The sequence below is a fragment of the Microbispora sitophila genome, from assembly GCF_014892245.1.
GTDB lineage: Bacteria > Actinomycetota > Actinomycetes > Streptosporangiales > Streptosporangiaceae > Microbispora > Microbispora siamensis.
Window position 1 is genome coordinate 56,012 of sequence record NZ_JADBGC010000013.1, and the last position, 55,548, is coordinate 111,559.

A 55,548-nucleotide genomic window follows, 5' to 3' on the forward strand; every position below is an offset into this window, starting at 1 on the left:
ACGTGAACAGGTCGTAGGTGTTCGCGCCGGCGAAGTAGAAGGTCCTGCCGTCGAGGCAGAAGTGGATCCCGCAGCGGTAGGCGAAGCCGGCGGGGACTGCGGCCGGGACGGCGGCGGCCCCGGCGCGCCGCGCCGACGCGCCGGTGAGAACCGGCACGAGCGCGAGCAGGGCCGCGGCGATCACGACGATGACGGCGGGCAGACGGCGTAAGCCAGGGGGGTGGTCCTTCACGTGCTTCTCCCTGAATCGGTTGAGCGCCGGAACCAAAAGGTCGTCCGGTTGCCCTTGAGTCAAAAACTTAACCAGTTAAGTTTCAAGACCCAAAGTAGGGGCGGTTGGGAGGCGCGGGCCGGGGGTCAGGACCGGCCCGCGCCGGCTCCTGCTCCGCCCCTATTCGGCCCGGATGTTGTCGATGTGGAAGGTGCCCGGGCTCACCCAGACGAACATGCCGCGCACGTCCTTGAGGTCATCCGTCGTGCAGGACATCGCCGAGGTGAGGTCGATCTCCACCGTCCCCGTGCCGTCCTGGTTCTGCCAGCCCCATGTGGACTGGCACCAGGCCCAGCCGGAGCCGGTCTGCAGCGCGACGCTGGTCGAGGTGCCCGCGGCCCCCGTCTTGATGTCGTACTTCAGCGTGCCCTTGGCCGACAGGTCGACGGGCTCGGGGAAGGCCGCGCCGAACCAGCCGCCGCCGGTCGCGTCCACCCGCAGCCCGTGCGTGCCGTCGGTGGCCCACTCGGCGGACTGGGCGACCGTGCCGGCGTCGCTCTGCCAGTTGCCGGGCGCCCAGCCCTGCACGCCGTCCTCGAAGGAGAACAGCCGGATCGCGGCGCCCGGGTCAGGCTTGACGGTCACCGTGATCGTGGCGGTGCCGGACCACCGCAGCAGACTGTCACGCACCCGGTAGGTCGCCGTGGCCCGGCCGCTGAAGCCCTCCGCGGGGGTGAAGGCGACCTTCCCCGACGCGTCGGCGGTGAAGGTGCCGCCGGTCACCGTCAGGCTCGCCTGACGGCCCGCCGTGGCCGGGTCGAGGTCGAGCGTCTCCGGCCTGATCCTGGCGAAGTACGCGATGTCGTTGGCCGTGGCGTCCACCGTGACCGGCGTGCCGAAGGTGGTGACGGCCGTGTCGTCGTCGGCCACCGGTGGGAAGAGCGGCAGCCTGCCGCGGATCGCCGCCGAGGCGTTGGCGATCGTCGTGCACACCGGGCTGGGACAGTAGACGGTGAAGCCGTCGTAGTCGGGGTAGAGCGTGCCGTCGTCCTGCGTGCCCGCGATCAGCCAGTACAGGAAGCCCGCGCCGCCGCCGGACACGAACGCGTCCGTCCACTCCCGGTAGACGGGGTTGCGCACGGCCTTGCTCAGCAGGCCGAACTCGCCGAGCATCACCGGCTTGCCGATCCTGCGGCCGTCGGCGAGGTGCTTCTTGATCCAGGTCGTGCCCCAGGCGGCGTCCTTGCCCCATCCGTCCGGATAGAGGTGCAGGGACATCAGGTCCATCTTCGGCAGCTTCGCCAGCGCGACGGTGTCCACGCCCTCGCCGCAGTTGTCGGTCCAGTCGGAGCCGCCGGGGTCGGTGCAGTAGAAGCCCTCGTCACCCGCGCCCACCAGGTGCCTGGCGTCCACCGACTTGATGTGCCGGGACATCTCGTCGGCCCAGGCCGTGACGGTGGCCGTGGTGCAGCCGGGCGAGGCCGGGTAGTTGCCCGACCCCTTGCACCGGGGCTCGTTGGCCAGTTCCCACGCCATGATCGTGGGGTCGTCCTTGTAGGCGACGCCGGTCAGCGTGTTGACCCGGTTGAGCAGGTGGCTGATCCAGCCCTTGAACCAGCCCTTGATCGTCGCGTTCGTGTAGAAGTCGTCGTGATACTGGCCCTTGGCCCAGCGGACGTACTGGTCCATGCCGCCATAGGCGTTCCAGTTGTTGACGAACGGAATGACCAGCTTGATCCCGGACTGCCTGGCCTTCCACAGCACGTAGTCGAGGTGCTCCAGGCCGTCCGCCCCGTCGTTGTAGGCGGGTTTGGTGCCGTCCCAGTACTGGAAGTAGACGCCGTCCGCCTTGCCCTGGATGGAGTCGGACCCGTCCTGGTTGCCGATGTCCAGCGACCCCCAGTTGCGGATCACGGACAGGTCGGCGGCCTTCGCGCGGGCGAACACGTCGTCCACCATCGCGTGCGACTTGTACATCAGGTAGTAGTTGTTGGTCCCGGCGAAGCGGAACGGCCTGCCGTCCAGCACGAGGTGGGCGCCCGCGCGTTTGACGAAGCCGGAATCCCCGGTCGCGGCGCTCGCCGTGGCCGGCGCGGCCGTCAGCCCCGCGAGCACGGCGGCGAGCACAGCAGCCGTACGCAGTCCTCTCATCGACGCTCCTTGTGGTCGGGGAGGCCCGGGCCGGTCAGGTGCCCGGGTCGTCGTCCTGCAACAGGACGAGGGCGGCGGCGCCGAAGAGCCCGGCGTCGCGGCCCAGGGAGGTCGGGTCCACCCGCAGGCGCCGCAGGAAGCCGAGCCCGGCGTTCCTCTCGATCGCCTGCCTGAGCGGGTCGAACAGGATCGGCCCCGCCGCGGCCACGCCCCCTCCGATGACGGCGTGGTCGAGGTCGAACAGGGCGGACGCCGTGAGCACGGCGGTGGCCAGCGCGTCGGCGGCGCGCCGGAACGCGAGCGTGGCGGTGGGGTGCCCGGCCCGGGCGTCGGCGGCCAGCGCCCGCGCGTCCTCACCGGCCCAGCCGTTCGCGGCGGCCCACCGCACCATGCTGGGTCCGCTCGCGATCGTCTCGACGCAGCCGACGCCGCCGCAGGGGCACGGCTCGCCGCCGGGATCGACGGTGATGTGACCGATGTGCCCGGCGTTGCCGGTCGGGCCGACGTAGGGCACGCCGTCGAGGACGAAGCCCCCTCCGACGCCGGTGGAGACCACCATGCCGAGCATGGCCCGACTCCGCGCCGCGCCGTCCCCGCTCAGGCCGCGCCACCACTCCCCGAGCGCCATGCACTGGCCGTCGCCCGCGAGCCGTACGGGCCTGCCGGGCAGCACTTCGCCGAGCGCGTCCACCAGCGGGAACTCGCGCCAGGCGGGGATGTTCACCGGGCTGACGGTGCCCCGGCGCGGGTCGAGCGGCCCAGCCGAGCCCACCCCGATCCCGTCGAGGCGGGCGGGCGGCACGCGCTCGGTGATCCGGCCCACGACCTCCGACAGCGTCCGGTCGGCCGAACCCGGGCCGCGCAGCGGCACCTCGGCGCGGACCAGCATCTCGCCGTCGGGCGCGACGGCCGCGGCGGCGAACTTCGTGCCGCCGATGTCCACCGCGAGGACGGTCATCGGCATCCCCAGCCCCTCAACCACATGTCACTTAACCGGATAAGGCCCGGCAAAGGTAGTGGGTGCGCGACCACCACGTCAACGGCCGATCATCGATGTGATCCCTCCGCGACCTCCCACGGTCCCGACCACGGCGAGAAAGCGCAGCCAGGCGCGGGTGACCGGCCCACGACGGGGTACGCCGCGACAGATCGGCCGAACCGGTTCAGCGAGAAAAGTTCACCATGACAGGGGGGTATCCATAATTCCGATGGGTTAGGTAGGGTTAGCGGGTGCATTTCGACTACACCATGGCGATCGGCTCGTTCCTGGTCGCCGTCGTCGTCGGCCTCACCGGGATGGGCGGCGGCGCCCTCATGACGCCCATGCTCGTGACGTTCTTCGGCGTGCCACCCCTCGCCGCCGTCTCCAGCGACCTCGTCGCCGCCGCCGTCATGAAGCCGGTGGGCAGCCTCGTGCACCTGCGCCGGGGAACGGTCAACCTGCGGCTCGTCGCCTGGCTGTGCGCGGGCTCGGTCCCCGCGGCGTTCTGCGGAGTTCTCATCGCCCGCGCGCTGGGCAAGGGCGAGGCCGTGCAGGAGGTGATCCAGAAGGGTCTCGGCGTCGCACTGCTCATCGCGGCGGGGGGCCTGGCCGTACGCGGCTACCTCGCGATGCGCGACCGCGCCGAGGGCCGCACCCCCGAGACCGGCCGCCGCACCGCCGCCCCCGGCGAACCGGCCGCGACCGAGATGCCCTCCGTCACCGTACGGCCGCTGCCGACCGCACTGGTGGGGGCCGTCGGCGGGCTGGTGGTCGGCATCACCTCGGTCGGCTCCGGCTCGCTCATCATCGTGGCCCTGCTGGCGCTCTACCCCGCGTTGAAGGCCAACCAGCTCGTCGGGACCGACCTCGTCCAGGCCGTGCCGCTCGTCATGTCGGCCGCGCTCGGGCACCTGCTGTTCGGCGAGTTCACGCTGTCGGTCACGGTCGCGCTGCTGGCGGGCTCCATCCCCGGCGTCTACCTCGGCTCACGGATCTCCTCGCGCGCCCCCGGCGGGCTGATCCGCCGCGTCCTGGCGTTCGTGCTGCTCGCCTCGGCGCTGAAGATGTTCGGCGTCGGCAACACCCAGACCGTCTGGGTGCTGGTCGCCGTGCTGCTGCTCGCCCCGGCCTTCTGGATGGTCCTGCGTGTGCGGTGCGGCCTGCCCGCGCTTCCCCGGAAGCGGGAGGCTCAGGCCGCCGGGAGGTGACGGCGCAGGAAGTCCATGGCCATCCCCCACGCCGTACGGCCCGCCTCCGGGTTGTGGAACATCGGCGCGAAGAAGTTGTGGAAGGCGTGGCCGGCCTCCTCCTGCACGTGGACCTCCACGTTCGGCCGTCCGGCCGCCGCCTCCTCCACGACCGCCACCCTGTCGCGGGGGATGTAGGGGTCCCGGCCACCGAAGTGGAACTGGATCGGGCAGCGGATGTCGTCCATCAGCCGCGGCGCGTCCGGCACGGCCGAGCCGTAGAAGGACACCACGGCGGACAGGCCGCTCCCGTCGGCGCGGGCCGCGATCGCGTAGGCCAGCGAGCCGCCGAGGCAGAAGCCGAGCGCGCCGGTCCCGCCCGTCACCTCGGGCCGCGCCGCGAGCGCGGCCAGCGCGGCGGCGCAGTCGTCCGCGCCCTTCTCCGGGTCGAAGTCCGCCGACAGCTCCAGTGAGGCGCGCAGCCCCTCCTCGTCGTGCGCGGCCGCCCAGCCGGGCCGCAGCCGCCAGAACAGGTCCGGCACGCCCACGACGTAACCGAGGGCGGCGAGGTCGGCGGCGACGGCCCTGATGTAGTCGCTCACGCCCCAGATCTCCGGGATCAGCAGCAGCCCGGGGCCGCTCCCCCGCTCCGGAATCCACAGGCGCAGGTCGAAGCCGCCGTCCGCGACCGTCACCGTCTGCGTGCGCTCGGGCATCGTTCCTCCCATCCGCGGTGCCGACCGCGATCATCTCACGCGCCGTCAGACCTCCGGCGTACGGCCGGGGGCGGCCATACGGGCGAGGTAGCGGCGGTCCCGCCGGACGGACGATCCCGGAGGCCGCCCGGGCCGGGAGGATCGGGAGACGTGATCAAAGCGATGGCCGCGCTCCTCGCCGCGGCCGCCCTCCTCGCCTCCCTGGAGGGCTGCGCCTCGCCACCCCGCCCGCGCCCGGCCTCCGACTGCGGTCGCGGCGCGAGCCCGCGGGCCGAGGCGCTGACGGTGCCGGACAGCGGGCACGCGCCGGAGAGCGGCGGGAGCACGGCCTCCTGCGTGATCGCGCTGCAGACCGACTTCGTCCGCACCGGGAGGCTGCCCGCCGCGGACTGCCTCGGCGGCATCCCCGCCGTCGCGGTCGAGCGGGGCTAGAGTTCGCGCAGCGCGGGGAGGAGCTCCTTCTCCGACCACTCGAAGAACTCCCGCTGGCGCTCCCGTCCGACCTGCACGAGCGCGAGGTGGGTGAAGCCGGCCTCGGTGTACCGCCGCACGGCCTCGACCACGGCGCCGACGTCCGCCCCGCAGGGCACCTTCTCGGCCACGTCCTCCGGCCGTACGGTCTCCGTCGCGGCGGCGAAGTTCACCGGCGCGGGCAGCTCAGACATGACCTTCCAGCCGGCCACCGACCAGCGCCACAGGCGATGCGCCCGCTCGATCGCGGCGTCCTTGTCGGGGTCGTAGCAGACGGCCAGCTGGCCGTAGACGGGCTTGCCCTCGCCTCCGGACGCGGCGAACTTCTCCACCAGCGACCCGTCCGGGTCGGTCGCCACGAGGCCGTCGCCGAGCTCGGCCGCGATGTCCACCGACTGCTCGCCGGACGCGGCGACCGCGATGGGCACCGGCCGTTCGGGCAGGTCGAACAGCCGGGCCGAGTCGATGTCGAAGTACTCGCCGCGGTAGTTGCGATAACCGCCCTGGAACAGCTCCTTGATGACCTCGATCGCCTCGCGGAACATCTCGTGCCGGGTGTTGACCGGCGGCCAGCCGTGCCCCACCACGTGCTCGTTCAGGTTCTCGCCCGCGCCCACGCCGAGGGTGAACCGGCCGTCGCTGAGCACACCCATCGTGGCCGCCTTCTGCGCCACCACCGCCGGGTGGTAGCGCATGATCGGGCACGTCACGTAGGTCATCAGCGGCAGCCGCTCGGTCGCCTGCGCCACCGCGCCCAGCACCGACCAGGCGTACGGAGAGTGGCCCATCTCCTCGAGCCACGGGAAGTAGTGGTCGGAGATGACCGCGTAGTCGAAGCCCACCCGCTCGGCCGTGACCGCGTCCTCCACCAGCTCCTTCGCGGGTGACTGCTCGGACATGAGTGTGAATCCGATCTCTGCCATACCGCGACCCCTACCCATGTCCGCGCCGGTCAGACGGCGCGGTGATACTGGTCGGGCCGGCGCCCGGGCACACCGAGCTCGCGCGCCGCCAGGTTGGGCCAGTAGGGGTTGCGCAGCAGCTCGCGGCCGAGCATGACCGCGTCGGCCTGCCCGGAGGCCACGATCTCCTCCGCCTGGCGCGGCTCGGTGATGAGGCCGACGGCCGACGTGGGCAGGTCGGTCTCCGCCTTCACCCGGGCCGCGAACGGCACCTGATATCCCGGCTCCACGGGGATCCGGGCCTTCGGCGCGTTGCCGCCCGTCGAGACGTCGAGCAGGTCCACCCCGTGGGCGAGCAGTTCCTTGGCCAGCCGCACCGTGTCGTCGGCCGTCCAGCCCTCGCGGGAGTCCTCGGGGTTCTCGCTCAGCCAGTCGGTGGCCGAGACCCGGAAGAACAGCGGCAGCTCGTCCGGCCACTCGGCCCGTACGGCGTCGACCACCTCCAGGGCGAAGCGGGCGCGGTTGGCGAAGGAGCCGCCGTACGCGTCGGTGCGCCGGTTGCTGAACGGCGACAGGAACTCGTGGATCAGGTAGCCGTGGGCGCCGTGGATCTCCACCACCTTGAAGCCCGCCGCGAGCGCGCGCCGCGCGGCCGCCGCGAAGCCCTCCGCCACCCGCCGGATGTCCGCCTCGCTCAGCTCCTCCGGCACCGGGTGACCCTCGTCGAACGGAACCGGGCTGGGCCCGACCGGCCGCCAGCCGTGGGCCTCTGGGCCGACCGGCGCGCCACCGCGCCAGGGGCGGTCGGTGGACGCCTTGCGCCCGGCGTGGCCGAGCTGGATGCCGGGCACCGCGCCGTGCTCGGCCAGGAACCGGGTGATGCGGCCGAACTGCGCTTCTTGGCGCTCGTTCCACAGCCCGAGGTCGGCGGGGCTGATCCGGCCCTCGGGGGACACGGCGGTGGCCTCGACCACGATCAGACCGGCCCCGCCCACCGCCCGGGAGCCGAGATGGGTGAGATGCCAGTCGGTGGGCACGCCCTGCTCGGGCCCCTCCACGGCCGCGCTGTACTGGCACATCGGCGCCATCCAGACGCGGTTGGGGATGGTCAGGCTCCGCAGGGTCAGGGGCTCGAACAACGCGCTCACGCCGCGCTCCTCTCATCGGGACCCTTGTACGATAGCTATCGTAGTACGGCATCTGTCAAACTACGAAGACCTTCGTACAAAGGGAGGCCCGATGGCCCCGCAATCCCGGACGCTCGACCATCCGGACCGGTCCGAGATCCGGCTGGAGGACGTGCTGCACGCGCTGTCCGACCCCGTACGCCTCCAGGTGGTGCGCTTCCTGGCCGACGGCGGCGAATCCTCCTGCTCGGCGATCGACCTCGCGGTCAGCAAGTCGACGACCACTCACCACTTCCGGGTGCTTCGCGAGGCGGGCGTGATCAGGCAGGTCTACCGGGGGACCGCGAAGATGAGCTCCCTGCGCCGTGAGGATCTCGACGCCCTCTTCCCCGGCCTGCTCGACACGGTGGTCACGGCGTACGACGCCCAGCAGGCCAGGACTGTGACCGTTTAAACGAACTTGACCAGTCACATCCCTTTGCCGTACCTTTGTAACTGCCAAAGAAATTTAAGACAGTTACAACGGCGACCTGGACGGTAATGATGTTCTACGACTACTCCCTGGCCACCGAGCGCGTCACCGAGTTGCACCGCGAGGCCGACAACGCACGCGTCGCCAGCCGCCTGGTCGCGGCCCGGCGCTGGTCGCGTCTCGCGTCCTGGGCGCAGCGTCAGGCTCGCAGGGCGAGCCACGACCTGGGCTGACGGCCGTCACCGCGTCGGTCCGGAAGGGAAGGGCCGATGCGTACGACACGCGACATCCGCACGACGGTGGTGAAGCCGGTCATCGCCGCCCTCATGGAGGACGCGGGCACCGGCCTCGACTACGGCACCAGGCCCGACCGCCTGCCGGGGCTGCTCACCCCCCTAGACCGTTTCTTCGTCCGCAACCACGCCCCGACTCCCCGTCTCGACGCGAGAACCTGGACGCTGCGCGTCGAGGGCGGCGGTGTGCGCCGCACCGTCCGCTATACCTACGACGACCTGTGGCGCCGGTTCCCGCTCGTGTCCGTCGTCCGGACCCTGGAGTGCGCGGGCAACCGGCGCGCCCTCTTCGGCGCCGAGCACGGGCACCGCTTCGGCGGGGTGCAGTGGGGCCGCGGCGCGATCGGCACCGCCGAGTGGACCGGGATCCCGCTGCGCGACCTGCTCGAACCCGCGGGCCTGACGGACGCCGCCGTCGAGGTCATGCCGGAAGGCCTCGACGAGGCGCGCGGGCGCCGCCCGATGCCCCTCGCCAAGGCCCTGGCCCCCGACACCCTGCTCGCGCTCGCCATGAACGGCGAGATCCTGCCGCCCGACCACGGCTTCCCCGCCCGCGTGGTGGTCTCCGGCTGGCTCGGCGCCGCGAGCGTCAAGTGGGTGGGCCGGATCGAGGTGTCCGACCGGCCGCTGCGCGCGCCGTGGAACACCGAGGACTACGTGATCGTCGCCCCCGGCCATCCGGCCGTGCCGATCACCTCCACGCCGGTCGCGAGCCTGGTCGAACTGCCCTGGCCCGCACGACTGCATCCCGGCCCGCAGACGATCCGCGGCCGGGCGTACGCCGGAGAGGACCGCGTGGCCGCCGTCGACTACCGGATCGACGACGGCCCCTGGCGGCCGGCCGCACTCGACGGGCCGGACCTCGCGGGCGTCTGGACCCGCTGGCGGTTCCCCTGGGATCCCACCCCCGGCGCGCACGTCGTGCGGGTGCGGGCCACCGACGAACACGGCCGCTCCCAGCCCGAGGCCACCCCCTGGAACAACCTCGGTTACTGCCACAACTCGGTGCTCCCCCACCCTGTGCTCGTGGCTTAGGGCTCCTGACTTAGGGGACGAGCACCACCTTGCCCGTGGTCGCGCGAGTCTCCAGCGCGGCGTGCGCGGCGGCGGCCTCCTTGAGCGGGAAGCTCTGCACCAGCGGGACCAGCGCCCCCGACCCCGCGGCCGCCAGCGCCCGCTCCTCCAGGCCCCGCAGGCCGCCCGGCCGCTTCAGCACCCGGGGGCCGACCGCCACCGCCGCGGTGATTCCGCGCGCGTACAGGTCCTCCGTGGTCAGCGCGGTCGGGCCGCCCTCGGCGTCCGCCCAGCCGAACAGCACGATCCTGCCGCCGACGCCGAGCAACTCCAGGGTCGTGCGCCCGAGGTCCCCGCCGACGCCGTCGAGCGCCAGCGTGACCTCCCGGTCGCCGAGCAGCGCCCTCACCTCGTCGGGCCAGCCGGGAGCGGCGTAGTCCACGGCGTGGTGCGCGCCCAGCGCCAGCACCCGGCTCACCTTGGCCGCGCCGCCGGCGAGCCCGACGACCGTGGCCCCGGCCCGCACCGCCGCCTGCACCAGCAGGTTGCCGATGCCTCCCGCCGCCGCCGTCACCACGACGACGTCGTCCGCCCGGATCTCCGCGACGTCGAGGATCCCCATGGTGGTCCGGCCGGTGCCGATCATCGCCACCGCCTCGCCGTACCCCAGGCCGTCCGGGATCTCGTGGATCGCCGAGGCGTCCCGTACGGCCAGCTCGGCGTAGCCGCCGGGAACCATGCCGAGGTGGGTCACCACCCGCCTGCCGACCAGTCCGGGATCGACTCCGGGGCCGACGGCGTCGACGACCCCGGCGACCTCCCGGCCGGGAATCGTGGGCAGATCGGGGACGGGGATCGGGCCGCCGGCGTACTTCCCCGCCCGCAGCGTGGTGTCGACCAGGTGCACCCCCGCCGCCCGTACGGCCACGCGGACCTGGCCGGGCCCCGGCTCGGGATCCTCGACCTCCTCGTAGACGAGATTCTCGGCGGGACCAAAGGCGTGCAGTCGTATGGCGTACATGCGTCCCGTTATAGATCTCCGAGACACGCCCCCACATCGGGCGATGGTCCTAGGTCGCATGTAGGCCGATAGATGGAGTCACAGAGTTATGGCGTTCTTCGTTGGGTTTTTCCTCGGCGGCCCTTATGCTCGCACCAAGTCCTCTTTACTACCGCGAGTGAGGAGATGTTGCGTGGCTGATGACGCGCCGCCACCCGGTATCGACGCGCGCGTCCCCAATCCCGCGCGCATGTACAACTACTTTCTCGGCGGAAAGGACAACTTCGCGGCCGACCGGGAAGCCGCGGAGAAAGTGCTGAAGGTCGCGCCCGAGGCCCCCGCGCTCGCCCGCCGCAACCGCGCCTTCCTGCGCCGGGCCGTACGCCATCTGGTGGCCGAGGCCGGGATCCGGCAGTTCGTGGACATCGGCACCGGACTGCCGACCGAGGGCAGCGTCCACGAGGTGGCGCACGAGATGGACCCCGGCGTCCGGGTGGCGTACGTGGACAACGACCCTGTCGTGCTCGCGCACTCCCGGGCCCTGCTGTCGGGCACCGCCGCCACCGCCGTCACCGTGCAGGGGGACCTGCGGCGTCCCGAGGAGATCCTGGCCGATCCGGAGCTCCTGTCGCTGATCGATCTTTCGGAGCCGGTCGCCATCCTGCTCGTGGCCGTGCTGCACTTCCTCACCGACGACGACAAGCCGGCCGAGCTCGTGGCCCGTCTCAGGGAGTCCGTGGCCCCCGGAAGCCACCTCGTGCTGTCCCACGTCACCGACGAGGAACGGGCCGGTGACGCCCGCGAGGGGGCGGCCGTCTACCGGCAGGCCAGCACCGGCGTCACGCTGCGGAGCCGCGAGCAGATCCACGAGCTGTTCGACGGCTTCCATCTCATCGAACCGGGCCTCGTCCCGCTCGACGACTGGCGGCCCGACGACGAGAACCTGCTCGCCCGGCAGGCCCGCCGCCACCTGCCCACGTGGTTCCTCTGCGGGGTCGGACACGCACCCTGAAAAGGGCGTGAATATTGTGTTACGTCCTGCGTGTACTTGTTTCTTCCTTTAGGGGCGATACGCCAGGCTATGCGGCATGCTCAAGCGCACCAGGTTGTTCGGGCAGAAGACCCGAGTCACCTTCACCCTGCCCGTTGACGAGCCCTCGGGGACGGTCAGCGTGGTGGGCGACTTCAACGACTGGCTGCCCGGCCGCCACGAACTGCTGCGGCGCAGGAACGGCACCCGCACCGTTTCGGTGATCCTCCCGCCCGGCGCGCACCGGTTCCGCTACCTCGCGACGGGCGGCGTGTGGTTCGACGACGACAGTGCCGACCAGGTGGACGACCAGGGCAGCGTGCTGCATATCTGACTGTTTCTCTGGCCAGAAGCAGGGCAGACGGGGCGCCATGAAGGCAATTACCTGGCACGGAAAGCGCGACGTACGGGTGGAGGAGGTCCCCGACCCGGCCATCAAGGAACCCACCGACGCGATCATCCGGGTCACCACGACCGCGATCTGCGGCTCCGACCTGCACCTGTACGAGGTGCTCGGCCCGTTCATCGGCGAGGGCGACATCCTCGGCCACGAGCCGATGGGCATCGTGGAAGAGGTCGGCGCGGAGGTCACCCACATCGCTCCCGGCGACCGCGTGGTGATCCCCTTCAACATCTCGTGCGGCCACTGCTACATGTGCGACCGCGCGTTGTACGCCCAGTGTGAGACCACCCAGGTCCGCGAGTACGACACCGGTGCCGCGCTCTTCGGCTACACCAAGCTGTACGGCGAGGTGCCCGGCGGCCAGGCGGAATACCTGCGCGTCCCGCAGGCGCACTTCGGGCCGATCAAGGTGCCGGACGGGCCGCCGGACGAGAGGTTCGTCTACCTCTCCGACGTGCTGCCCACCTCGTGGCAGGCCGTCGAGTGGGCCGAGGTCCCCGACGGCGGCAGCGTCACCGTCTTCGGCCTCGGACCGATCGGGCAGATGTCGGCCCGCATCGCCCGCCACCGCGGCTACCGCGTGATCGGCGTGGACATCGTCCCCGAACGCCTGCAGATGGCACGGCGGCACGGCATCGAGGTGATCGACGGGAACGAGACCGACGACGTGCCCGAGGCGATCCGGTCGATCACCGGGGGGCGGGGCACCGACTCGGTCATCGACGCCGTCGGCATGGAGGCGCACGGCTACACCGTGGGCAAGCTCGCCCAGACGGTCACCGGGATGCTGCCCGACAAGGCCGCCGCCGCCATGATGACCCGCGCCGGTCTCGACCGGCTCGCCGCCCTGCAGGACGCCATCGAGACCGTACGGCGCGGCGGCACGATCTCGATCAGCGGCGTGTACGGCGGGATGACCGACCCCATGCCCATGCTGCAGATGTTCGACAAGGGCATCACGCTCAGGATGGGCCAGGCCCACGTCAAGCGGTGGGTGGACGACCTCATGCCGCTCCTGACCGGCGACGGCGATCCCCTGAGGGTCGAGGACCTGGCGACCCACCGCCTGCCGCTCGACCAGGCCCCGCACGGCTACGAGATCTTCCAGAAGAAGGAGGACGGCGCGATCAAGGTGCTGCTCAAGCCCTGACGGCCGCGGCCCGCCTGACCCGGCCGCGTACGGCGGTGCCGAGGAAGACCGCACCGAACACCAGGCCCACGAACAGGGCGATGGAGGCCCCGGTCGCGACGTTCCACCGCGTGGAGACCCACACGCCCGCAAGGGCGCACGCGACCCCGATCGCGGCGGCGAGCGGGAACAGCGGCGCGAGCCTGTCGGTGAGCAGGCGGGCGGTCGCGGCCGGGCCCACGATCAGCGCCACGGCGAGGATCGTCCCCAGCGCGGGCACGGTGGCGACGACGGTCACCTCGACGACCGCGAGCAGCGCGAAGTCCAGCAGCACGGTGGGCAGCCCGAGCGCCGCCGCCCCCACCGGGTCGAACGCCGCGAGCAGCAGTTCCTTGCCCACCAGGGCGAGCAGGAGCAGCACGCCGGCGGCGACCACGGTGGTCGCCACCAGGTCGCCCGTGCCGACGGCGAGGACGTCGCCCACCGTGTAGGCGGCCAGGTCCTTGGTGAAGCCGTCCTGGGCCGACACCAGCACCACACCGAGCGCGAAGCCGCCCGACAGGGCGATGCCGGTGGCCGTGGTGAAGTCCTGCCCGCGGCCCCGGCCGAACGCGAGGACGGCGGCGACCACCAGCAGCCCGAACAGCCCGCCACCGAGGTAGAGGTTCACCCCGAGCAGCGCCGCGATGACGATGCCGGGGAACGTCGCGTGCGTCAGGGCCATCGTGAAGAACGGCAGCCGCCGCGCGATCACGAAGACCCCGACCACCCCTCCCAGCACGCCGACCAGGACGGCCTCGACGAGGGCACGGTGAACGGTGGAGTCGAGCCAGCTCACGCCGACACCTCCAGGACGGTGCGGCGGCGGGCGCGGCTCAGGCCCACCTTCCTGCGGACGAACCCGGCGGCGTGGGCCAGGCCGTACATCGCCACCAGGACGAGCACCACGGTCGCGCCGGAGGCGAGCCTGACGCCATACCCGACCGACGCCTCGTAGCTCACGACGAGCCCGAGCCACCCGGCGGCCGCGCCGACGAGGCAGGCGAGCGGCACGATGACCGCGAGCCGGTCCGACAGGCTCCGCGCCGCCGCGGCCGGCACGATGAGCAGCGCGATCACGAGGATCGTGCCGACCGCCTTGACGGCGGCCACGACGACCAGCGCGACCGCGACGTTCAGCACGAGGTCGAGCAGGCCCACGCGCACCCCGGCCGCCTGGGCGCCCTCGGGGTCGAAGGCCCGCAGCAGCAGGGGCCGCCGCAGCACCGCGAGCAACGCCACGACCACGACCGTCACGACGGCGGTCTGCGCGAGTTGCGCCTCGGTGACCGTCAGCACCCGCCCGAACAGGAACGCCGTGAGGTCGGCGGTGAAGCCCGTCTGCCGCGACACGATCACGACGCCGACCGCGAACAGCGTGGTCAGCAGCATGGCGAGCGCGGCGTCCTCGCTCACCCGGCGGCGCTGGGTGAGCAGCGTGAGCAGGACGGCCGTGGCGACCCCGGCGGCCAGCGCACCCCAGAAGATGCCGCCGTCCCCGGCCATGAGGTGGCCGATGACCACACCGGGGAAGACGGTGTGCGTCAGGGTGTCGCTGACGAAGGCGAGCCGGCGCAGCAGCACCAGCACGCCGACCGTGCCCGCGAGCGCGCCGAGGACGACCAGTTCGACCAGTGCGCGGGCCATGAACGGCAGGTGGAAGGGTTCGAAGAGAATCATGTCTGGGTCACGATCACGCGGTCGCCGCGCAGTTCGAGCGCGTGCCCGCCGTACGTCGCGCGCAGCCGCTCGGGCGTCAGCACGTCTCCGGTCGGGCCGAAGCCGAACTGGTGCCGGTTGAGCAGGCACACCTCGTCGCAGGCGAGGTGCGCGATGGCGAGGTCGTGGGTGCTGACGACGACGGAGGCGCCCTTCGCCTTCAGCGAGCCGATCGCCTCCAGCAGCGCGTGCTGGCTGACCGCGTCCACACCGTTGAACGGCTCGTCGAGCAGCAGCATCCGGGGCTTGGCGGCGATGGCCCTGGCCAGCAGCACCCGCTGGCGCTGCCCGCCCGACAGCGTGCCGAACCGGTCGCGCGCCCGCCCGGCCAGCCCGACCCGCTCCAGGGCCTCGGCCACCTCGGCCCGGTCCTCGGCGGAGGGGCGGCGCAGCCAGCCGATCCGCCGGTAGCGGCCCATCATCACCACCTGCTCGACCGACACCGGGAAGTCGGGGTCGAGCGTGTCGGCCTGCGGCACGTAGGCGACGTCGCGGCGGGCCTGCGCCGGGGGCCGGCCCAGCACCTCGATCCGGCCGCGTACGACCGGCACCAGGCCGAGCAGCGCCTTGATGAACGTGGACTTGCCGGCGCCGTTCGGGCCGATCAGCGCCACGGCCTCGCCCTCGTGGACGACGCCGTCCAACTCCTCCAGGACCGGGACGTCGCCGTAGGCCACGCTCGCCCGGTCGAGCACCAGGGTCGGCGCGCGCTCATTCATGCGACGGTCCCCCTCAACGCGTTGACGATGGTGTCGGTATTGTGCTCCTCCATCTGCAGGTAGGTCGCACCGGCCGACCCCTCGGGGCCCAGTGAGTCGCCGTAGAGCGCGTCCTCGCCGGCCACGACCGTCACCCCGGCCTCGCGGCCGATCGCCTCGGCCGTCTTGGGCGGCAGCGACGCCTCCGAGAAGATCGCGGCCACCCCGGTCGCCTTGATCTTGGCGACGAGGTCGGACACCTGCTTGGCGGACAACTCGGCGGAGGTGTCGAAGCTCGGGATGATCGAGCCGACGAACGTCAGCTTGTAACGGTCGAGGTAGTAGCCGAAGGCGTCGTGGTTGGTCACCAGCTTGCGCCGGTCGGCGGGGACGGACTCGATCTTCTTCGCGATCTCGGTGTCGAGCGCGCCGAGCTTCGCGTCGTACGCCACCCGGTTGGCCTGGTAGGCCGCGGCGTCGCCCGGATCGGCGGCGGCGAACGCCTTCTCGATCGTGGCGACCATCGTCTTGACGTTCAGCGGGTTGTGCCAGATGTGGGGATCGCCGTTGCGGATCCGTACGCCCTGGGAGGCGTCGACCACGGGCCCGTCGAAACCGGCGGCCGAGATCGTCTCGTCCAGCCACTTCTCCAGGCCCACCCCGTTCTTGACGAGCACGTCGGCCTCGGCGATGGCCTGCATGTCGGCCGGGGACGGCTCGTAGTCGTGGGGATCGACGTTCGGCTTGAGCAACTGGTGGACGCTGACCCGGTCGCCGCCGACGTTGCGGGCGAAGTCGGCCACCTGTGTGGTGGTCGCCACCACCTTCAGCGGCTGGGCCGGATCGGAAGTGGAAGGGGGCTTGTCCGCGCCGCCGCACCCGGCGGCGAACAGCACGAGCAGGGCGGCGGACGACAACGTACGGGCGAGCGGCGAGAGCACGACGAATCCTCAAGTCGGCATATCAAAGTCGGTGCATCAGGGGAAACATCCCTTCCAAATGTCTCGCAAATGAAAATCATTGTCAACTTAGGACACTTCGGCCGTCCGTACGGCGGCCGTGCCACCAGGTCAGACCGGCCGCGGCCACGGCGAGCACCGTCGCCAGCGGCAGGAGCAGCACGGCGCCGGCGGCGTCCAGCGCGATCCCGCCGGCCGCGCCGGACAACGAGACCGCCAGGTAGAGCGCGGACTGATTCAGCGAGGCGACCATCGGCTGCATTCCCGCCGGGGCGTAGCTCATGATCAGATGCTGCTGCGGCCTCACACGTGAGTCCGAGCATGACGATCGCGATGGCCCGGCCGAGCAGAGCGTCATGGACATGACGCAGATCTTCAAGTTGGTCGAGCTGGGCAGCATCGTCTGGTTCCTCCCCGCCTCGATCGCACGGCGCTACCCCCGGCCTGAGATCGCCTACCGCGCCGTCGCCGGCCTCGAGCCGGTCACGCTGTCGGTCGCCTGGCCGCAGGACGCGCGCTCGGCGGCCGTCGCCGCCTTCGTCCGCACGGCCATGGCGGTCGCGGACAGCACGGCCCGGGCCGTGCCGGGGTTGTCGGCGAACACGCCGTCCACGCCGAGGTCGTAGAGCATCGCCAGCCAGCCCATCACGTCGCCGGTCGCCCGCGCGTACGCCGGAGCGGCCGGGTCGCCGCGCCGGAAGTCGGCCGGGAGATGGGCGTTCTCGTCGCGGACGGTCCACACGTGCACGTCGAGCCCGGCCCGATGGGCGTCCCGCACCAGCGTCGTGGGGGCGAGGAGGCGGCCGTCGGGGCCCGTGGGGACGACCCGCGAGGTCGCCACGCCGATGCCGTCCGCGTACGTCGCGACCTCCTCGAGCCCTGGCGACGTGACCATCCGGTCGTACGTCGCGCCGGAGCCGCTGACGAGCTGGATCAGCGGCAGCCGGGTCTTCCCGCGCAGCTCGCGCAGGTTGGCCGCTTCGAACGACTGGACGAAGACCCGATCGTGCCGGTCGCGCAGGCCGTGCCGGGCCAGCGCGTCGAGTAGCGGCCCCTCCAGCGGCAGGCCGATGGAGGTGAAGTAGGCGGGGTGCTTGGTCTCCGGGTACACGCCCACGCCGTGCCGCGTGGCCAGCTCCAGGACCTCGTCGAACGTCGGGATCGAGGCCAGTCCGTCGAAGGCGGTGTTGCCCGGGCGCAGGTCGGGGATGCGCTCGACGGCCCGCAGCGTGCGCAGTTCGTCGAGCGTGAAGTCCTCGGTGAACCAGCCGGTGACCGCCACCCCGTCGATGGTCTTGGTGGTGCGGCGGCCGGCGAACTCGGGGTGGCTCGCCACGTCGGTGGTCCCCGAGATCTCGTTCTCGTGGCGGGCCACCAGGACATGGTCCCTGGTGGAGACCAGGTCGGGCTCGATGTAGTCGGCCCCGAGCGCGATCGCCGTCTGGTACGACAACAGCGTGTGCTCGGGCCGCAGCGCGCTGGCGCCCCGGTGGCCGATGACGACGGGTTCCGGCGAATGTGGCACAACGGCCACCGTATACGCGTACGGCTCCCGCGCCTGGACGCGGGAGCCGTACGGAGATGGGGGAACCGTGTCAGTTCCTCGTGGAGCTGATCAGACCTGGCCGGCCTTCTCCAGAGCCGTGCAGCAGGTGTCGACCATCAGGCGGGTGACGACGTAGGGGTCGACGTTGGCGTTGGGGCGCCGGTCCTCGATGTAGCCCTTCTTGTCCACCTCGACCTGCCACGGGATGCGGACCGAGGCGCCGCGGTCGGAGACGCCGTAGCTGAACTTGTCCCACGGAGCGGTCTCGTGGTGGCCGGTGAGGCGGTCCTCGATGCCGTGGCCGTAGTTCCTGACGTGCTCCATGGCGTTGTCGGCCAGGGCCTCGCACGCGGTGATGATCGGGTCGTAGCCCTCACGCATGGCCTTGGTGGAGAAGTTGGTGTGCGCGCCCGCGCCGTTCCAGTCGCCCTTCACCGGCTTCGGGTCGAGCGTGGCGGCGACGTCGAACTCCTCGGCGGTGCGGTAGAGCAGCCAGCGGGCGACCCACATGTGGTCGCCGACCTCCAGCGGACCCCCCGGACCCACCTGGAACTCCCACTGGCCGGGCATGACCTCGGCGTTGATGCCGGAGATCTTGAGGCCGGCGGCCAGGCAGCGGTCGAGGTGCAGCTCGACGATGTCACGGCCGAACACCTCGTCGGCGCCGACGCCGCAGTAGTAGCCGCCCTGCGGGGCGGGGAAGCCGCCCAGCGGGAAGCCGAGCGGGCGGCCCTCCTTGAAGAAGGTGTACTCCTGCTCGATGCCGAACCACGGGTCCTGGTCGGCGAACCGCTCGGCCACCTCTGTGAGCAGGGCGCGGGTGTTGGACGCGTGCGGGGTCATGTCGGTGTGCAGTACCTCGCACATGACCAGCACGTTGTCGCCCCCGCGGATCGGGTCGGGGCAGGTGAACACCGGCTTGAGCACCAGGTCGGAGGAGTGACCGGTGGCCTGGTTGGTGCTGGACCCGTCGAAGCCCCACAGCGGCGGCTCGGCGCCGTCGGCAAGGACCTTGGTCTTGGAACGGAGCTTCGCGGTCGGCTCCGTGCCGTCGATCCAGATGTACTCGGCCTTGTAGGTCACGTCGATCCCTTTCGAACGAGGCGGCCTGGCGTTCGTCCGCCACGCTCGAGATTGCCCTTTTGGCATTTCGTAGCTTTTGCCCGTTTGTGAACACGGTGTTAACGCGGATTCTTTGCCTTGTCCTCCCTCTGACCTCATGTGACCTGAGGCACATGATCCGCGCCTGTGCGGGCAGTCGGAGAGCGTCCACGAATCGCAACCGCACAGCAACCAGTATTTGGGAGTGAAGGCAGATGGTCTTACTGGGCCTGCTTCTGGTCCTGATCGCGGCGGCGGCCGTCATCGAGGTGTCGGTCAACGACACCGCGAACACCATGCCGATCACGGTCCTGGACCGAACGTTCAACCTCAGCCCGTTCGAGCTGTTCATCGCCGGCGTCGTGACCGCCGTCGTGTTCGTCGTCGGCCTGCTGCTCATCACCGGCGGCATGCGCCGTGCCGCCATGAAGCGCCGCCGCCGGCGTGAGGAGCGCTTGGCGGAGCGGGACCGCGTCTCCCGGCTGGAGGCCGAGAAGCGCGACCTGGAGCGTCGTCTGGAGACGACCCCGACGACCTCGACGACCTCGACGTCCGCCCCGGCAGCCGCCGAGCCCGTCACCAAGCAGTATCCGAAGGTCGACCGGGACCGCGACGGCGTCGACGACCGGGCCGAGCGCGCCGAGCACCCCACCGCCCCGCACAACCGTCTCTCCGTACCCGCCCAGCAGTCGTCCCCCGACCAGCTGGTGGCGGGCGGGCGTCACGCGGCCGACGAGCGCCGCGCCTGACCCGTCATGTCGGGGGTGACACTCGCCCGTCCGGTCACTACCGGACGGGCTCGGGGGACCGCTCGGGAAGCCGCGCCCTGCTGACGTCCCGCCCCTGCGCGCACGCCAGCTCCGCGAAGGTGAGCGCGTTGCGTACGGCGGCGCCGCCGGGGTCGTTGTTGAAGTAGACGTAGGCGTCCGGCACGTCCCCCAGGCGGTCCACCCAACTGCGCAGCGCACGCCGGCCGTAGTTGGGCCAGGGTTCGGCCCCTCCCTCGTGGAAGCGCAGGTAGACCCAGTCGGCCGTACGCCACAGAGGTCCGGCCGGCCGGCCGAGACGGTCCGCCCAGCACAACGCGGCCCCGAACTCGGTCAGCAGGGCGCGGATCTCGTCGGTCCACCACGAGGCGTGCCGCGGCTCGACGGCGACCCGTACGGCACGCGGGAACCGGGCCAGGCAGCCCCGCAGCCGTCCGGCGTCCACCTGCAGGGTCGGCGGCAGCTGCAGCAGGATGGGGCCCAGCTTCTGGCCGAGACCCTCGGCCACGCCCATCAGCCGCTCGACCGGCTCCTCCGGGTCCTTCAGCCGCTTGATGTGCGTCAGGAAGCGGCTCGCCTTGACCGCCATGACGAAGTCGGGCGGCGTACGCTCCCGCCACGACTCGAACGTCTCCCGTTTCGGCAGCCGGTAGAAGGCGTTGTTGTTCTCGACCGTGGCGAAGATCTCGCCATAGCTCTCCAGCCACAGCCTCTGAGGTACGCCGCCGTAGACGAGGTCGCGCCAGTCGGCGTACTGCCACCCAGAGGTCCCCACCAGCACGGGCATGTCCTTCCCCTACCCAGCGGACGGCATAGATCGCGGTCAGCGGGGCACGCGACGTCAAGAACGAGCAAAAACGCCAAGAAAGGGGAGCACGATGATCCAGGGCAAGACGATCGCATTCCTCGTCGCCCCCGAAGGGGTCGAGCAGGTCGAGCTCACCGAGCCGTGGAAGGCCGTCCAGCAGGCGGGCGGCACGCCGAGGCTGGTCTCGGTGGAGCGCGGGGAGATCCAGGCGTTCAACCACCTCGACAAGGCCGGCACCTTCCCCGTGGACGCCGTGGCCGGAGAGGTCTCCGCCGCCGACTTCGACGGGCTGGTCCTCCCCGGCGGGGTCGCCAACCCCGATTTCCTGCGAATGCGGCCGGAGGCCGTACGGTTCGTCAAGGAGTTCTTCGACGCGGGCAAGCCGGTCGCGGCGATCTGCCACGCGCCGTGGACCCTCGTGGAGGCCGACGTGGTGCGCGGGCGCACGCTGACCTCGTGGCCCAGCCTCCAGACCGACCTGCGCAACGCGGGGGCGACCTGGGTGGACCAAGAGGTCATGGTCTGCACGGGTGGCCCGAACACGCTGGTGACCAGCCGGAAGCCGGACGACCTGAAGGCCTTCTGCCAGGCCGCCGTGGACGCGTTCGGCGCCTGAGCGAGGGCTTTCCCCGGCGGATCAGGCTCTGTCATGCTTTCCGGGTGCAATCCCCCGGACTTACGGCATGACCGAGGTTTTCACGCTCGGAGAGGCATTGGGCGTCGTCTCCGGCGACCGGCTCCGGCATGACATGACCATCCGCCTCGACGTGGAGGGGCCCGAGCTGACGACGGCGGTCGGCCTGGCCCGGCTCGGCCACACGGTGAGCTGGCTGGGCCGGGTCAGCGCCGACGAACTCGGCATGCGCACGCTGACCGTGCTGCGCGGCGAGGGGGTGGACGTCTCCCACGTACGGGTGGACGAGACGGCGGCGACCGGGCTGATCCTCCGCCAGCGGCGCATCGGCCGTTCGTCGCACGCCGTCCACTATCGGGAGGGCTCGGCCGGGTCGCACCTGTCGACCGGCGACGTGCCCGGTGAGGCGGTCCAGTCGGCGCGGATCCTGCACGTCACCGGCGTCACCCTCGGGCTGAGCGGCCTCGCGTGGAGCGCCGTCCACCACGCCGTCAAGCTCGCCAGGGACGCCGGGGTGCTCGTCTCCGTGGACGTCAACCACCGCGCGAACCTCTGGGAGAGCGCCGAGGAGGCCCGGCAGGGGCTCACCGAACTCGCCGCCTCGGCCGACGTGCTCTTCGCGACCCAGGACGAGCTCATGCTCGTGGAGCCCGTGCTCGCGTCCGCACCGGAACTGGTCGTGACCCGGGGCGCCAAGGGCGCCAGCGCCACCGTCGAGGGCCTGCGCTACGACACCCAGGCCGCCCCCGTGACGGCGGTCGACCCCTCCGAGGTCGGCGGCGCGTTCGTCGCGGGCTACCTCAGCGCGATTCTGGACGGGCTGCACCCGGCGGACCGCCTCAAGCGCGGCATCTCCGTGGCCGCCTTCGCGGTCGCCAGCCACAGCTCCTGGCAGGGCCTGCCCACCCGCGGCGAACTGCCCCCGTGACCAGTGGTGGTCCTGAGGCGGTGATGGGCCGCCTCCGGAGGGACGAACAGCTCGCCACCGTGAAGTCCGTTCTCTCCTCCAACAAGGTGCTGCTCGACGTACTCGGCCGGACGGCCGCAATGGCACTGCCCAACTGAGCGGGGGGATGACGGCGACCTGCCGTGCGAGGCCGAGGACGCGCTGATCAGGGCGGGCGCGGAGCTCATCGCCGGCCCGCCGCCGCGAGACCCGCAACGAGGCTCGCGTCCACCTCTCGTAGCAGCAGAAGTCCGGCGTCCCCCGTGCTCCTGCACACGTCCATGGAAGCGGCCATCGACTGCTTCGCCGCGACCACCTGCCGGCTGGGGGCGCGTGCGCCCACGAGCCACCGGCCGGTGGCGCCACCAGTGGCCGGAGCTGCGCGTGCTGGAGTGGCCGTCCGCCTGATTCCGCGGTCCCCAACTGTGACTCCAAGAGATTCTCGCGTGAGCTTGCACCTGCCACACAGAGGCGAAAGAATTCATACAAGATTTCGAATTTCGCGAGGAGGTGCGATGGATCTGTTCGACTCGGATTCCGCGCACTCTCGTCGTTCGAATCGCTCTGATGGCTGGTGGGATCGGTTGACCTCCGGTTCGCCGTTGTGGTCATCCGAGGGCTCATCCGCCCGCGAGCATTTTCCGATCCTCGACTCCGAGTTGCGGCGGCACGCGAGCCAAGACAGGAGCCAGGACGCTAGCGACGACGCACCCGGTGCCGGGAGCACGGACAGCCCCGATGCGGATTTCTCCGGCGCGGGTTCCTCCGGCGTGGGTGATCGCCGTGCCCGCTCGTCGTGGGTGCTGGTGGCCTCTGTTCGTGAGTCGGCGCAGGCGTTGGCGCTGATACCGCTTCCGGACGATGCGGACATCTGCCTGGCCGAGGCCGAGGAGTTGATGGTCGTCCGCGATCGGATCACCTCCGCGTTGGCGGATCGGGTGCGGCGGGTGCATGGTGCGGGACATGCCAAGCGGCATGGGCATGCCTCCACCCGCAGCTGGCTGCGCACCGCCGGGGGGATGAGCGTGGCGGGGGCGGTTCGCCTGCTGACCTTGGCGGTGGAGCTGGCGCGTCTGCCCCGGGTGCGGGAGAAGTTCGCCGCCGGACATCTGGCGGCGGGAGTAGTGGAGGCCATCTGCACCGCCACCGCCCCGTTGACCGATGAGCAGGCGGGCGTGGCCGAGCCGATCCTGGTGGAACTGGCCGGCAAGGCGGGGGCGGCGGAGGTCGCCAAGGCTGGCCGCTACCTGCGCGCGGTGCTCGACCCCGACGGGGAAGACCGCGACGAGCAGGCCGACTACGCGCGGCGGTTCCTGCGGGTGCGCCCCGGCCGGGGCGGCGGGCTGGAGGGGGAATTCCACCTGCCACGCGAGGCCGCCGCCCGGCTGCGCACGCTCTTGGACGCGTATGCCAAGCCGCGGGCGGAGGGCGATGACCGGCCGCTGCGGGTGCGCAACGCCGATGCGTTCATCGCGCTGCTCGAGCAGGAGATCGCCACCGAACTCCTGGTCCTGGTCAACGCCGAATCCCTCCCCACCGACCCCCACCCCACCGACCACCCAGACCACCCCGCCACCGACCACCTCGCCGCCACGAACGACACCGGCCACCAGGAAGACATCGAAGACACCGAGGACGAGGAGGGCCTCGAGGATCGCCCGGACAGCGAGGACACCAGCACCCCCGGTGGCACCGGAAGCTCCGACGACCCCAGCGTCGTCGAAGACTCCATCCCCGACGACGCCGACAACACCAGCGCCCCCGGAGCGACGGACGCCCCCGGCGCGATGGACACCCCTGGCGCGATGGACACCCTCGGTGCGGTGGGCGACCCCGGCGACGCGGGCAGCACCGACGCCCTCGCCCCTGCCCAGGACGAGGCGCTATGCCGTCCTGCCGACCCCGCCGACCCCACCGAGGCCGAGGCAGACGCCGGTCCCCCTTCGCACACAGCGCAGCCGGATCCTCCCCCCGAAAACGCCTCCGCGCATCACGCCCACGCCGGGCATCAGCCTGCGGGGCACTGCCGCCATGGGCAGGGCACGCCTGAAGACCACAGCGACGTCCGCCATGAGCAGTGCCGCCACGAGCAGGGAGGCGAGCAGCAGGGCCAGGCTCAGCAGGATGCGGCGGACGGCAGGAGCGCGTGCGGGTGCAGCGGCGAGACGCGATGCTCCGGCGCGACCGGGACACCGGGGACACCGGGACCGGCAGGAGCGGAGCCGGGTATGCCGGGACCCGAGCCGGAGACGCAACCAGGCGTGCCGGGAACGGCGGCGGGCGTATCGGGGCCGAAGCCGGGGACACCACCGGGGACGCCATCGGGAACAGCGCCGGGAACAGCGCCGGGAACCGGGCGAGGGACGCTGCCCGGGACGTCACCGGGGGTGCCGGCGGGGACGGCGCCGGGGTTGTTGCTGGCGACCGGGCAGATGCTGCCGGTCAGCAGCGTGCACCGCCTTGCCCGCACCAGCACCCTGGTGCGCCTGGTGATGAACACCGAGGGACAGGTGCTGGACATGGGCCGCAAGGTCCGCCTGGCCACCCCCGCCCAACGCCGGGCCGTCTTCGCCCGCTACGCCACCTGCTGGATCGACGGCTGCCCACTCCCGGCCACCATGTGCCAGATCGACCACGCCGACAACTGGAGCACCGGCGGCCTGACCGACCTGAAACTCCTCGGACCGGCCTGCCAGTTCCACAACCGCGACCGCTACCGCCACCCCGACCGCTACACCCGCCGCAAACTCGGCACCGACCGCTGGGCCTTCACCTACCACCGCCTCCCAGGAGCCACACGGCTACGGGAATGACGACCAGGGCGACGCGAGGGTCGCCAGTGCGCTGTCCACAGGGCTCGTCGGGGGCGAGGGAGCGGAGCGGGCTTCGCGAGGACCGGAGGTTCCTTCCGGCGCAGTGACCGACCCGGCCACGTCAAACGGCTGCGCATAACGCCATGAATCACCGGCTGTTACTGCGCTGCCGCCCAGGGCTCGGCCTTGGTGCGGGAGCCGTCCGGGTCGTAGAGCGACACCCGGACTACGGTGGCGCCCACGCGACCGCCGTTGACGCCGATCTCCACGCGCCCGCCGGGCTGCACCTCCAATGGCAGGTAGGCGTACGCGATCGAGCGGCCGACCCGGTGGCCGAACCCGCCGCTGGTGACACGGGAGACCGGACGGCCGTCCAGCCGGACGGGCTCGCCGCCCAGGCAGACGTCGCGCTCGTCGTCCAGCGCCAGACAGCGCAGCGCCGTACGGGGACGCGGCAGGGCGGCCCGGCGCTCCGGCCGTACGGCGAAGCCGAGCCCGGCCTCCAGCGGGGTGGTTTCGGGTGTGATGTCGAGGCCCCAGGCTCGGTAGCCCTTCTCCAGCCGCAGCGAGTCGAGCGCGCGGTAGCCCGCCGGTCGCATGCCGTGCGGCAGACCCGCCTCCATGAGACAGTCCCACAACGTCAGCCCGTACTCGGACGGGCAGTAGAGCTCCCAGCCGAACTCGCCCACGAACGTGACCCGCTGGGCGAGCACCGGGACGTGCCCCACGCTGATCTCGGCCGCCCGCAGGTAGCCGAAGGTCAGGTCGTCGTCCGTCAGCGATGCCAGGATCTCGTACGCGCGGGGCCCCCACAGGCAGTAGCACGCGTAGGCGGAGGTGACGTCGGCGACCGACAGCCCGTGGCGGCGCAGCAGCGCGGCGTCGTGGACTCCGAACGCGGTGCCGGTGACGAGGCGGAACCGGTCCTCCGCCAGCCGGGTCACGGTCACGTCCGCCTCGATGCCGCCGCGCCGGTCGAGCAACTGGGTGTAGACGACCGAGCCGACCGGCCGGTCCAGGGCGTTGCCCGCGAGCCGCTCCAGGTCAGCGACAGATCCGGATATTTCCAGCTTGGCGAAGGACGTCTGATCGAACAGCCCGGCGGCGTCCCGCGTCGCCAGGCACTCCTCGCGGATCGCCGGCGACCAGACCCGGCCCGCCCAGCCCCTCGGCCGGACCTCGTCAGCCCCGGACGTGGGCGGATACCAGTTGACCCGCTCCCAACCGGCCTTCTCACCGAAGGTCGCGCCCAGTGCCTCGTGCCGCACCCAGGCGGGCGAACGGCGCAGCGGCCGGGCGGCGGTCCGCTCCTCGCCCGGATAGACGATGTCGTAATACTTGCTGTAGGAGTCCAGGGCCCTGGCGCGGGCCCAGCGGGCGGACCGGGCATGGCCGCCGAAACGGCGCACGTCCATGCCGAAGACGTCATATTCGGGAGCTCCCTCGACGATCCACTCGGCCATGACCTTGCCCACGCCGCCGGCGGCGGCCAGGCCGTGCACGCAGAAGCCGGCCGCCACCCACAGCCCGGCGACCTCGGTCTCCCCCAGCAGGAACTCCCCGTCGGGCGTGAAGGCTTCCGGCCCGTGCACGACCTTGCGGAACGCCGCCGGGTCGTCGCCGTCCCCGACCGGCTTCAGTGACGGCACCCGCCGGACCGCCGAGTCCCACGACTCGCGGAACTTCGGCATGTCGGGCGTGAAGAGGGTCCGGGGCTCGGACAAAGGCCGGTCGACGTCCCAGATCTGTGGGCTTCTGATGTAGCCGCCGACGAGGATGCCGCCGTCCTCCTCGCGGAAGTACACGATGTTGTCCGGGTCGCGGACCGTCGGCGTGTCCGCCGGGACGCCGGACGCCGGGGTAACCACGTACTGGTGCTTGATCGGAACTATCGGGATGTCGGCCCCGGCCATGCGGCCGACCACCCCGGCCGCCGCCCCCGCCGCGTTCACGACTGTCTCCGTGCGCACGACGTGCTCACCGTCCTCGCCGCGCAGCCGTACGGCACGCACGCGGCCGTCGTGGACGTCGACGCCGGCGACCTCCACGCCGGTGAAGATCCGTACGCCGAGCCTGCGGGCGCCCTCGGCCAGGGCGTGACCGAGCCGGGCCGGGTCGAGCCAGCCGTCTCCGGGCAGCCACAGCGACCCGAGGACGTCGCCCACCTCGAGCAGCGGCAGCCGGTCGAGCGTGCCCCGGGGGTCGAGCAGCTCCAGGGCGAGCCCGTACGTCTCGGCGGCCCCGGCCTGGCGCAGCAGTTCCTCCATGCGCTCGGGGGTGGTGGCCAGGCGCAGGCCGCCCACGCCGTGCCAGCCCGGATCGAGCCCGGTCAGCTCGCGCAACTCCGGGTAGAGACCGGCCGAGTACATGATCATCCGGGTCTGCGTCACGGTGGACCTGAGCTGGCCGACGAAGCCGGCGGAGTGCCAGGTCGTGCCCTCGGTGAGGTCGTGCCGTTCGACCAGGATCACGTCGGTCCAGCCGAGCCGGGCGAGGTGATAGGCGACGCTGCATCCGGCCACTCCGCCACCGATGACGACGGCGTGGGCGTCTGCGGGAAGTTGCGACATCGGTACCGTCCTGTAACACCCGGCCCAGACAATCGGATCAATGGTCTGAAGGTAGACCAAAAGGAGCCGGGCATGCCAGATCCCGTCGCAGACGCAATGGATCTCGTCACGACCTGGGCCGGGCGGCCGCTGACCTTCACGACGATCAAGGGCGGGCTCAGCCACCACATCGCCAGGGTCGACAGCGAGGACGGCGACCGCTGGCTCCTGCGGGTGCTCGACCCGCGCATCGCCGAGACCGGCCTCGGCATCCCGCTCGACCAGGAGATCGCCAACACGGTCGCCGCGGCGTCGTCCGGGATCGGCCCCCGCGTCGTCCACGTGCTGCCGGGCGTCCTCCTCCTGGAGTACGTCGACGGGGTCACCCTCGACGCCCCGGCCGTGGCCGCGCGGATCGAGCAGGTGGCGGGCGCCTGCCGCCGCCTGCACGCCGGCCCCCGCTTCGGCAACGACCTCTCGATCTTCGACAAGCTCCGCGAGTTCGTGGCGCGGTGCCGCGCCCACGGCCTGGCCCTTCCCGCCGGATACGAGGACGTGCTGCCCATCGTGGCCGACGTGGAGGCGGCGCTGGCCCGGCGACCGCTTCCCACAGTCCCCTGCCACAACGACCTGCTGGCCGAGAACCTGATCGCCACCGGCGACGGCGTCCGGATCGTCGACTACCAGCTCTCCGGCAACAACGACCCCTGTTTCGAGCTGGGGGACATCGCCGCCGAGTCCGATTTCGACCCCGACCAGGTCGTACGGCTCACGCGGGCCTATTTCGGCGACGACGAGCACGTCCCCCGGGTGCGGCTGAATCTGATCATGTCCAACCTCACCTGGACCCTCTGGTTCGTCATCCACCAGGGGCTGGTCCGCTCCGGGGCCCTGCCCGGATTCGACTACTCCGCCGAGGCCGCCGACAAGTTCGCCCAAGCCGTACGCGACCTCGGGGATCCCAGCTTCGGACGCCTGCTCGACGGCGTCCGGAAACTCCGCACCAGTTAGAGGAGGCCTCAGTGGCGCAAGCCCTCGACGACGACGCCAAACGACTGGCGGAACTCGGCTACAAGCAGGAACTGGCCCGCACCTGGAGCGGGTTCTCCAACTTCGCGATCTCCTTCTCCATCATCTCGATCCTGGCCGGGTGTTTCACCACCTTCAGCCAGGCGTGGAACAACGGCGGACCCCTTGCGATCTCCATCGGCTGGCCGCTGATCTCGGCGTTCATCCTGATCATCGGGTTCTGCATGGCGGAGCTGGTCTCCGCGTACCCCACGGCGGGCGGCATCTACTGGTGGGCCGCGAAGCTGGGCAGGCCGGTCCACGGCTGGTTCACCGGCTGGCTCAACCTGATCGGCCTGATCGCGGTGACCGCGTCGGTCGACTACGGCTGCGCGACGTTCCTGAACATCACGATCGGCCGGTTCAGCGACTCCTGGGCCAACGGCGACGCGCTGCGCCAGACGTTCCTGCTGTTCGCGATCGTCCTGGTGCTGCACGCGTTGATCAACATCTTCAGCCACCGCCTGATCTCACTGCTGCAGAACGTCTCGGTGTGGTGGCACGTGTTCGGCGCGGCGGCCGTCGTGCTGATCCTGATCTTCGGCCCGTCGAAGCACCAGAACGTGGGCTTCCTGTTCGAGACGTTCAACCACTCCGGATTCGGCGACGGCGACTCCGGCCCGGCGTTCTGGCTGTACGTGCTGCCGCTGGGCTTCCTGCTCACGCAGTACACGATCACCGGCTTCGACGCCTGCGCCCACGTGTCGGAGGAGACCCACGGCGCGGCCCGCACCGCGGCCAAGGGCCTGTGGCAGTCGATCTTCTACTCCGCGATCGGCGGCTGGATCCTGCTGCTGTCGTTCCTGTTCGCGGCCACGAACGTGGACGCCGTCGACGCCGAGGGCGGCTTCGTCGGAGCCATCTTCACCTCGTCACTGTCGTCCAGCCTCGCCACCGTCGTCTTCGGCATCTCTACGATCGGGCAGTTCTTCTGCGGCATGAGCTGCGTGACCTCGATGTCGCGGATGACGTACGCGTTCTCCCGGGACGGCGCGGTGCCGGGCTGGCGGCTGTGGTCGAAGGTCGACCGCAACCGCACGCCGGTCAACGCGATCATCGGCGGCTGCGGGGTCGCGCTGCTGATCACGCTGCCCGCGCTCTACGCGCCCGAGGGCACGACGACCCCCGTGGCGTTCCTCGCCGTGGTGTCCATCGCGGTGATCGGGCTCTACCTCGCGTTCCTCATCCCGATCTGGCTGCGCCTGCGCGCCGGGGACTCCTTCCAGCCCGGGCCGTGGACCCTCGGCCGCAAGTACAAGGCGTTGTCCTGGATCGCCGTGATCGAGATCGCGATCATCTCGATCTACTTCATCCTGCCCATCGCCCCCGCGGGCGTCCCGGGCACCAAGGACTTCACCTGGACGTCGGTGAACTACGCCCCCATCGCGGTCGGCGCCGTACTCATCGGCATCGCCCTGTGGTGGCACCTGTCCGCCAAGCACTGGTTCACCGGGCCCCGCCGTACTGTCGACGATATCGGCGAGCCCGAGCACGTGGCCTGATCTCCCCGTGTACGGCCCGCCCCACCCGGGCGGGCCGTACGCTCGTCTGGTGATCGACGACGCTGGGCGCACGCGCCGCCTTGCCGCGCTCGCCCGCACGGCCCTGGCGGCCTACGACGTGCAGGTGGCCCGCCTGACCGCGATGGCGAAGGGCTTCAACACCACCTTCCGGGTGGACGGCGCGGACGGCCGTCGTTACGTGCTCCGCGTCCAGCGCCCCGACGGCCCCAGCCCGGAGATGGTCAGGTCGGAGGCCCTGTGGCTGCGGGCCCTGCGCCGCGACACCGCGCTGGCCGTCCCCGAACCGATGCCCACCCGTACGGGCGACCTGCTGACCGTGGCCGAGCACGCGGAGGTTCCGGCGGCGCGCAGCTGCGTGCTGTACCACTGGGTGGACGGCCGATTCCTGGACTCCACGCTCACCACCGCGCACCTGCGCCGGGTGGGCGCCTTCACCGCTCACCTGCACCTGCACAGCGCCGGGTGGACGGTGCCGGCCGGTTTCACCCGGGGACGCGTCGACGCCGTCACCGAGCTGAGCCGCCGCACCGCGACCCCGCCACAGGAGGAGGCCGAGCAGGCGGCACGCCTGGTGGAGCGGGTGCATTCGGCGGCGGGCGCCGAGATCGTCCATATGGTGACGGACCGCGTCCGGCGCGTCCGTGACGCCCTGGGCCACGGCCCGGACGCCTACGGGCTGATCCACGGCGACCTGCACCAGGAGAACTATCTCTTCCACCGCGGCGAGGCCCGCGCCATCGACTTCGACGACTGCGGGTACGGCCACTTCGTCTACGACCTGGCCGTGACCGCGAGCGAACTCGCCCACCTGCCACACGCCGCGGATCTGCGTGCCGCCCTGCTCGCGGGATACCGCGCCGTACGGCCGCTGCCCGCGAGCCACGAGGACGCGATCGGGGACTTCACGGCGTTGCGCCGGCTCCAGCTCACGCTGTGGGTGTTGCAGGAACGGGCACAGCCGATGTTCCGCGACGACTGGCGGGATCGGGTGACCCGCGGCCTGGAGAGCGCGGCCCGGGCCCTGTGACCGCCGGCGTCAGGAGGCCTCGAACGCCTCCGCGACGACTCTGCGGGTCTCCTCCATGGAGGCCCGTCCGAGCTCGCGGGCGATCGAGGTCATCTCCACGTCGGGCATGCCACAGGGGACCGCGAGGTCCCACGGCGTGAGGTCGCCGTCCACGTTGAGCGCGAAGCCGTGGCTGGTGACCGACCGGCTCGACCGCATGCCGATCGAGACGATCTTCCGCCCGGTGTCCCGGGTCCATACACCGGTGAGCAGCTCCGATCCGGGCGGGGTGTCGCGGCGCTCGGCCGGGACGCCGAGCGTGCCCAGCGCCTCGACCAGCCGCAGCTCGACCTCGCGGATGTAGTCGACCACGCCCTCGCCGTCTCGCAGCTTCACGATGAGATAGCCGACGAGCTGCCCGGGCCCGTGATAGGTGAGCTGGCCGCCGCGACCCGTCGGCACCACGGGGATGCCGGCCGACGGGTCGGGCAGGTGGGTCTCCAGCGTCCGCTTGCCGACCGTGAAGACCGGCGGATGACTGAGCAGCCACAAGGTGTCGGGCCGCGCGTCGTCCTGCCGTTCCTCGACCAGCGCGGCCATGCGCTCCATGGCCTTCTCGTAGTCGACCAGGTCGTCCTGGACCAGCGTCAGGGGCCGTTGCCGCATCATCGCTCACCTCTCCTGATGTGAGCATAAACGGGCCCGCGCGGCCGCGTGCCGCCTACCTGCGCCCGTACGAGTAGTCGTAGCCCGGGGCGGAAGCGGCCGGGGCCTTGGGGAACAGCACCCACATGATGAGGTAGGCCACGAACTGCGGACCCGGCAAGATGCAGGACAGCAGGAACAGCACCCGCACGACCGTCGGCGACATGCCGTACCGGTCCGCGATCCCCCCGCAGACGCCAGCGATGATCTTGTGCTGCCTCGATCGGTACATCGATCGGCTCCTTTCGTCATCCGGTTCAACGGACGGCGTCGGAAGACACGTTCCACGAGGAACCCTGAGAAAACCCCGATCCCCCGACCCTGAGGTAACAGGGACCTACCCGCGCTGCCAGGGCGCGCCCGGTACGACCAGCGGGCCGCCCGTGACCGGGTCCGGCACGACGACCGACGTGAGCCCGAAGACCTCGTGGACCAGATCGGCGGTGATGACGTCGCTCGGTGCGCCCTGGGCGACGATTCGTCCCGCCTTCATGGCGATGAGGTGGTCGGCGTAGCGGGCGGCCTGGTTGAGGTCGTGCAGGACGACGACGACGGTCCGGCCGCGCTCGCGGTTGAGCTGCCGGACCAGGTCGAGCACCTCGACCTGGTGCGCGATGTCGAGGTATGTCGTCGGCTCGTCAAGCAGCAGGAGGTCGGTGTCCTGGGCGAGGGCCATCGCGATCCAGGCCCGCTGCCGCTGGCCGCCGGACAGCTCGTCGACCAGCCGCTCCGCGAGATCGCCGGTCGCGGTGCGGTCCATCGCCTCGCCGACGGCCTTCTCGTCCGCCTCCGTCCACTGCTGCCACCACTTGTGGTGTGGCTGCCGCCCGCGGGTCACCAGTTCGGAGACCGTGATCCCCTCCGGCGGCACCGGGGTCTGCGGCAGCAGCCCGATCTCCTGGGCGACCCGTCTCGTGGGGATGCGTGCCAGCTCGGTGCCGTCCAGCAGGACCGAGCCGCGCCGCGGCTTGAGCAGCCGGCCCAACGCGCGCAGGAGGGTGGACTTGCCGCACGCGTTGGGCCCGATGATGACGGTGACCTGCCCGTCCGGGATCTCCAGGTCGAGGCCGTCCACGACCGTGCGGTCCTCGTACGTGAGCACGAGCCCCTCGGCCCTCAGGCGGTTGCCGGTCATGCGGTGCCTCCGGAACGGCTGCGAGTGCGGACGATCAGCCACATCAGATACGGGGCGCCCACCGCCGCGGTGAACACGCCGACCGGCAGCTCGATCGGGGAGAACAGCTTGCGGGCCAGCAGATCCGCGATGGTCACGATCAGGGCGCCGGTCAGCGCGGAGCCGATCAGGGGGATCTGTGCGGTGCGGGTGAGGCGGCGGGCGATCTGCGGGGCGAGCAGCGCGACGAAGTCGACCGGGCCTGCCGCGGCCGTCGCCACCGATGCCAGGACGACGCCGAGGACGGTCAGGCACAGGCGGACCCGGCCGAGCCGTACGCCGAGAGCGGTCGCCGTGTCGTCGTCGAACGACACCGTGCGCTGGGCCCGGGCCGCCCAAAGCAGCGCCGGCGTCAGCACGAGCAGGATCGAGGCGAGCGGTAGGGCATGGTCATAGCCGCGACCGTTGAGCGATCCGGTGAGCCAGACCTTGGCCTGCTGGGCCACCAGGTAGTCGCCCTTGGTGAGGAACAGCTGGGTCAGGGAGCCGAGGGCCACCGAGATGCCGATGCCGATGAGCACGAAGCGGGCGGCGTGCAGGCCCCTGCGCCAGGCGAAGACGTAGACCAGCGCCGCAGCGGCCAGGCCGCCGAGGATCGAGACGTACGGCAGGGTGGTGTGCGCGGTGACGCCGAAGGTCATCGCGGCGACGGTCGCCGCGCCCGCGCCCTGTGTCACACCGATCACGTCCGGACTGGCGAGCGGGTTGCGTGCCACGGTCTGGATGAAGGATCCGGCGACGCCGAAGGCGGCGCCGGCGAGCAGACCGACCACGAGGCGGGGCATCCGCAGGGTGCCGACCACGAACTCGTCGCGGCTCGGCTGCCCCCCTTTAAAGGCAGAGGAGAGCACGCGGACGACCTCCCTGGGATCGACGAAGGACTCACCGACGCACAGATAGACGACGGCGGTCACCGCGAGCACCGCGCCGAGCACGGTGGCGACGAGGGTCGCTCTGCGGTGCAGCAGGAAGCTGCCCCGCCCCGCGCGCAGGACGGAAAAACCGGTGGGGCGCACGGTCACGCCGCCACCACCGCCTTCCTGCGTACCAGTGCGATCAGGAACGGTACGCCGAGCAGTGCGGTCATGACGGCCACCGGCACCTCCGAGGGCGGGAAGACGACGCGGCCGAGGACGTCCGCGACCAGGAGCATCACGGGACCGAGCAGGGCCGCCGTGGGAAGGACCCAGCGGTGGTCCGTGCCCACGAGCGCTCGCGCGATGTGCGGGACGGCCAGGCCGGTGAAGGCGATCGGACCGGCGGCGGCGACCGCGACGCCGGTCAGGACGGTGGCGCCGAGACCTCCGAGGATCCGCAGCAGGGGGACGTTGTGGCCGAGCCCCTTGGCCACGTCCTCTCCGAGCGCGAGCGCGTCGAGCCCCCGGGCCATCGCGGCGACCAGCAGCAGCCCCGCGAGGAGGAACGGCCAGGTCTGACCGGCGATCTCAGCGCTCCGGCCGCTGATCGAGCCGACATGCCAGAACCGGAACTCGTCCAGGGCCTCGGCGTCGGTCGTCACGATGCCGGAGACCACGGAGGCGAGCAGGGCGTTCATCGCGGTGCCGGCCAGGGCGAGCTTGACCGGGGTGGCGCCGCCGCGCCCGCCGCTGGCGATGATGTAGACGGCGACCGCCGCGATCCCCGCGCCCGCGAAGGCGAACCACACATAACCGCTCAGCGAATGCACTCCGAGGAACGCGATCGCGCACACCACGCCCACCGAGGCGCCCTGGCTGACGCCCAGGATGCCGGGCTCGGCGATGGGGTTACGGGTGATGCCCTGCATGACCGTGCCGGCCACGGCGAGGGCGACGCCGACCATCACCCCGATGAGGGTGCGCGGCACCCGCAACGACCGTACGACCTGGGCGTCGTCGCTGCCGCCGCCGTGCACCAGGGCGTCCACCACCACGCTCGGCGCGATCTGGCGGCTGCCCACCGCGAGGCTGAGCAGCACGGCGAGGACCAGCAGTCCGGCGAGGGCCAGCAGGAGCGCGCCCCCGGCCGTCGGGCCGATGCGGCGTCGGGTGGCACGGGTCATTCGTTCGCTTTCTCGGAGCCGGTGAGGGACCGCGTGCGCCTATCCGGCGAGGTACCTCTCCAGATCCCCGACGACCTCCATGGCGGCGGTGACACCGAGGCCGAGATACCAGGTCTCGTCCGGGACCTCGTAGGCGTGCCCGGCCTTGACCGCCTTGAGGTTCTTCCACAGCGGATTGCCCTGGACCGCCGACTTGTCAGTGGCCTTCGGATCGCCGTAGACACCGGTGAAGATGACGTCCGCGTCCGCCTGGTCGATGTTCTCCGCGCTCACCTCCGCGGCGAGGTCGGGGATGTTCTGGTTGGCCGGGCGCGGGATGCCGGCGTCCTGGAGGATGGTGCCGATGAAGGAGGCGTTGGCGTAGAGCCGGATCACGCCGTCGGGCAGGAAACGCACCATCGAGACGACGGGCTTGTCGTCGCCCAGCTTCGCGCCGAGGTCCTTCACCTTGCGGTCGTACTCGGCGAGTTTCGCCTTGGCCTCCTCGGTCTTGTCGAGGGCGGCCGCGTTGAGGAGGTAGTTCTCCTTCCAGGTGAAGCCGGGACGGATGGAGAACACGGTCGGGGCGATCTTCGACAGCTCGTCGTACTGGTCGGCGGCGCGCAACTGGCTGCCGAGGATCAGATCCGGGCGCAGCCCGGCGATCGCCTCCAGGTTGAGGTTGTTGATGGTGCCGACGTTCTTCGGAGTGCCGGCGTCCTGCTTCAGATAGGACGGCAGTTCGGGAGACCCCTCGCTGGGCGCGAAGCCGACCGGCTTGACGCCCAGGGACACGACGTTGTCGAGCTCTCCGACGTCCAGGACGACGACCCGCGTGGGCGGGGCCTTGATCTCGGTCGTGCCCATGGCGTGGGTGACGGTGCGCGGCCACTCGCCCGGTTTGGCGGCGGTGCCCATCGCGGCGGTCTTCTCCGCGGCGGTGCCGAAGTCCTTGCCGCCCTTGGCGACGGCCTTCTTGGCGGCCTCGGCGGGCGTGCCCGCGTCCGCGCCGGGGCCGGAGGAGGCGCCGCAGGCAGCCAGTGAGAGTGCGACCGCGACGGCGCCGATACCGAGACCGATACCGCGGTGCCGGAGAAACATACAGGGCTCCCTGCCGAGACACTATTAGGTAAGCCTTACCTTATAGGGATCTCTCCTCGTTTCATCAAGCCCGAAAAGTGTGGTTATGGTCACTGAAGCCGTCCAGCGCGAATCTCGCTGGTGATCTTCCTCCGGGAGAGGGCATATAGGGAGGCAAAAGACCGTCCTTGGAGTCTCATATGGATATAGCGACCCTGCAGGCGCAGACCCGCCTGTACCTGCGCCAGAAGATCACCGTGATGGTGAACAGGTACGTCGTCCATGTGGCTCTCCCCGACGGTTCGGAAGGCGAGGTCGTGGCCTTCGCCGAGCAGAAGCGGATGGCCCTCAAGGAGCAGGTGACGCTCTACACCGACGAGTCCCGGCAGGCGACGCTGGCCGGGTTCAAGGCGCGCAAGGTCCTGGACCTCGCCGGCGAGTACGACGTGGTGGACGACGCCGGGAACCCCGTCGGGACGTTCCGCAAGGATTTCGGCCGGTCGCTGCTCCGCTCGACCTGGCACCTTCAGCAGCCGGGACTGCCGACGCTGACCGGGCAGGAACGGAACCTGGCGGTCGCCCTGTTACGCCGGTTCTCGGACTCGCTGGAGTGGCTGCCCTACCACTTCGACTTCAGCATCGGCGCCTCGATCGCGTTCACCGTGGACCGCAGGTGGGGCCTGCGCGACCGGTACGCCATCGAGATCCGCGACCCGCGCCTCGACCGCCGCCTGGTCATCGCCATGGCGGTGGCGCTCGACGCCCTGCAGTCCCGGTAGATCTCAGGGGATTACGGCGACAGGTGAGCCTGTTATAGTCAGCGACAAGCCGTATGGTTCTGGCTCCGCGGTCTGGTGACCGCCAGTGAACACTGATGAGCCCATACGCGCATCACATGTATTCCGCGAGCATCTCGCAGCCAACGGCCGAAGCATCACGGGCCCGACAGGCGCTGAGACGCTGCGCCTGCTCCGGCCGGACCGGCCATTTCCCCCATCAGCATGCACCCGCACATCCCAGACCCAAGGAGTTCCATGACCACCACCACTCTCAGCGTTCCCAAGCCGCGCAGCGTTTCCCGCACCACGCCGGCCCGTACGAAGAACACCCGAACCACCGAGGTCACCGGCCTGCTCGACCGGGCGGGCAGGAACACGGTGATCCGGACGAACGGCTACCTGCCCGGCCCGAAGGACGTGACCGTCCCGGCCGCGCTCGCGGACGCGCTCGACCTGCGCCGCGGCGACCACGTCCGCGGCATCGCCCAGAACGGCATGCTCACCGCCGTCACGGTCGTGAACGACGAACCCGTGAACACCGCGCGGCCTCACTTCGCCGACCTCGTGCCGATCTACCCCCACGAGCGGCTGCGCCTGGAGACGACGCGCAACGTGCTGGCCACGCGGGTCATCGACCTGTTCGCACCGATCGGCAAGGGCCAGCGCGGCCTGATCGTCGCCCCGCCGAAGGCCGGCAAGACGATGTTCCTCAAGGCCGTCGCGAACGCGATCACGACCAACCACCCCGAATGCCACCTCATGGTCGTCCTGGTGGACGAGCGGCCCGAGGAGGTCACCGACATGCGCGAGTCGGTCCGGGCCGAGGTGATCGCCTCGACCTTCGACCGTGCGCCGCAGGACCACATCACCGCGGCCGAACTCGCCGTCGAGCGGGCCAAGCGGCTCGTGGAGGCGGGCCGCGACGTGGTCGTGCTCATCGACTCGATCACCCGCCTCGGCCGGGCGTACAACGTGGCCGCGCCGAACGGCGGGCGCCTCCTCACGGGCGGCATGGACGCCCGCGCCCTGCACCAGCCCAAGAAGTTGCTCGGCGCCGCCCGCAACATCGAGGACGGCGGCTCCCTCACGATCCTCGCCACCGCACTGGTGGAGACCGGCTCGAAGATGGACGACAACCTCTTCGAGGAGTTCAAGAGCACCGGCAACATGGAGCTGAAGCTGAGCCGGAGCCTGGCCGACCGCCGCGTCTTCCCCGCCGTCGACGTCGTGGCCTCCGGCACGCGCCGCGAGGAACTTCTGCTCCACCCCGCGGAGCAGCCGCTGGTCTGGCGGCTGCGCCGGGCGTTGCAGGACCAGGAGGGGTTCGAACGCTTCCTCACCTCGATGAAGAACACCGGCTCGAACGCCGAACTCCTCCTGGCCCTGGCGAAGGGCTAGATCCCGATCGGATGCCAGACGGTCTTGGTCTCCAGGAATGCCGTCATCCGCTCGATGCCGGGGTCGGCGAGCCAGTCCACACGATCGGCCGGCGGCCGGAGCACCCGCTTGAGGTTCTCCGCGGCCAGTTCCTCACACGTGACGGCCAGCTCGGGGTCGGCGCCCGTCAGGTCGATGCCGTTGACGTCCATGTGGCCCGCGAGCCAGGGGGCGATCTCGGCGGCCGAGCCGGTGAGGATGTTCACCACCCCGCCCGGCAGGTCGGAGGTCGCCAGCACCTCGGCCAGCGTGATCGCCGGCAGCGGCGCGCGCTCGGAGGCGACCACCACGCAGGTGTTGCCGGTCACGATCACCGGCGCGATCACGCTGACCAGTCCCAGCAGCGGTCCCGCCGGCGGGGCCACCACCGCGACCACGCCCGTCGGCTCCGGGCTCGACAGGTTGAAGTACGGCCCGGCCACCGGATTGGCCGACCCGAGGACCGCGCCGATCTTGTCGGACCAGCCCGCGTACCAGACCAGCCGGTCGACCGCGGCGTCCACCAGCTCGCCGGCCTTCTTGACCCCCACGCCGTCGGCGTCGGCGACCTCGGCGGCGAACTGGGCGCGGCGACCCTCCAGCATCTCGGCGATCCGGTACAGGATCTGGCCCCTGTTGTACGCCGTGGCGCCCGACCAGCCGGGGAACGCCTTCCGCGCGGCCGAGACCGCGTCCCTGGCGTCCTTGCGCGAGGCCCTGGCCGCGTTGGCGAGGAAGTCGCCCTTGGAGGAGGTCACGACATACGACCTTCCGCTCTCCGAACGCGGGAACGCGCCGCCGATGAACAGCTTGTACGTCTTGCGCACGCTCAACCGTTCGGTGCGCTCACTCATCGAAGGTTCCAATCTCCAGAGGACGGGCCGGCTGATAGGTCTGGCCGCACCGGCACACGCCGCCGCGGTGCGCGAACCAGCCGTGCCGTACGGCGAAGCGGCGGGAGCGGCGGCCCCGGGAGAAGCCCTCCCCGGCCCCCGCGTGGGCCCGCCGCACCAGGCGGCGGCGCTGCCCGTCGTCGCACCTGCCGGACGGGCGGCCGGAGGGATGATCACACCGCAAGGTAGGCCTCCAGACCGTGGCGTCCGCCCTCACGGCCGTAGCCCGACTCCTTGTAGCCGCCGAACGGCGAGGTCGGATCGAACCGGTTGAACGTGTTGGACCAGACGACGCCGGCCCGCAGCCGGGACGCCATCCACAGCATGCGCGAGCCCTTCTCGGTCCACACGCCGGCCGACAGCCCGTACGGCGTGTTGTTGGCCTTCTCCACCGCCTCGGCGGGGGTGCGGAAGGTCAGCACCGAGAGCACCGGCCCGAAGATCTCCTCCCGGGCGATGCGGTGCGACTGGGCCACGCCGGTGAAGACGGTGGGCGGGAACCAGTAACCGCGGTCGGGGATCGGGCAGGCGGGCGACCACCGCTCGGCGCCCTCGGCCTCCCCGGCCTCCGACAGCTCGCGGATCTTGGCGAGCTGCTCGGCCGAGTTGATCGCGCCGATGTCGGTGTTCTTGTCCAGCGGATCGCCGAGCCTCAGCGTGCCGAGGCGCCGCTTGAGCGCCTCCAGCAGCTCTGCGGCGACCGACTCCTGCACCAGCAGCCGCGACCCGGCGCAGCAGACGTGGCCCTGGTTGAAGAAGATGCCGTTGACGATGCCCTCGACGGCCTGGTCCAGCGGCGCGTCCTCGAACACGATGTTGGCGGCCTTGCCGCCGAGCTCCAGCGTGAGCTTCTTGCGGGTCCCCGCGAGGCTCCTCGCGATGAGGCGGCCGACCTCGGTCGAACCGGTGAAGGCGACCTTGTCCACGCCGGGGTGGTTCACGAGCGCGGCGCCCGTCTCGCCCGCGCCGGTGACGATGTTGACGACCCCCGGCGGCAGGTCGGCCTGGCGGCAGATGTCGGCGAACGCCAGCGCGGTCAGCGGCGTGGTCTCGGCCGGCTTGAGCACGACCGTGTTGCCGCAGGCCAGCGCGGGCGCGATCTTCCAGGCCAGCATGAGCAGCGGGAAGTTCCACGGGATGACCTGCCCGGCCACGCCCAGCGGACGGGGGTTCTCACCGAACCCGGCGTACGCCAGCTTGTCGGCCCAGCCGGCGTAGTAGAAGAAGTGGGCGGCGACCAGCGGGAGGTCCACGTCGCGGGACTCCCTGATCGGCTTGCCGTTGTCGAGCGTCTCCAGGACGGCCAGCTCACGCGCCCGTTCCTGGATGATCCGGGCGATCCGGAACAGGTACTTGGCCCGCTCCGCGCCCGGCATGGCCGACCACACGGGGAACGCCTTGGCCGCGGCCTGGACCGCGCGGTCGACGTCGGCCTCCCCCGCCCACGCGACCTCCGCGAGCACCTCCTCGGTGGCCGGGTTGACGGTCTTGTGGCGCTCCTCGCCCTGCGGCTCGACCCACTCGCCGTTGATGAACAGGCCGTGCGACGGCCGGATGTCGACGATGTCCCGCGACTCGGGCGCGGGTGCGTATTCGAACATGCCTCAGTCCAGCCCTCAGTCCAGCGTGAAGTAGTCGGGACCGGCGTACCGGCCGGTGGCCATCTTCTGCCGCTGCATGAGCAGGTCGTTCAGCAGCGAGGAGGCGCCGAGACGGAACCAGTCGGCGTGCAGCCAGTCCGGTCCGGCGGTCTCGTTGACCAGCACCAGATACTTGATCGCGTCCTTGGTGGTGCGGATGCCGCCCGCGGGCTTCACGCCCACCTTGCGGCCGGTCGCGGCCAGGAAGTCGCGCACGGCCTCCAGCATGACGAGCGTCACCGGGAGGGTCGCGGCAGGCGACACCTTGCCGGTCGAGGTCTTGATGAAGTCCGCCCCGGCGATCATCGCGAGCCAGGAGGCCCGCCGCACGTTGTCGTACGTCGCGAGCTCGCCGGTCTCCAGGATCACCTTCAGATGCGCGTCGCCACACGCTTCCTTGGTGGCGACGATCTCCTCGTACACCTTGAGGTAGTCGCCGGCGAGGAACGCGCCGCGGTCGATGACCATGTCGATCTCGGCTGCTCCGGCGGCCACGGCGAGGGACGTCTCGGCGACCTTCACCTCCAGGGAGGACCGGCCGCTGGGGAACGACGTGGCGACGGAGGCCACCTTCACGCCGGATCCGGCGAGGGCCTCCACGGCGGTCGCCACCAGGTCGGGGTAGACGCAGACGGCGGCGACCGGCGGCACCGACGCGTCCGCGGGGTCGGGCCGCACCGCCTTGGCGCACATCGCCCTGACCTTGCCGGGGGTGTCCGCGCCTTCCAAGGTGGTGAGGTCGACCATTCCGATGGCCATGTCGATGGCCTGCTTCTTGGCGGTCGTCTTGATGGATCGCGTGCCCAGCATCGCGGCCCGGGCGTCCGCCCCGACCCGGTCGACCCCGGGAAGTCCATGCAAGAACGCCCGCAGCGTCGAGGGTGAGGAGGCGACCTCCGCGAGCGGAGTAGTCATAGTTGGCACGAGACCAGCATCCCCGACCAGTCGGAATGATTCCAAACCCGGGGATCCCGGCGTCCCTAAGGCATCGCCTTACCCGCCTTAGAAGTCCTATGCCGTAAGGCCGTGCCAGAGATAGGGCATCCGCCCGATGTGCCGCACCACGCCTTAGACCGAACCTTGAGGAGTACGGAAAGAGACCCGAAACAAGGAGACACAGCGATGGGTCCCGAACTGCACTACCAGGTAATGATCAGCCGGGCGACCGAGCTCCAGGAGGAGGCCGCCGACCACCGCCGCGCCCGCCAGGCGCAGGCGGGCAGGAAGGCTCAGCAGCGCTCCGGCCAGCGCCGGCTGCGTGCGGCCTTCGGCAAGCTCCGCACCTCATGAGACGCGTACGAAGGCCCGGCCGGACCCTCCCTCCCGGCCGGGCCTTTGAGCCGCCATGACGACGCGGTGACGACAGCGTGACGCGTGCCATGAAAAATCATGCGAAGCCACGCAAAGGGTCATGACATGCTTGAGGACATGACACGCCGGGCGGTGAGCCCCGTCTTCGTCGGGCGGGGCGCGGAGCTTGAAACCCTGGGCGAGGCCTACGACCAGGCCAGAAAGCAGATCACCGCGGCGGTGCTCATCGGCGGCGAGGCGGGCGTGGGGAAGACCCGCCTCGCCGGCCGGTTCGCCGAGCAGGCCGTACAGGACGGCGCCCACGTGCTTGTCGGGGGCTGCGTGGAGCTGTCCGCCGAGGGGCTGGCCTACGCGCCGTTCACCGCCGCGCTGCGGCAGCTCGTCCGGGAGTGCGGCGCGGCCGAGGTCGCCGCCCTGCTGCCCGACGGCGCCGCCCGCGACCTGGCCAGGCTGCTGCCCGAGTTCGGCGAGCCGAGTGGCGACGGGGAGACCGAGTCGGCCCGCGCCCGACTGTTCGAGCTGATCCTCGCCCTGCTCGAGCGCCTCGCCGAGCGGCGGCCGGTGGTGCTCGTCATCGAGGACATCCACTGGGCGGACCGCTCCAGCCGGGACCTCATCGCCTTCCTCAGCCGCAACATCAGGTCGGCTCCCGTCCTGATGGTCATGACGTACCGCTCGGACGAGTTGCACCGCACCCATCCCCTGCGGCCGGTGCTGGCCGAGCTGGGGCGGGTCGACGGCGTGGTTCGGGTGGACCTGCCCCGCTTCACCCAGGACGAGGTCGCCGCGCAGATGGCCGGGATCCTCGGGGTGACCCCCGAGTTCGCCAGGGTGGACCGGGTCTTCGAACGCAGCGGCGGCATCCCGCTGTTCGTGGAGGCGCTGCTCGACTGCGGCGACGAGTGCTCGTTCCCCGACTCGCTGCACGACCTGATCATCGGCTCGGTGGAGCGGCTGCCCGAGGAGACCCAGCGGGTGCTCCGGGTCGCCGCCGCCGGTGGCGTACGCGTCGGGCACGGCCTGCTCGCGGCGGTCAGCGGCCTGTCCGACGTGGACCTGGAGAACGCGCTGCGGCCGGCCATCGCGGCCAACGTGCTGCAGGTGGCCGACGGCGGGGCGTACGCGTTCCGGCACGCGCTGATCCGCGAGGCGGTCCACGACGAGCTGCTGCCCGGCGAGCACGCGCGGATGCACGCGCGGTACGCCGAGGAGATCGACCGCGACCGCACCCTGGTGCCCCCGGGCCGGGCGGCCATCGAGATCGCCCACCACTGGTACTCGGCCCGCGACGACCTGTGGGCGCTGATCTCGGCCTGGGAGGCGGCCGAGAAGGCGGCCAAGTCGTTCGCCTACACCGAGCAGGTCCAGCTCCTCGAACGCGTGCTGACCCTGTGGGACAAGGTTCCCGACGCCGCCGAGCGCATCGGCCACGACCACTGCACGGTGCTCGAGCGGGCCTCCGAGGCGGCGTACGTCAGCGGCGACATGGAGCAGAGCCTCAAGTACGTGCGCGGCGCGCTCGCCGAGCTGGACGAGCGGACCTCCCCCGAGCGGGTGGCCGAACTGCTGGTGCGCATGGGGAACATCAAGTCGCAGAAGGGCAAGCCCGGCGGCCTGGATGACCTGCGGCGCGCCGAGCGGCTGGTCCCGCTGCCCGGCGACATCCGCACGCTCGTGCTGACCCGGCTGGGCACCGTGCTGATCAACTCGGACGAGATCGTCGAGGGCACCGCGCTCACCCAGGAGGCATTGCGCATCGCCCGCGAGACGGGCGACAAGGTCCAGGAGGCCGACCTCCTGATCAACCTCGCGCTCGGCCACTCCATCGACGGCGACCTGGAGACCGCGTTCGCGACCAACGAGCGGGCACTGGAGATCGGGACCCGGCTCGACGCACCGCGGATCATCCTGCGTGCCCTGGCGAACAACGTCGACGCCCTCGACAACCTCGGCCGCTCGGAGGAGGCCGTGGCACTCGCCCTCAAGGGCGAGAAGCTCGCCCGGCGGTACGGCAGGTTCCGCCAGCACGGGGTGTTCATCGCCAACAACCGGGCGGAGGCGCTGGAGTCGCTCGGCCGGTGGGACGAGGCCGTCGAGGTCATCGAGCGGGCCATGACGATGGGACCGACCCTGCGCAACCGGTGGCACATGCTGCGCGTCCGGGCCGACATCGCGATCGCGCGCGGCGAGGAGGACCTGGCGCAGGACATCCTCACCGAGGTCGGCGCCTTCTCCCCACACCGGGACGAGCAGACGCAGGAGTGGACGAACAACACCCGCCTGGTCCTCGCCTGGCACATGCTGCGCGGCGAGCCGCTGACGGCCCTCGACGTGCTGGAGGCGGCGCTTGACGACCCGCCGCTGTCGCGCAAGGCGATGCTCGCCGGGCGGCTGCTCGCCTCGGTCCGGTATGTCTGCGACGCGGCGGCTCCGGTCGCCCCCGACCGGGTGGCTCCTGTGCGGGAGCTGGGCGACCGTCTGGCCGTCAACCTGGGCGACGGGCCGGTGAACGAGGCGTTCGGGCTGGTCTACCGGGGCGAGTTCGACGCCGCGGCCGAGGCGTGGCAGCGGCTGGGCCGTCCGTACGTCCGGGCCAAGGCGCTGCTGCACGGGGCCATGGCCGCCGCCGCGAGCGGCGACCGCGAGGGGGCCTCGGCACGTCTGCGTGAGGCCTGCCCGCTCGCGGTCGCGCTGCGCGCCACCCCCCTGGTCACCCAGATCGAGACGCTGGCCCGCCGCGTCGGCTCACCTCTCTCCGACGCCACGCCGTCCGAGCCCGTACGGCAGGCCGATCTGACCCCCCGCGAGCTGGAGGTGCTGCGCCTGGTGGCGGCCGGGCGCAGCAACCGGGACATCGCGGCCGAGCTGTTCATCTCGGCCAAGACCGTCAGCGTGCACGTGTCGAACATCCTGCCCAAGCTGGGCGTGTCGACCAGGGGAGAGGCCGCCGCCGCGGCCCACCGCCTGTCCCTCCTCGATTAGGCGAACGGGACTCAGGCGAGCGGGACTCAGGCGAACAGCGGCTCGGCCAGCAGCAGCACGCCGAACACGGCGAACGCGGCGGCCGCGCCGTACTTGATCCACTTCTCTGGCAGGCGCGCGCCGAGGAACCGGCCGACCAGGATGGCCAGCGCGTCGGCGGCGACCATGCCCACGGTCGAGCCGACCCACGTGCCGAACCAGCCGTGCTGGGTGGCCAGCGTGATGGTGGCGAGCATGGTCTTGTCGCCCAGCTCGCTGAGGAAGAACGCCACGGCGACGGCGATGAACGCGTTGCGGGTGGTCCGGGCCGCCTTGCCCTTCTCCTCCTCGGTGAGTTCGTCGCCGCGCAGGGTCCACGCCGCGAAGGCGAGGAACGCGAGGCCCGCGATGATCGAGATGGCGGTGGTGGGGAGTGCGTCGCCCACGATCCTGCCGAGGCCGACGCTGAAGAGGTGGACGAGCGCGGTCGCGGCGGTGATGCCGGCCAGCACCGGCCCCGTCTTGAAGCGGGTCGCGAAGGTCAGGGCCATGAGCTGGCTCTTGTCGCCCAGCTCGGCCACGAAGATGACGACGAGTGAGATCCAGAGGGCTTGCACGGGGTCGCCTTCCTACAGGGGAGGTGCGACCGGGCCGCCGTACGACACCCGGGGAGTTCGGGCACGACTTCGGCCCGGCAGCATGTGGTCATGACTGTCGGGCCGAAGGTCTCGTCCGCCACGAGGGCTCCACGACCGGGCGGACGAACCGCCAGTGTGTCGATCAGTGGATTCTGGACTACTCCCCTTCGGTGTTCTCCGAGTTTATCCGAGCTAAAGACTCGCTCCCACCAGCACGGGTTCGTTGACGAGCCACACCCCGAACTTCTCGTGCACGCCGTCGCGCACCTCGCGGGCCAGCGCCAGCAACTCGGCCGCGCCCGCCTCGCCGGAGGGGTTGGTGAGGGCCAGCGTGTGCTTGGTCGAGATGCGGGCCCGGCCCTTCTCGTAGCCCTTGGGGAACCCGGCGTTCTCGATCAGCCACGCCGCCGGCACCTTGACCGTGCCGTCGGGCAGGTCCCAGCGCGGATGGCCGGGGGCCCGCAGCGCCAGGGCGGCCGCCTCCTCCGGGCCGAGCACGGGGTTGGTGAAGAACGACCCCGCGCTGCGCGTGTCCGGGTCGTCGGGGTCGAGCACCATGCCCTTGCCCCGCCGCAGCTCCAGCACCGCCTCCCGCGCGTCGGCCAGCGGCACCCGCGCGCCGATCTCCACCCCGAGCCGGGCGGCGAGCTCCCGGTACGCCACGGGCCCCGACAGCGGGGAGCGCTCCAGGGCGTAGGTGACGGCCAGCACCACGTGCCGGCCGGGGTCGTGCTTGAACGCGCTGTCCCGGTAGGCGAAGCCGCACTCGGCCGCCGTGAGGTCCCCCACCTCGCCGGTCACCCGGTCGTACACGCGGACGGCGGCGACGGTCTGCGAGACGTCCTGCCCGTACGCGCCGACGTTCTGGATCGGGGTGGAGCCCACCAGCCCGGGAACGCCCGACAGGCACTCGACCCCCGACCAGCCCTCGGCCACGCAGCGGGCGACCAGGGCGTCCCAGTCCTCCCCCGCCTGCACGATGACCAGCGCACGCCCGTCCTCGACCGCGACGTCGACGCCCCGGGTGGCGACGCGCACCACGAGCCCGTCGAACCCGTCGTCGGACACCACGAGGTTGCTGCCGCCGCCGAGCACCAGCACGGGCTCGCGCTCACGGTCGGCCTCGGCCACGGCCGCGACCAGCTCGTCCTGCGTCTGCGCCTGCGTGAACGCCCGGGCCGGTCCGCCCGTACGCAGGGTGGTGTACGGGGCGAGCGGCACCCCTGCCAACCGGTCAGCCATCGGTCTCCTCGCACCCGGAACATGCCGACGAACAGGATAGCTATCCGCGGTCCTCGCGCTCCGCCTCGGCGATCGACTCGTCGACCCTCGAGGTGGCCGAACTGCCGTCCCACAACAGCTGGGAGGCGACCACCGACGGCTCGCCCGAGGGGGTCAGTGCGGTCTCGATCGTCCCACCGGGAGCGACGTCCCGCTTGACCTCGGTGATCTCTTCCGGGCCCGCGGCTGCGGCGGCCTCCCTGGCGTTCCGCGCCCGTGGGCGCGGCATCGCGCCGCCGTGGGCGTCGCCGGCCTTGCCGGGGTCCTGGGTCTCCGCGGCGACGCCGGCGGCGTCGCCGTGCTCCCGCTGGGTGGTGACCGGCTCGTTCTTCGCTTCGATGTCTCGCTCGCTCACGATCCGACCGCTACCCAGCACCGCCACGGCCAATCGGGCCGGCCGGGAGGGGGCGCTCAGGAGAGCTGGACCACCGCGCGGGCCTTGGACAGGACGCGGGCGTCGCCGGACCTCGCGGTCAGCGCGACGACGACGCGCTTGTCCTCACGCTTGTCCTCGACGACCCCGCTGATCGTGATCGTCGCGCCGTTGTCGTCGTCCGGCACCACGACCATGGACGAGAACCGCACGCCGTACTCCACCACCGCGCCGGGGTCGCCCGCCCAGTCCGTCACGAACCGGCCGCCCTGCGCCATCGTGTACATGCCGTGCGCGATGACGTCGGGCAGGCCGACCGCCTTCGCGTACCGCTCGTTCCAGTGGATGGGGTTGAAGTCGCCCGAGGCGCCGGCGTACCTCACCAGGTCCACCCGGCGGACCCGGTATTCGACCGCCGGGATCTCCTGGCCGGTCTCCACCTCGTCGTACTTGACCGTCGCCGCCATGATCAGGCCGCCCCTCCCCGCTCCACGATGATGTTGTACGTGCGGCAGACCAGCTCTCCCGAGGTGGTCGAGACGTCGCTGCGCAGGGTCAGGAACTCGTTGCGGCCGACGCTGCGGATCTCCGCGACGGTCGAGGTGCACACCAGCTCGTCGCCCGCGTGGATGGGCCGCTCGTACTCGAACCTCTGCTCGCCGTGCACGACCATCGCGAAGTTGAGCCCGAGGTCGGGGTCGGCGAGCGCGTCACCGGTCCCGAAAAGGCTGAACACGATGGGGAACGTGGGCGGCGCGACGACGTCCGGGTGCCCGGCGGCCACGGCGGCCTGCCTGTCGTGGTAGATCGGGTTGGAGTCGCCGATCGCGGTGGCGAACTCGCTGATCTTCACGCGGCTGACCTCGTAGGGCGCGGACGACTCGTACGTCCGCCCGACGAAATCACGGTTCAAAGGCATCGGGCCGGGCTCCTTCGAGATGAGCTGGGTAGGCCGTACCGTAACAGACCCGCACCGGCGAACACCGGCCCCGCACCGTGCGGACACGACACCGGCCGGACACGACAAACCGGCGCCCCCGGAAGGGAACGCCGGTGTCGGAAGTGCGTGCGGTCCGTGCCGTAACCTAGCGGGTCTCGCGGTGCGCCCGGTGCGTCTTGCAGTTGGGGCAGTACTTCTTCAGCTCAAGCCGATCCGGGTCGTTGCGCCGGTTCTTCCGCGTGATGTAGTTGCGGTGCTTGCACTCCTGGCAGGCCAGCGTGATCTTCGGCCTAACGTCTGCGGCAGCCACGTGGGAGTGCCTTTCTGCGTTCGGGACTACTGGACAACCCACACCGGGGTCCCCTTGTTCAGGTGACCCGGCAGGGTAGTAGCGGAGGCCGGACTTGAACCGGCGACACAGCGATTATGAGCCGCTTGCTCTGCCTGACTGAGCTACTCCGCCTCGGCCGGAAACTGGATCCGGCCACGCAAGGATACCCGACCTGTACGGCTATTCACGCATCGGGATCAGCCATGATCGAGATCGGTCTTCCGATGGGAACGAGGTGTCCCCACCAAGCCGAAAGCCCCACCCTGCAGCGCTCAGTCAGAAACACTGCTTGGATAGGACTTTCCGGCTAGAGCCCCCAAACGGAATCGAACCGTTGACCTTCTCCTTACCATGGAGACGCTCTGCCGACTGAGCTATAGGGGCGGGTCCGCTTGCCGCTCTCGCGCTGCGGACAGGTGTAACCATACACGGCCACGGCGGTGTGCGCGAATTCGAATCTCCCCTCCGGCGCACGGCTCAGGGCGTCGGCAGCACCCCGGACAGGTCGGCCTCGGGACGGTGCCGGACAGGCACATCGGCCGTGACCGCGTACCGGCTGAAGTAGCCCTTACCCTTCACCGGGATCACGCTGCTCAGCGTCACCGTGGCGGCGTACGGCGCGTCCGCGCACTCGGGCAGGCACCAGGTGCCGCTGATCTTGCCCGCGCCGGACGCCCGGGTCGGCCCCCAGGTCCGCCAGGTGACCCCGCTCATCGTGCTGAACTCCGAGAGCACGAGGTTCGCCGGCCGCTGCTCGGCCCTTCCCCGCTCGGAGTTCTGGAGATTGAGCACGTACACCGGCGTCTCGGCCGCGGAGCCCGTGGGCGCCGATCCGCAGCCGCCGACGGCGAGGCAGAGCGCGGTGACGGTGACAGGCAGATAGACAGGCAGACAGACAGGCAGGCGCATCGATTCCCCCTCGGCACTCTGAGTGCCCAGGGCCCGCCGCTGTTACGCCTGTGACCTGGCTATTTGACGGCCGTACGGGCGTCGCCTGCCCTGGCGGGCAGCGGGATCACCTCGCAGAGATCGGCGAGGTCGACATACCGGGCGACTTCCTCGACCGAGAGGCAGTCGGCGACCACCTGACCGTTGCGCCGCACCCGCAGCACCTGGCGGTCGCGGCGGTACGCGGGGACGATCTCGTAACCGTCCGGTCCCACCCATCGGCTGTCCATAGGGGAACAAGCTATCGGGTTTTCCCCACGGCTATCTCCCGTCCCATGGGAATCGTCTTAAGTAGGGTCTTAATCGACCCCAAGTGCCGGGCCGCACAGTGAGTGTGACGCACCACCGTCCCCCACGTTCACGAAGGGTCTTCCGATGTCCGACACCCCCAACCTGCTGGGCTTCCGCATCGCGCACCGGGCGATGCGCACCGACTCCCGGCGCCTCGCCGACGTCACCGCCGAGATCGCCGCGGGCCGGCAGTCGTGCGGCCCGGAGCGCGCCGCCGCCATCCGTGAGTACGCGACCAAGCTGTGCCGCGGCATCCACCACCACCACAAGGCGGAGGACGACCACCTGTGGCCGCTGCTCGTCCGCTCGGCGGGCGCCGAGATCGACCTGAGCGAGCTGAGCGAGGACCACTCCGAGCTCGACCCGCTGCTGGAGGAGATCCAGGCGGTCGCGGGCGACCCGGCCGAGCTGGCAAAGCCGCTGCGCCGGCTGGCCGACCTGCTCGACGAGCACATCCAGGAGGAGGAGCGCACGATCTTCCCGATCATCATGCGGCACGTCTCCGGCAAGGACTGGGAGGAGATGGAGCAGCACGTGCGCAAGGGCGGGGACCTGCGCTTCGAGCTGCCCAGGATCGAGCAGCACGCGCGGCCGGAGGAGCTGGCGGAGCTGCGCAAGCTGGCCGGGCCCGTCCTGGTCGTCATGCTGGCGCTGATGCGCCGCGCCCACCGCCGCCGCGAGCGGCTCATCTTCGGCGCCGCGTGAGCGCCCGGCGGGCGGCCTCCTCCCAGTGCGGGGAGCCGACCTGCCGGGCGACCTCGGCGGCCCGCAGATAGTGGGCCTCGGCGTCGCCGGGCCGGCCCAGGAACACCGCCAGGTCGCCGAGCGTGTGCGCGACCGGCCCGAGCGTGACCGAGCCCGAGTGCAGGCCGGCCAGCTCGCCGTCGGACGACAGCAACAGGCGGTAGCACTCCTCGGCCGCCGCCCGGTGACCGAGCGCGATCACGTTGTCCGCGCGCAGAGACATGAACACGAGCCAGTAGTAGTCCCGGCGGGGGACCCGCGCGGAGGCCCAGACCACGCGGGCCTCCTCCAGCCGGCCGGCATCGACGAGCGCCCGCGTGTACAGCTCGCCCACGTCCTGCGGCAGGCGTTCCCACAGAGCGGCGAGCTCCTCCACCGACTCGTGGACCCGCCCCGCCGCCAGCTTGACCACGAAACGGCCGACCGTCCCCACCATCGCGCCGTTGGCGTCACCGGTGCGGGCCAGCTGCTCCCCGAGCTGCGTGTAGACGCTCTCGGCCCGCTCGAACTCGCCCCTGACCAGCAGGTGCAGGGCGTCAAGGAAGGCGAGGATGCCGAGGGCGAGGCCGAGCTGGCCGCTCGTCGACAGCTCCATGGCCTTGTCGGCGTGCCGGCGGGCCGTGGTCCAGTCGTTGCGGCTGAGCGCGGCCATGAGCAGCGAGAAATGGCCGAGCGTCTGATATCCGAGCAGCCCGGCGGCGGCCGAGGCGGCCAGCAGATCGTGCCCGAGCGTCTCCAGGTCGTTCCGCCTGTCCGGGGTCAGGCAGACCCAGTAGCGGCCGTTGAGCGCCATGCAGCGCAGGCGGAGGTCGCCGAGGGCGTCCGCGATCGCCAGCGCCTCCGCACTGGCCGCCTCGATGCGTTCCGGGTCGTGTCCTTCGAGCGCGTGGCAGAGGGCGACGAGCGTCCGGCAGCGCAGCTCCCCGGCCTCCGCGGGCAGCGACTCCTCGATCGCCGCGACGAGATCGGCGTCGAGCGCGCGGCCGGGCTGGATGGTCCAGATGACCGGCGCGTCGAGCGAGGACACCGCCCGCGCCACCGCCACACGACTCCCCATCTGACGGGCCACCGCGAGCGCCTTCGTCCGGTTGTGCACCGCCGTGATCACGTCGCCCGCGTGCGCCTGCGCGGACACCAGACGGCACAGGAGGTCGAGGCGGACGTCCCCGGGCGCGTCGCTCGCCCCTTCGCCCAGCAGGTCGAGCGCGCCCAGCGCGCCCTCCAGCAGCGCCGCCGCGTCCCTGTGCGCGTACAGCGCGGTCGCCTGGCCGGCGGCCCGCGCCGCGTACTCGGCCGCCGTGAGGGCGGTCGCGGTCGTCGCGGCGGCGAGCGCGTGGTGCCCGAGCGCCCCCACGTCGCCGGGGCGCACCCGCTCGAGCGCCGCCACGACCTTGCCGTGCATCCGCGTACGGCGCAGCCTCGGGATGTCCTCGTACAGCGTCTCGCGGACGAGCACGTGGGCGAAGCGGACGCGGCCGGGGCGCGGCTCCTCCAGCAGGCCGGACAGCACGCCCGCCTCCAGGCCGTCGAGCACGGTCTCCTCGTCGGCCCCCGGCATGGCGATCAGCACGTCGGCGTCGGCCTCCCGGCCGAGGACGGCGGCGTTGCGCAGCGTCGTCCGGGCCGTCGCGGGCAGCCGGGCGAGGCGGCGGCGGATGAGGTCGCGCACGCCGGGCGGCAGCGCGTGGGCCGCCGACGGGCCGTCCACCGCGAGCAGCCGGGCCGTCTCGGTCACGAACAGCGGGTTGCCGCCGGTCCGCTCGGTGACCGTGCGCACCGTGGCCTCGTCGACCCGCGTGCCGGAGCGTTCCGCGAGCAGGCGGGCCACCTCGCGTTCGCCGAGGCCGCCCAGGGTGATGTTCTCCATCGACTGCACGGCGAGCGCCGCCCCGGTGGCCGTGAGGTCGTCGCCCGCCTCGGCCGGCCGGTGCGTCAGCAGGACGAGGACCGGCGTCCGCGTCAGGCGGCCCGCCAGGTGGCGCAGGAGCTGGAGGGTCTCCTCGTCGGCCCGGTGCACGTCCTCCAGCACGATCAGCAGCGGTCCCGGCACGCCCTCCAGGTAGTCGCCGGCCGCCCGCGCCAGCCAGAACTGGCCCACGGGCGCGGCGTCGTCGGTCAGCAGCGGCGCCAGCCTGGCCGCGGTCTCGGGTTCGGGCGGGCAGGTCGCGGACAGCTCTCGCAGCACCTCGCTCCACGCCCACGCGGGCGGCACGCCGCCCGTCGTCTCGGGACAGCGGCCGACCACGGTCTGCCAGCCGTCCGCCGCCAGGCGCCGCACGAGCGCGTCGGCCAGCGTGCTCTTGCCCGAGCCGGCATCCCCGCCGAGCCAGGCGATCCGGAAGCCGGCCCGGGCCTGCTCCGCCGCGGCGGCCAGCCTGGACAGCTCCGCCGTGCGGCCGACCATGCGGACGGGCTCGGGGTCGGGAGTGGGCGCGGGAGCCGGGACCACGGGAGCCCGGACCACAGAAGGCACGTCGAGCGACGCGGCCTGCCCGAGGATGTCCGCCTCCACCGCGCGCAGGGCGGGCCCGGGATCGACGCCGAGCTGGTCGGCCAGCAGGTCGCGGGTCCGGCGCAGGACCGCCAGCGCCTCCCCCTGCCGCCCGGCCCGGTAGTAGGCGAGCGCGAGCAGCCGTACGGCGTTCTCGCGCAGGGGATGGGCGGTGAGGTGGCGCTCCAGCTCGGGGACGACCTCGGCGTGGCGGCCGAGCGCGAGCCCGGCCTCGGCGCGGTACTCCACCGCGACCGCCCGGAGCTCGTCCAGGTGGACCACCTCGGGAACGGCCCACTCCTCCTCGCCGAACTCCGCGTACGCCGGGCCGGTCCACAGCGCCAGCGCCTCGCCCACAACCTCGAGCGCCTGCGCGTGCCGCCCCTCCGCGAGCAGGCCGGCGGCGGACTCGACCAGCCGGGGGAAGCGCCAGGCGTCCACGTCGCCGGGCTCCAGGGCCAGCCGATAGCCAGGCGGAGCGCTGACCAGCACGCGGGCGGGGGCGCGGGGGGCGCGGCCCGGCTCCAGTGCCCGCCGCAGGTTGGAGACGTAGACCTGGAGCGCGCCCAGCGCGCGCGGCGGCGGCTGGCCCCTCCACAGGTCGTCGACGAACCGGTCGGTCGACACCACCTGTCCCTGGGCGCAGACCAACCGGGCCAGCACGGCGCGCTGGAGCGAGGTCCCGAGGTCGGCGGGGCGCCCGTCGACCGCCGCCGCGATCCGCCCCAAAACCCGCAGTTTTACCATGACGGGGCAAGCATAGGGATCAGGTTCGATAGTGGTAGTAGCCGAGCAGGTCATCCAGCACGGACACGTCGTCCATGCGGATGCGCGTCCCGGTGGCGAACGCGTTGATCATCTTTCCTCCGCCGACGTACACCCCGACGTGGTGGGTTCTGCCGGGCCTGCCGTAGAAGACGAGGTCGCCGGGTTGCGGCACGCCGACGCGGCGCAGCCTGCCGATGTGGGCGTCGGTGTTGCCGGGGCCGAGCACGTCGCCGCCGTACGCCAGGTCGTACACCCACCGGGTGAACCCCGAGCAGTCGAAGCCGCGCGTCCGGCTCGCCGGGCAGGGTTTGATCGAGCCGCTGTATCCCCGGCAGGTCCCCTTCGACGGTCCGGGCCGCGCCGCGTGCCCCCCGCCCCACGAGTACGGGAGGGCGCCCTGGGCGGCGTACGCGACCTCGACGGCCCTGGACAGCTCCTCGTTGAGGGGCGCGGATCCCGCGGCGGCCAGCGCGACGATTCCCCCGATCAGAACCAGCCGCCGCCTCAGCGCACGGTTAACCCCCATGGATCGTGACAATAGCCACTCATCTCTTTTCTGGCCATGGAAGCTTTACTTCACCCGATCGACGCGCCGGCACAACCCCTTATCACTCGGGCAGGATCGTCACCGGAGAGTCGCCGCCTCCCGTCGGACCGTTGCCCCCCGTCGGAGGCGTCACGGACACCAGGCCCCGGCAGCTGTCGCCGCAGCCGCCGAACCGCTCGGTGTCGACGGGCGTGAACTCCGTCGCCGGCACCCCGCGCAGGGCCCTCAGCATGGTGTCCTTCCAGATCGGCCCGGGGATGCTGGCGCCGAACACCGAGCCGTAGTAACGGCCCCCGATGGTGACACCGTTCAGCTTGTACTTCTGGGCGCCGCGCGGATCGCCGACGCTGACCGCGCCGGCCAGGTCGGGGGTGAACCCGGCGAACCAGGCGGAGGAGGAGTTGTCGTTGGTGCCGGTCTTGCCCGCCGCGTCACGCCCGATGCCGCCGACGGAGGCCATCGTGCCCTTGGTCAGAACGCCGGACAGCACGTGCGCCGCCGCGTCCGCCACCTCGGGGTCGAGGGCCTGGCGGCACTTCGGCTTGTAGTCGGTGGTCTTGCCGGCGCTGTCGGTGATCTGGGTGATCGCCATCGGCGCGCAGTACTTGCCGCGCGCGCCGATGGCGGCGTAGGCGTTGGCGACCGTCACCGGGTCCATCTCGTTGATGCCGAGCGTGAACGTCTCGAACTCCTGGAGCGGGGCACCGTCGGAGCGGTGGATGCCCAGCGACTTGGCCGTCTTGATCACCTCGCAGAGCCCGACCCGCTGCTCCAGCATCATGAAGAACGTGTTGACCGAGTGCCAGGTGCCGGTCTGCAGGGTCAGCCAGCCGGGCGACCCCTCGTCGTTGGTGACCGTATGGCTCGGGTCGCCGATGGGCTTGCCGGCGCAGTTCTTGAACGTCGAGTAGCCCGGCGCGGTGTAGCCGGCGCCCGCACTGAACCCATCGTTG

At 71.4% G+C, this 55,548-nt stretch carries 57 protein-coding genes and 2 tRNA genes (2 of these 59 only partly in view); 20 read left to right on the top strand and 39 right to left on the bottom strand.

What is annotated here, in order from left to right; all coding sequences use genetic code 11:
• The 3 genes from IL992_RS46435 to IL992_RS23830 form a co-directional block, all read right to left on the bottom strand.
• Positions 1-232, bottom strand: the 5' end (the start) of a protein-coding gene (locus IL992_RS46435; protein WP_319018777.1) for a cellulose binding domain-containing protein. The gene continues 1,361 nt to the left of window position 1, outside the view; 232 of the gene's 1,593 nt are visible here — the first part of the coding sequence; the start codon lies at positions 230-232; the stop codon falls past the left edge of the window.
• A gap of 159 nt (positions 233-391) precedes the next feature.
• Positions 392-2,362 carry a cellulase family glycosylhydrolase gene (locus IL992_RS23825; RefSeq protein WP_193205601.1) on the bottom strand — a complete coding sequence of 657 codons (1,971 nt, stop codon included), beginning with the start codon at positions 2,360-2,362 and terminating at the stop codon, positions 392-394.
• A gap of 34 nt (positions 2,363-2,396) precedes the next feature.
• The gene (locus IL992_RS23830) at positions 2,397-3,326 is read right to left on the bottom strand and encodes an ROK family protein (RefSeq protein ID WP_319018778.1); all 930 of its coding nucleotides are present in this window, start codon (positions 3,324-3,326) and stop codon (positions 2,397-2,399) included.
• A gap of 266 nt (positions 3,327-3,592) precedes the next feature.
• On the opposite strand from IL992_RS23830, the gene IL992_RS23835 reads away from it, so the two are divergent.
• A complete protein-coding gene (locus IL992_RS23835; protein WP_319018779.1) occupies positions 3,593-4,552 on the top strand; it encodes a sulfite exporter TauE/SafE family protein in 960 nt (319 codons plus the stop codon).
• Here IL992_RS23835 and IL992_RS23840 read toward each other — a convergent pair.
• Positions 4,534-5,247, bottom strand: coding sequence for a dienelactone hydrolase family protein (locus IL992_RS23840; protein WP_193205602.1), 714 nt, complete (start codon positions 5,245-5,247; stop codon positions 4,534-4,536). The genes IL992_RS23835 and IL992_RS23840 overlap by 19 nt on opposite strands.
• 150 nt (positions 5,248-5,397) lie before the next feature.
• Between IL992_RS23840 and IL992_RS23845 the strand changes: the two genes are divergently transcribed.
• Positions 5,398-5,679, top strand: a complete 282-nt coding sequence (locus IL992_RS23845) for a hypothetical protein (protein WP_193205603.1) — start codon at positions 5,398-5,400, stop codon at positions 5,677-5,679.
• Here the strand turns inward: IL992_RS23845 and IL992_RS23850 are convergent.
• Complete coding sequence (locus tag IL992_RS23850; RefSeq protein WP_193205604.1) at positions 5,676-6,641, bottom strand: LLM class F420-dependent oxidoreductase; 966 nt, start codon at positions 6,639-6,641, stop codon at positions 5,676-5,678. The two genes, IL992_RS23845 and IL992_RS23850, sit on opposite strands and share 4 nt — an antisense overlap.
• A gap of 29 nt (positions 6,642-6,670) precedes the next feature.
• The gene (locus IL992_RS23855; protein ID WP_193205605.1) at positions 6,671-7,768 is read right to left on the bottom strand and encodes an NADH:flavin oxidoreductase/NADH oxidase; all 1,098 of its coding nucleotides are present in this window, start codon (positions 7,766-7,768) and stop codon (positions 6,671-6,673) included.
• A gap of 91 nt (positions 7,769-7,859) precedes the next feature.
• Between IL992_RS23855 and IL992_RS23860 the strand changes: the two genes are divergently transcribed.
• The 3 genes from IL992_RS23860 (at position 7,860) to IL992_RS23870 (ending at position 9,547) form a co-directional block, all read left to right on the top strand.
• Positions 7,860-8,201 (top strand): ArsR/SmtB family transcription factor, encoded by a 342-nt coding sequence (locus tag IL992_RS23860; RefSeq protein WP_193205606.1) that lies wholly within the window; start codon positions 7,860-7,862, stop codon positions 8,199-8,201.
• Between the two features lie 86 nt (positions 8,202-8,287).
• Positions 8,288-8,452: a hypothetical protein gene (locus IL992_RS23865; protein ID WP_193205607.1), complete on the top strand. Its 165-nt coding sequence runs from the start codon at positions 8,288-8,290 to the stop codon at positions 8,450-8,452.
• A 36-nt stretch (positions 8,453-8,488) separates the two neighbouring features.
• Positions 8,489-9,547, top strand: coding sequence for a sulfite oxidase (locus tag IL992_RS23870; RefSeq protein WP_193205608.1), 1,059 nt, complete (start codon positions 8,489-8,491; stop codon positions 9,545-9,547).
• Positions 9,548-9,557: 10 nt separating this feature from the next.
• On the opposite strand, the gene IL992_RS23875 is transcribed toward IL992_RS23870, so the two are convergent.
• On the bottom strand, positions 9,558-10,547 hold the full coding sequence (locus IL992_RS23875) for a zinc-binding dehydrogenase (protein WP_193205609.1): 990 nt from the start codon (positions 10,545-10,547) through the stop codon (positions 9,558-9,560).
• Between the two features lie 172 nt (positions 10,548-10,719).
• On the opposite strand from IL992_RS23875, the gene IL992_RS23880 reads away from it, so the two are divergent.
• The 3 genes from IL992_RS23880 (at position 10,720) to IL992_RS23890 (ending at position 13,109) form a co-directional block, all read left to right on the top strand.
• Entirely contained in the window at positions 10,720-11,538 is an 819-nt protein-coding gene (locus IL992_RS23880; RefSeq protein WP_319018780.1) for an SAM-dependent methyltransferase, read from the top strand.
• A gap of 76 nt (positions 11,539-11,614) precedes the next feature.
• The gene (locus IL992_RS23885; RefSeq protein ID WP_193205611.1) at positions 11,615-11,890 is read left to right on the top strand and encodes an isoamylase early set domain-containing protein; all 276 of its coding nucleotides are present in this window, start codon (positions 11,615-11,617) and stop codon (positions 11,888-11,890) included.
• A gap of 37 nt (positions 11,891-11,927) precedes the next feature.
• Positions 11,928-13,109, top strand: a complete 1,182-nt coding sequence (locus tag IL992_RS23890) for a zinc-dependent alcohol dehydrogenase (RefSeq protein ID WP_193205612.1) — start codon at positions 11,928-11,930, stop codon at positions 13,107-13,109.
• Here the strand turns inward: IL992_RS23890 and IL992_RS23895 are convergent.
• The 7 genes from IL992_RS23895 to glnII all read right to left on the bottom strand — a co-directional run bounded on the left by IL992_RS23895 (position 13,099) and on the right by glnII (position 19,132).
• Entirely contained in the window at positions 13,099-13,926 is an 828-nt protein-coding gene (locus IL992_RS23895) for a metal ABC transporter permease (protein WP_193205613.1), read from the bottom strand. The two genes, IL992_RS23890 and IL992_RS23895, sit on opposite strands and share 11 nt — an antisense overlap.
• Positions 13,923-14,807 (bottom strand): metal ABC transporter permease, encoded by an 885-nt coding sequence (locus IL992_RS23900; protein ID WP_193205614.1) that lies wholly within the window; start codon positions 14,805-14,807, stop codon positions 13,923-13,925. The genes IL992_RS23895 and IL992_RS23900 overlap by 4 nt, the downstream gene beginning before the upstream one ends.
• Entirely contained in the window at positions 14,804-15,565 is a 762-nt protein-coding gene (locus IL992_RS23905; RefSeq protein WP_193205615.1) for a metal ABC transporter ATP-binding protein, read from the bottom strand. Before IL992_RS23905 ends, IL992_RS23900 begins: the two co-directional genes overlap by 4 nt.
• Positions 15,562-16,485, bottom strand: a complete 924-nt coding sequence (locus tag IL992_RS23910; RefSeq protein ID WP_193205616.1) for a metal ABC transporter substrate-binding protein — start codon at positions 16,483-16,485, stop codon at positions 15,562-15,564. Before IL992_RS23910 ends, IL992_RS23905 begins: the two co-directional genes overlap by 4 nt.
• A gap of 82 nt (positions 16,486-16,567) precedes the next feature.
• Positions 16,568-16,786 (bottom strand): hypothetical protein, encoded by a 219-nt coding sequence (locus IL992_RS23915; protein WP_193205617.1) that lies wholly within the window; start codon positions 16,784-16,786, stop codon positions 16,568-16,570.
• 171 nt (positions 16,787-16,957) lie between these two features.
• Positions 16,958-18,028, bottom strand: a complete 1,071-nt coding sequence (locus IL992_RS23920; RefSeq protein WP_319018781.1) for a glycerophosphodiester phosphodiesterase — start codon at positions 18,026-18,028, stop codon at positions 16,958-16,960.
• Positions 18,029-18,118: 90 nt separating this feature from the next.
• Entirely contained in the window at positions 18,119-19,132 is a 1,014-nt protein-coding gene (glnII, locus tag IL992_RS23925) for a glutamine synthetase (protein WP_193205619.1), read from the bottom strand.
• 233 nt (positions 19,133-19,365) lie between these two features.
• Here glnII and IL992_RS23930 point away from each other — a divergent pair, with 233 nt between their 5' ends.
• Positions 19,366-19,899 carry a hypothetical protein gene (locus IL992_RS23930; RefSeq protein ID WP_193205620.1) on the top strand — a complete coding sequence of 178 codons (534 nt, stop codon included), beginning with the start codon at positions 19,366-19,368 and terminating at the stop codon, positions 19,897-19,899.
• Between the two features lie 37 nt (positions 19,900-19,936).
• On the opposite strand, the gene IL992_RS23935 is transcribed toward IL992_RS23930, so the two are convergent.
• The gene (locus tag IL992_RS23935) at positions 19,937-20,704 is read right to left on the bottom strand and encodes a DUF72 domain-containing protein (RefSeq protein WP_193205621.1); all 768 of its coding nucleotides are present in this window, start codon (positions 20,702-20,704) and stop codon (positions 19,937-19,939) included.
• Positions 20,705-20,795: 91 nt separating this feature from the next.
• Here IL992_RS23935 and IL992_RS23940 point away from each other — a divergent pair, with 91 nt between their 5' ends.
• The 3 genes from IL992_RS23940 (at position 20,796) to IL992_RS47765 (ending at position 25,118) form a co-directional block, all read left to right on the top strand.
• Complete coding sequence (locus tag IL992_RS23940; protein ID WP_193205622.1) at positions 20,796-21,341, top strand: type 1 glutamine amidotransferase domain-containing protein; 546 nt, start codon at positions 20,796-20,798, stop codon at positions 21,339-21,341.
• Between the two features lie 67 nt (positions 21,342-21,408).
• Positions 21,409-22,287 (top strand): sugar kinase, encoded by an 879-nt coding sequence (locus IL992_RS23945; RefSeq protein ID WP_193205623.1) that lies wholly within the window; start codon positions 21,409-21,411, stop codon positions 22,285-22,287.
• Between the two features lie 788 nt (positions 22,288-23,075).
• Entirely contained in the window at positions 23,076-25,118 is a 2,043-nt protein-coding gene (locus IL992_RS47765) for an HNH endonuclease signature motif containing protein (protein WP_193205624.1), read from the top strand.
• A 158-nt stretch (positions 25,119-25,276) separates the two neighbouring features.
• Here the strand turns inward: IL992_RS47765 and IL992_RS23960 are convergent, their stop codons facing one another.
• Complete coding sequence (locus IL992_RS23960) at positions 25,277-27,688, bottom strand: GcvT family protein (protein ID WP_193205625.1); 2,412 nt, start codon at positions 27,686-27,688, stop codon at positions 25,277-25,279.
• 72 nt (positions 27,689-27,760) lie between these two features.
• Between IL992_RS23960 and IL992_RS23965 the strand changes: the two genes are divergently transcribed.
• Genes IL992_RS23965 through IL992_RS23975 form a run of 3 tightly spaced genes read left to right on the top strand, consistent with a single transcriptional unit; the run spans position 27,761 to position 31,285 of the window.
• Positions 27,761-28,678 carry a choline/ethanolamine kinase family protein gene (locus IL992_RS23965; protein ID WP_193205626.1) on the top strand — a complete coding sequence of 306 codons (918 nt, stop codon included), beginning with the start codon at positions 27,761-27,763 and terminating at the stop codon, positions 28,676-28,678.
• A gap of 11 nt (positions 28,679-28,689) precedes the next feature.
• The gene (locus tag IL992_RS23970; protein ID WP_193205627.1) at positions 28,690-30,237 is read left to right on the top strand and encodes an amino acid permease; all 1,548 of its coding nucleotides are present in this window, start codon (positions 28,690-28,692) and stop codon (positions 30,235-30,237) included.
• Between the two features lie 49 nt (positions 30,238-30,286).
• Complete coding sequence (locus IL992_RS23975; RefSeq protein ID WP_319018782.1) at positions 30,287-31,285, top strand: phosphotransferase enzyme family protein; 999 nt, start codon at positions 30,287-30,289, stop codon at positions 31,283-31,285.
• A gap of 9 nt (positions 31,286-31,294) precedes the next feature.
• On the opposite strand, the gene lipB is transcribed toward IL992_RS23975, so the two are convergent.
• From lipB to IL992_RS24005, 6 genes are all read right to left on the bottom strand, one after another.
• A complete protein-coding gene (gene lipB / locus IL992_RS23980; RefSeq protein ID WP_204049291.1) occupies positions 31,295-31,930 on the bottom strand; it encodes a lipoyl(octanoyl) transferase LipB in 636 nt (211 codons plus the stop codon).
• Positions 31,931-31,985: 55 nt separating this feature from the next.
• Positions 31,986-32,201 (bottom strand): PspC domain-containing protein, encoded by a 216-nt coding sequence (locus IL992_RS23985; RefSeq protein WP_030510798.1) that lies wholly within the window; start codon positions 32,199-32,201, stop codon positions 31,986-31,988.
• 105 nt (positions 32,202-32,306) lie between these two features.
• A complete protein-coding gene (locus IL992_RS23990) occupies positions 32,307-33,104 on the bottom strand; it encodes an ABC transporter ATP-binding protein (RefSeq protein ID WP_193205630.1) in 798 nt (265 codons plus the stop codon).
• Positions 33,101-34,165 (bottom strand): FecCD family ABC transporter permease, encoded by a 1,065-nt coding sequence (locus IL992_RS23995; protein WP_193205631.1) that lies wholly within the window; start codon positions 34,163-34,165, stop codon positions 33,101-33,103. Before IL992_RS23995 ends, IL992_RS23990 begins: the two co-directional genes overlap by 4 nt.
• Positions 34,162-35,184: a FecCD family ABC transporter permease gene (locus tag IL992_RS24000; RefSeq protein ID WP_193205632.1), complete on the bottom strand. Its 1,023-nt coding sequence runs from the start codon at positions 35,182-35,184 to the stop codon at positions 34,162-34,164. The genes IL992_RS23995 and IL992_RS24000 overlap by 4 nt, the downstream gene beginning before the upstream one ends.
• A gap of 39 nt (positions 35,185-35,223) precedes the next feature.
• On the bottom strand, positions 35,224-36,264 hold the full coding sequence (locus IL992_RS24005) for an ABC transporter substrate-binding protein (RefSeq protein WP_193205633.1): 1,041 nt from the start codon (positions 36,262-36,264) through the stop codon (positions 35,224-35,226).
• A 179-nt stretch (positions 36,265-36,443) separates the two neighbouring features.
• Between IL992_RS24005 and IL992_RS24010 the strand changes: the two genes are divergently transcribed.
• Positions 36,444-37,022, top strand: a complete 579-nt coding sequence (locus IL992_RS24010) for an LURP-one-related/scramblase family protein (RefSeq protein WP_193205634.1) — start codon at positions 36,444-36,446, stop codon at positions 37,020-37,022.
• Between the two features lie 255 nt (positions 37,023-37,277).
• On the top strand, positions 37,278-38,420 hold the full coding sequence (gene rho, locus IL992_RS24015; RefSeq protein ID WP_193205635.1) for a transcription termination factor Rho: 1,143 nt from the start codon (positions 37,278-37,280) through the stop codon (positions 38,418-38,420).
• Here the strand turns inward: rho and IL992_RS24020 are convergent.
• From IL992_RS24020 to deoC, 4 genes are read right to left on the bottom strand one after another with little or no spacing between them, the layout of a single operon-like run.
• Positions 38,417-39,292: an aldehyde dehydrogenase family protein gene (locus tag IL992_RS24020; RefSeq protein WP_193205636.1), complete on the bottom strand. Its 876-nt coding sequence runs from the start codon at positions 39,290-39,292 to the stop codon at positions 38,417-38,419. The genes rho and IL992_RS24020 overlap by 4 nt on opposite strands.
• The gene (locus tag IL992_RS24025; RefSeq protein ID WP_193205637.1) at positions 39,285-39,515 is read right to left on the bottom strand and encodes a hypothetical protein; all 231 of its coding nucleotides are present in this window, start codon (positions 39,513-39,515) and stop codon (positions 39,285-39,287) included. Before IL992_RS24025 ends, IL992_RS24020 begins: the two co-directional genes overlap by 8 nt.
• Positions 39,505-40,932, bottom strand: coding sequence for an aldehyde dehydrogenase family protein (locus tag IL992_RS24030; RefSeq protein ID WP_193205638.1), 1,428 nt, complete (start codon positions 40,930-40,932; stop codon positions 39,505-39,507). The genes IL992_RS24025 and IL992_RS24030 overlap by 11 nt, the downstream gene beginning before the upstream one ends.
• Positions 40,933-40,947: 15 nt before the next feature.
• Positions 40,948-41,886 (bottom strand): deoxyribose-phosphate aldolase, encoded by a 939-nt coding sequence (gene deoC / locus IL992_RS24035; protein WP_193205639.1) that lies wholly within the window; start codon positions 41,884-41,886, stop codon positions 40,948-40,950.
• 207 nt (positions 41,887-42,093) lie between these two features.
• Here deoC and IL992_RS24040 point away from each other — a divergent pair, with 207 nt between their 5' ends.
• Both IL992_RS24040 and IL992_RS48495 read left to right on the top strand, forming a co-directional pair.
• Positions 42,094-42,261 carry a hypothetical protein gene (locus IL992_RS24040; RefSeq protein ID WP_193205640.1) on the top strand — a complete coding sequence of 56 codons (168 nt, stop codon included), beginning with the start codon at positions 42,094-42,096 and terminating at the stop codon, positions 42,259-42,261.
• A 138-nt stretch (positions 42,262-42,399) separates the two neighbouring features.
• Positions 42,400-45,264: an ATP-binding protein gene (locus tag IL992_RS48495; protein WP_319018783.1), complete on the top strand. Its 2,865-nt coding sequence runs from the start codon at positions 42,400-42,402 to the stop codon at positions 45,262-45,264.
• A 26-nt stretch (positions 45,265-45,290) separates the two neighbouring features.
• On the opposite strand, the gene IL992_RS24050 is transcribed toward IL992_RS48495, so the two are convergent.
• The 10 genes from IL992_RS24050 to IL992_RS24095 form a co-directional block, all read right to left on the bottom strand.
• On the bottom strand, positions 45,291-45,860 hold the full coding sequence (locus tag IL992_RS24050) for a TMEM165/GDT1 family protein (RefSeq protein ID WP_193205642.1): 570 nt from the start codon (positions 45,858-45,860) through the stop codon (positions 45,291-45,293).
• 213 nt (positions 45,861-46,073) lie between these two features.
• Positions 46,074-47,123: a UDP-N-acetylmuramate dehydrogenase gene (locus tag IL992_RS24055; RefSeq protein WP_193205643.1), complete on the bottom strand. Its 1,050-nt coding sequence runs from the start codon at positions 47,121-47,123 to the stop codon at positions 46,074-46,076.
• Positions 47,124-47,163: 40 nt separating this feature from the next.
• Positions 47,164-47,517: a hypothetical protein gene (locus IL992_RS24060; protein ID WP_193205644.1), complete on the bottom strand. Its 354-nt coding sequence runs from the start codon at positions 47,515-47,517 to the stop codon at positions 47,164-47,166.
• Positions 47,518-47,573: 56 nt separating this feature from the next.
• Positions 47,574-48,002 (bottom strand): MaoC family dehydratase, encoded by a 429-nt coding sequence (locus tag IL992_RS24065; protein WP_142561267.1) that lies wholly within the window; start codon positions 48,000-48,002, stop codon positions 47,574-47,576.
• Positions 48,003-48,004: 2 nt separating this feature from the next.
• Entirely contained in the window at positions 48,005-48,454 is a 450-nt protein-coding gene (locus IL992_RS24070) for a MaoC family dehydratase N-terminal domain-containing protein (RefSeq protein ID WP_193205645.1), read from the bottom strand.
• A gap of 166 nt (positions 48,455-48,620) precedes the next feature.
• On the bottom strand, positions 48,621-48,785 hold the full coding sequence (gene rpmG, locus IL992_RS24075) for a 50S ribosomal protein L33 (RefSeq protein ID WP_030510782.1): 165 nt from the start codon (positions 48,783-48,785) through the stop codon (positions 48,621-48,623).
• A 79-nt stretch (positions 48,786-48,864) separates the two neighbouring features.
• Positions 48,865-48,938: transfer RNA gene (locus IL992_RS24080), tRNA-Met, on the bottom strand.
• 179 nt (positions 48,939-49,117) lie between these two features.
• Positions 49,118-49,190: transfer RNA gene (locus IL992_RS24085), tRNA-Thr, on the bottom strand.
• A 93-nt stretch (positions 49,191-49,283) separates the two neighbouring features.
• Positions 49,284-49,715, bottom strand: a complete 432-nt coding sequence (locus IL992_RS24090) for a hypothetical protein (RefSeq protein ID WP_193205646.1) — start codon at positions 49,713-49,715, stop codon at positions 49,284-49,286.
• A 59-nt stretch (positions 49,716-49,774) separates the two neighbouring features.
• Positions 49,775-49,984 carry a transposase gene (locus IL992_RS24095; protein WP_139579905.1) on the bottom strand — a complete coding sequence of 70 codons (210 nt, stop codon included), beginning with the start codon at positions 49,982-49,984 and terminating at the stop codon, positions 49,775-49,777.
• 145 nt (positions 49,985-50,129) lie between these two features.
• Here IL992_RS24095 and IL992_RS24100 point away from each other — a divergent pair, with 145 nt between their 5' ends.
• Complete coding sequence (locus tag IL992_RS24100; protein WP_193205647.1) at positions 50,130-50,750, top strand: hemerythrin domain-containing protein; 621 nt, start codon at positions 50,130-50,132, stop codon at positions 50,748-50,750.
• Here the strand turns inward: IL992_RS24100 and IL992_RS24105 are convergent.
• From IL992_RS24105 to IL992_RS24115, 3 genes are all read right to left on the bottom strand, one after another.
• On the bottom strand, positions 50,731-54,027 hold the full coding sequence (locus IL992_RS24105) for a BTAD domain-containing putative transcriptional regulator (protein ID WP_193205648.1): 3,297 nt from the start codon (positions 54,025-54,027) through the stop codon (positions 50,731-50,733). The genes IL992_RS24100 and IL992_RS24105 overlap by 20 nt on opposite strands.
• Before the next feature lie 19 nt (positions 54,028-54,046).
• Positions 54,047-54,574 carry a C40 family peptidase gene (locus IL992_RS24110; protein ID WP_193205649.1) on the bottom strand — a complete coding sequence of 176 codons (528 nt, stop codon included), beginning with the start codon at positions 54,572-54,574 and terminating at the stop codon, positions 54,047-54,049.
• An 82-nt stretch (positions 54,575-54,656) separates the two neighbouring features.
• Positions 54,657-55,548, bottom strand: the final stretch of a protein-coding gene (locus IL992_RS24115; RefSeq protein WP_319018784.1) for a transglycosylase domain-containing protein. Its footprint extends 1,256 nt past the window's final position; the window shows 892 of its 2,148 coding nt (coding positions 1,257-2,148); its start codon lies off the right edge, out of view; it ends in the stop codon at positions 54,657-54,659.

Bases quoted from the DNA above. Each gene is read 5' to 3' on its own strand.
- IL992_RS23825 (WP_193205601.1), bottom strand. From the start codon at position 2,362: ATGAGAGGACTGCGTACGGCTGCTGTGCTCGCCGCCGTGCTCGCGGGG.
- IL992_RS23830 (WP_319018778.1), bottom strand. From the start codon at position 3,326: ATGCCGATGACCGTCCTCGCGGTGGACATCGGCGGCACGAAGTTCGCC.
- IL992_RS23840 (WP_193205602.1), bottom strand. From the start codon at position 5,247: ATGCCCGAGCGCACGCAGACGGTGACGGTCGCGGACGGCGGCTTCGAC.
- IL992_RS23850 (WP_193205604.1), bottom strand. From the start codon at position 6,641: ATGGCAGAGATCGGATTCACACTCATGTCCGAGCAGTCACCCGCGAAG.
- IL992_RS23860 (WP_193205606.1), top strand. From the start codon at position 7,860: ATGGCCCCGCAATCCCGGACGCTCGACCATCCGGACCGGTCCGAGATC.
- IL992_RS23865 (WP_193205607.1), top strand. From the start codon at position 8,288: ATGATGTTCTACGACTACTCCCTGGCCACCGAGCGCGTCACCGAGTTG.
- IL992_RS23870 (WP_193205608.1), top strand. From the start codon at position 8,489: ATGCGTACGACACGCGACATCCGCACGACGGTGGTGAAGCCGGTCATC.
- IL992_RS23875 (WP_193205609.1), bottom strand. From the start codon at position 10,547: ATGTACGCCATACGACTGCACGCCTTTGGTCCCGCCGAGAATCTCGTC.
- IL992_RS23885 (WP_193205611.1), top strand. From the start codon at position 11,615: ATGCTCAAGCGCACCAGGTTGTTCGGGCAGAAGACCCGAGTCACCTTC.
- IL992_RS23890 (WP_193205612.1), top strand. From the start codon at position 11,928: ATGAAGGCAATTACCTGGCACGGAAAGCGCGACGTACGGGTGGAGGAG.
- IL992_RS23900 (WP_193205614.1), bottom strand. From the start codon at position 14,807: ATGATTCTCTTCGAACCCTTCCACCTGCCGTTCATGGCCCGCGCACTG.
- IL992_RS23905 (WP_193205615.1), bottom strand. From the start codon at position 15,565: ATGAATGAGCGCGCGCCGACCCTGGTGCTCGACCGGGCGAGCGTGGCC.
- IL992_RS23915 (WP_193205617.1), bottom strand. From the start codon at position 16,786: ATGAGCTACGCCCCGGCGGGAATGCAGCCGATGGTCGCCTCGCTGAAT.
- IL992_RS23930 (WP_193205620.1), top strand. From the start codon at position 19,366: ATGGTCTTACTGGGCCTGCTTCTGGTCCTGATCGCGGCGGCGGCCGTC.
- IL992_RS23935 (WP_193205621.1), bottom strand. From the start codon at position 20,704: ATGCCCGTGCTGGTGGGGACCTCTGGGTGGCAGTACGCCGACTGGCGC.
- IL992_RS23940 (WP_193205622.1), top strand. From the start codon at position 20,796: ATGATCCAGGGCAAGACGATCGCATTCCTCGTCGCCCCCGAAGGGGTC.
- IL992_RS23945 (WP_193205623.1), top strand. From the start codon at position 21,409: ATGACCGAGGTTTTCACGCTCGGAGAGGCATTGGGCGTCGTCTCCGGC.
- IL992_RS23960 (WP_193205625.1), bottom strand. From the start codon at position 27,688: ATGTCGCAACTTCCCGCAGACGCCCACGCCGTCGTCATCGGTGGCGGA.
- IL992_RS23965 (WP_193205626.1), top strand. From the start codon at position 27,761: ATGCCAGATCCCGTCGCAGACGCAATGGATCTCGTCACGACCTGGGCC.
- lipB (WP_204049291.1), bottom strand. From the start codon at position 31,930: ATGCGGCAACGGCCCCTGACGCTGGTCCAGGACGACCTGGTCGACTAC.
- IL992_RS23985 (WP_030510798.1), bottom strand. From the start codon at position 32,201: ATGTACCGATCGAGGCAGCACAAGATCATCGCTGGCGTCTGCGGGGGG.
- IL992_RS23990 (WP_193205630.1), bottom strand. From the start codon at position 33,104: ATGACCGGCAACCGCCTGAGGGCCGAGGGGCTCGTGCTCACGTACGAG.
- IL992_RS24000 (WP_193205632.1), bottom strand. From the start codon at position 35,184: ATGACCCGTGCCACCCGACGCCGCATCGGCCCGACGGCCGGGGGCGCG.
- IL992_RS24005 (WP_193205633.1), bottom strand. From the start codon at position 36,264: ATGTTTCTCCGGCACCGCGGTATCGGTCTCGGTATCGGCGCCGTCGCG.
- IL992_RS24010 (WP_193205634.1), top strand. From the start codon at position 36,444: ATGGATATAGCGACCCTGCAGGCGCAGACCCGCCTGTACCTGCGCCAG.
- rho (WP_193205635.1), top strand. From the start codon at position 37,278: ATGACCACCACCACTCTCAGCGTTCCCAAGCCGCGCAGCGTTTCCCGC.
- IL992_RS24020 (WP_193205636.1), bottom strand. From the start codon at position 39,292: ATGAGTGAGCGCACCGAACGGTTGAGCGTGCGCAAGACGTACAAGCTG.
- IL992_RS24030 (WP_193205638.1), bottom strand. From the start codon at position 40,932: ATGTTCGAATACGCACCCGCGCCCGAGTCGCGGGACATCGTCGACATC.
- deoC (WP_193205639.1), bottom strand. From the start codon at position 41,886: ATGACTACTCCGCTCGCGGAGGTCGCCTCCTCACCCTCGACGCTGCGG.
- IL992_RS24040 (WP_193205640.1), top strand. From the start codon at position 42,094: ATGGGTCCCGAACTGCACTACCAGGTAATGATCAGCCGGGCGACCGAG.
- IL992_RS48495 (WP_319018783.1), top strand. From the start codon at position 42,400: ATGACACGCCGGGCGGTGAGCCCCGTCTTCGTCGGGCGGGGCGCGGAG.
- IL992_RS24055 (WP_193205643.1), bottom strand. From the start codon at position 47,123: ATGGCTGACCGGTTGGCAGGGGTGCCGCTCGCCCCGTACACCACCCTG.
- IL992_RS24065 (WP_142561267.1), bottom strand. From the start codon at position 48,002: ATGGCGGCGACGGTCAAGTACGACGAGGTGGAGACCGGCCAGGAGATC.
- IL992_RS24070 (WP_193205645.1), bottom strand. From the start codon at position 48,454: ATGCCTTTGAACCGTGATTTCGTCGGGCGGACGTACGAGTCGTCCGCG.
- IL992_RS24090 (WP_193205646.1), bottom strand. From the start codon at position 49,715: ATGCGCCTGCCTGTCTGTCTGCCTGTCTATCTGCCTGTCACCGTCACC.
- IL992_RS24095 (WP_139579905.1), bottom strand. From the start codon at position 49,984: ATGGACAGCCGATGGGTGGGACCGGACGGTTACGAGATCGTCCCCGCG.
- IL992_RS24100 (WP_193205647.1), top strand. From the start codon at position 50,130: ATGTCCGACACCCCCAACCTGCTGGGCTTCCGCATCGCGCACCGGGCG.
- IL992_RS24105 (WP_193205648.1), bottom strand. From the start codon at position 54,027: ATGGTAAAACTGCGGGTTTTGGGGCGGATCGCGGCGGCGGTCGACGGG.
- IL992_RS24110 (WP_193205649.1), bottom strand. From the start codon at position 54,574: ATGGGGGTTAACCGTGCGCTGAGGCGGCGGCTGGTTCTGATCGGGGGA.